Here is a 55957-nt window from a genome sequence, read left to right on the forward strand (position 1 = left end):
GCAATGGCCTCCGGCAGGATCAACCGGAATGGGTCTCCCCCGTAGTGGGGGAGGGGTGTGGCGGGATTTCCCTCTCGGAGAGAGGGAGATCACCATATATCATTGCGTGGTCCGTTCGTGGTTCAGTGGACACCAGACAGGTGTCACCGAACCATCAAGGCTAACATCAGATCCCATCTGTACGGCGGACCGCAGGGGTGGAATCCTCATCTCTTGCGGACGTAAGCGTACGTTGGACGAAGCCATAAAGGCTCCGATCCGTCGCGCTGCCGGCCGAGGCCGGCGTGTCCGAGCGGGCGCGGGGTTGAACCGCACCCAGTCGCGGTGTGTCGTTCGCATTCATCCGAAACGGACTTGCACACTTAAGCCCGTCGTATCGTCCTTGGCTCGCGTTCGAGCCGAAGACGAAACGGGGGGCGTGCAAATCCGAGCCGTCGTAGATCCCGTCCGGGGTGACCCGGGCGGGCTTCCGCGTATTTCTACGAATGCCGGGGGAACATAAAAGGCCGTCGAACCGTCCCCGCCTCGTTATGCGATTTCACACCGAACCTGGTAATGAATATTCGGACAGCCGGGATCGCAATAGCTCACCGTCGTAGATGGAATGGCCAGCCGGCGGGACAGTGGCACTCGCGCTGCGCGCACGCGGGGAGATACACGAGAATACGAATGAGACGTATAGCGCGGTCGGAGGCCGACACGTCATCCCACGCGTCGCGCGTGTGGTCAGGTCGGATGATAACCGCGCGCGAGAGACTCACCACGGGACCGACAAAGCGGTGTCGGATAGCAAAAAACGGCCCAGAAGACGAGAGAGCGAGAGGTGGACGCGAAAGAGAGGACGGACCGGCCCATCACGGAGTGCCGAAGGACGGATCCAACGGCCCGGAAGCGGACAGCGCGCGAGCGCGACGCGCGGTAGTTACTTTTCGATGTGTTCGATGCCCTGTTTCGAGACGTTGCCTCGCGTGACTGTCGAGACCTCGTTCTGTTTCATCCACCCTGGCTTGTCGTTCGGCGCGGTGTCGTGCCACGCCCACGCGTGATAGACGTGTACCCGATCAGTGCCCCGTTCGAGCAGTCGAATCTCGGTGGGGTGGTCTTTCGCCTCGTCTTCTGATTCGTAGGACTCGTATCCCTCGAGGCGACGGGCCGCCTTGAGTGCCGCCTGCCGCGGCATCCGGCCGGTGAACTGTTTGGTCTTCTCGCCGTCTTCGAGCATTACGAAATTCCGTTTACCGTCCTCGCGTACCATCGCTGTGTACCTCTATGTCAAGGAAGCGCATAGTCTGGCATAAATATATCGGCAAAAATCGACTGCAGCGGCGGGGTCAAGGGGTAGTTGGCGACGTCAGCGTCCGGGCGACCGTCGTCGCACCGGTCACAGACGGGCGCGCGCGACGGCAACCGCGTCTTCGGAACGGGTCGAGCGCGCGTATGAGCGAAAAAATCGTCGTCAGACGCGCATCGACGTCTCCATTTGGAGTAATTGAAGCAAGGCGTAAACAACACTTATGTATATCCTGCAGCGAACCAACGCCTAGACAGCTCCGATGGTTCGGAAAAAGAAGCTCAGCCCGAGTGGCGCGAAAGACGAACACGGCGAGTACCACAACGTCCACGTGAACCTTCACGAAGACGAACTCGCCGTGGCCGGGATGGAGATCGGCGACGAGGTGTTCGTTCGCGTCCGAGACGGCAAGATCATCATTCAGAAGGCCGACCCCGACGCGGTCGAGCACGACTTCTGAACGCGCGATGAGCCGAGGCACCGACCGGTCGACACGAAAGTGCCGACGAGACGGCAACGCGCGACGCGTGAGAAGATCGTGATTCGCTCGGCGTACCGGGCTCTCAGGCCGGCCCTCTTCTCGCTCCCCGCGGAGACCGCACACCGTGCAGTACACCGCGGACTCGCGACAGTCCAACACACGCCAGTCGAGACGCTCCTCCGGGATCGACTCGTCGTCGACGACGATCGGCTCGCAGTCGACGCCTTCGGGCAGTCCTTCGCGAACCCGATCGGCGTCGCGGCGGGCTTCGACAAGAACGCCGAACTGCCGTCAGTGCTCGGTGCACTCGGCTTCGGCCACGTGGAGGTCGGCGGCGTCACTGCGCGCGCACAGCCGGGCAACCCACGCCCGCGGATGTTCCGCCTCGTCGAGGACCGGGCCATCATCAACCGGATGGGTCTCAACAACGAGGGCGCAGACGCCGTCGGCGAGCGCCTGCGGACGAGCCCCGATCCCGGGATCCCCGTCGGCGTCAACGTCGCGCTCTCGGAGGCGACAGACGCCGCGGACGCGCCGGAAGATTACCGCTACACCTACGAGCAGGTCGCCGACGTGGCCGACTACCTCGCGGTCAACGTCTCCTGTCCGAACAGCGAGGGGATGCGCGAACTCCAGAACCGCGACTCCCTGGAAGCGATCCTCGGCGGACTCGTCGACGCCGGCGCGTCGCCGCTGCTCGTGAAACTCTCGCCCGACCTGCCGGAGCCGGCGATCGAAGACGCGCTCGCGGTCGTCGACGACTTCGACCTCGACGGCGTCATCGCGACCAACACGACGACAGATCGACCGACAGGGCTCCACAGCCCGAAGCGCGCCGAGAAGGGCGGACTCTCGGGCGCACCCATCGAGAATCGCGCGACCGAGATGGTCCACTTCGTCGCCGAGCGAACGGACGTTCCCGTCGTGGGCGTCGGTGGCGTCTCCGACGCCGCGGGCGCGTACGCGAAGATCCGTGCGGGTGCGAGCCTCGTCCAACTGTACACCGGACTCGTCTACGAGGGGCCGACGCTCGCACGCGACATCAACGAGGGACTGCTCACGTTACTCGAACGTGACGGCTTCGACAGCGTCGAGGACGCGGTCGGCGCAGACCTCTGAGAAGGAACCGAAAAGCGACGGCGAGCCGCGGCGTTAGGCTTCTTCGTGGACGATCACGATCGCGTCGCCCGCCTCGACCATCTCACCCTCGCCGAGGTACTGCCGCTCTTCTTCGATCTCGAACATCTCGGGCTCCAGTTCGACGCCCGCGACGTGGAGTTCGCCGCCGACGGTCTCGTACTCGCCCGCCTCGAGCGCGTCGTCGATCGCTGAGACCTGGCTCCCGAACTCGGGGCCGACAAGCGAGTAGTCGAGGTCGACGCCCGTGACGACCGATTCGACCGCCGGACGCTCCGCGAGCGTCTCTAACTCCTCGACGTGCATCACGCTGGAGATGTCCGCCTCGAAGCCGGAGACGTCGCCCCAGACCTCGACGCAGTCGAGTTCGGCGTTCATCGACAGTTTCGCGTCGCTCTTGTACTTCCGGAGCGCGCCGACGACTTCCATCGCCGTCTCGCCGGCCTCGAAGTCGGCGTCGACGCCGAGCGGTTCGGGCCAGCCGCTGTGGTGCACGCTCTCGTCGTCGTCGTACATATCGTGCCACAGCTCCTCGGTCGCGTGCGCGAGGATCGGCGAGAAGAGCTTCAGGAAGCGTCGGTGCGCGACTTCGAGCGTGTACGCCGCGGAGACGTCCCCGCCCTCGCGGACGCGCTGCTTTGCGATCTCCAGGTAGTCGTCACAGAACGTGTGCCAGAAGAAGCCGCGGAGGCCGTCGCGGGCCTTCGAGAACTCCCGGCTCTCGAACCGGTCGGTCAGCCGCTCGATCTCGCGGTCCAGCGAGGCGAGCAGCCAGCGGTCGAGTTGGGTGAGGTCCTCGTGGTCGAACGCCGCGGGCGCGTCCTCGGTGAGGCTCTCGACGAGTTTCGAGGCGTTCCAGAGCTTCCGGAGCAGTTTCTCGCCGGCGCGGAGGCCCTTCTCGGAGTACGGCAGGTCGTCGCCGACGGCCGAGCCGGCGGCCCAGTAGCGCGCGGCGTCGACGGGGAACTTCGAGACGACCTCGTCGGGCGCGACGACGTTCCCCTTCGACTTCGACATCTTCTCGCGGTTCTCGTCGAGGACCATCCCGTTGATCATCACGCTGTCGAACGGCACCTCGCCGGTGTGTTCGTAGCACTTGACGACGGTGTGGAAGAGCCAAAACGAGATGATGTCGTGGCCCTGCGGGCGGAGGTCGAACTGGTAGAGTTCGGGGTTCTCGAAGGTGAACTCCTCTCGTTCCGCGTCCCAGTCCCAGCCGGCGTTGATCAGCGGCGTGAGCGACGACGTCGCCCACGTGTCGAAGACGTCGTCCTCGGGGACGAACTCGTCGTGACCGCACTCCGGACAGGCGTCGACCGGCGGCTCGTCGCTGAGCGGGTCGACCGGCAGGTTCTCTTTCTCGGCTAACACGACGTGTTCGCACGCCTCGCAGTACCAGACCGGGAACGGGATCCCCGACGATCGCTGCCGAGAGATCGACCAGTCCCACTGGAGTCCCTCGATCCAGTTTTTGTACCTGGTGAACATCTTCTCGGGATACCAGTCCATCTCTCGGCCCGCTTGGAGGTACTCGTCGGTCTTGTCGAGCAGTTCGACGTACCACTGATCCTTGACGAGGAACTCGACGCTCGTCCCGCAGCGCTCGTGGACGTTCACCGTGTGGGTGATCGCGCGGCGGTCGAGGAGCGCGCCGTCCTCCTCGAGGTCGTCGACGATCTCCTCGCGCGCGTCCTCGGAGGAGAGCCCGGCGTACTCGCCCGCGACGTCGGTCAGCGTGCCCGACTCGTCGATAGCGAGCCGAAGGTCCAGATCGTGCGCCTGGTACCACTCGATGTCGGTCTGGTCGCCGAACGTACAGCACATCACGATCCCCGAGCCGGTCTCTAGGTCGACCCGCTCGTCTTCGAGGATCGGCACTTCCTGATCGAACAGCGGCACGCGCGCCTCCTCGCCGACGAGGTACTGGTTCTCGTCGTCGTCGGGGTGGACGAAGACCGCGACACAGGCCGGCAGGAGTTCGGGACGTGTCGTCGAGATGGTGAACGTCTCGTCGGCGTCGATCGAGTCGCTCTCGACGACCTCGAAGGCGATGTCGTGGAAGTGACTCGGCTGTTCGTCGTCTTCGGTCTCGACCTGCGAGATCGCCGTCTCACACTCGGGACACCAGATCGCCGGCGCGCGCTGGCGGTACTCGCGACCCTGCTCGTAGAGGTCGATAAACGAGAGCTGAGAGATACGCTGGGTCTTCGGCGAGATCGTCTGGTAGGTCTGATTCCAGTCGATAGAGATGCCGAGGCTCTGCATCTTCTCGGTGAACTCGGCCTCGTACTGCTCACAGACCTCCTGGGTCATCCGCTGGAACTCGCGGCGCTCGTAGTCCTGGTGGCGGACGTCGAGTTCGTCTTCGGCGAGTCGCTCGGAGGCGATGCCGTTGTCGTCGTAGCCGAACGGGAAGTAGACGTCCTTGCCGCGCATCCGGTTGAACCGAGCGACGAAGTCCTGCAGCGTGAAGCCGTAGACGTGGCCCCAGTGCAGACTCCCGGATACCGTCGGCGGCGGCGAGTCGATAGAGAAGGCGGTGTCGGGGTTCTCTACGTCACCCTCGTACGCGTAGGTCTCGTCGTCGACCCACCTGTCTTGCCACTTCGCCTCGACGGTGTCCGGGTCGTATTCTCCGCTCGGCATTATCGGGCGAAAATACCGGCGGGAGGGCTGTTAAGTTACTCGATTACGCGGACGCGAGCGCCGACAGATCGAACTCGAAGGCCGCGACCGGGAGTTCGAGGTCGTGTTCGACCAGAACCGAGGGGTGGAGTTCGCCCACGACGCCGACCGCGTCGCCGTCGATCACGACCGACGCGACGCGGCCGTCGATGAACGAGGGATGCTCGGTCGGCGGCGTCTCCAGGTCGACGTCGAAGTCGCGACAGATCGCCTGCAGCCGGCCCTTCGCGTCCTCGTAGGTCGCGTCGTGGCGCGCGAGCACGCCGGCGACGTGTCGCCGCTCGCGGACGCGCGTGTTGACGTCGTCGTCGCGCTCGGCCACGAGGCCGACTTCCGCGAGGTCCTGCGGGTACGCGCGGTGCGTGTTGTTCTCTAAGACCATCACGAGCGAGGGCAGCGCCCACTGGCGAAGGATCGTGTAGTCCTCGCTGTAGGGTTCGGTGATCTCGACGGGGTCGCCGCCGCCGAGGTAGTCGGTTCCGGCCCCGACGTTCATCCGGTCGTACGTCTCGTCCTCGCTGGACATATGGAAGTTCAGGAGGTCCTCGAAGCCGAGGCCCGTCAGAGCGTTCCGGGTCGCGGCTTCGAGCCGGGAGCGTTCGTGGCGGCCGCCGACGGTCCCGATGTCGGGATAGCGCGGTTCGAGTTCGTCGAAGCCGTACGCGCGGCCGACGTCGTCGACCAGATCGAGCGGGTGGAGCACGTCAGTTCGGTAGGGCGGGATCGACACCTCATAGACCGTCTCGGCGTCTGCGCCCTCGTCGGAAGCGTCCGCGGCGTCGGCGTCGGCGACGACCGCGTCGAGTCCGGAGCGCTCGAACAGGTCGATCACCTCTGCCGTCTCGAATTCGACGCCGAGCATCGTCTCGATGCGGTCGTGCGTGACGGACTTCGTGTCGACCTCGAAGTCCGGGCGGACGAGCGTGCGGTCGGCGTACTCGATCTCGACGTCCTCGATCGTCGCGCCGCGGGCCGACAGCGCGTAGCAGATGATGTTGCACATCCGGTCGATCGTCCACTGATCGGTGCCGGTGAGTTCGACCAGCAGTTCCCGGGAGTCCGTCGACACCTCGGTCCGACGGCCGTTGATGACCGGCGGGAACGAGAACAGGCCGAGTTCGTCGTAGATCGCGGGATAGCGGTCGTACTCGGCGATGAGATCCGCGTACGTCTCGCCTGTCGGGTGTTCTTCGAGGACCGCCGCGGGCGTCATCTCGCGGTCGCTGTCGAGCGGGACGAAGGTGTCGCCCTCGGGGTCGATGCCGGTGTAGGTGATCGAGTTGCCGCCGCTGTCCTCTGAGAGCACCTCGCCTTTGATCATTGTCAGGTCGTGGATCCCGATCGCGCCCTTCGCGCGCTTGCGACCCATCGTGGCGTGGAGTTTCTCCTGCAACTGGATCAGCGAATCTAACCCCGCTTCGTCGAGGTCGACGCCGCGGATGATCGCGCCCGTGACGTACGGCCGCTCGTCGGGGACGTCCTCGTCGACGACGAACGTGTAGTCCGCGTCGTTCGTGTCGGGCACGCGGACCCCGCGGTCGTCGCCGTACTGGTATCGCAGCGAGCGGGCGACGCCCTCGACGGAGAGCCGATCGAGGCGGTCGGGGCCGAACTCGAACTGCAGGAGCCCGTCCTCGGTCTCGCCCTCGAACTCCAGGCCGAGGCCGAACAGGTCGGATTTGAGGTCTTCGTCGCCCTTCTCCTCGTGGCCGGTCAGTTCCCGAAGTTCGTCGGGATCGATGTCGACGACAGGCATCAGTAGGTCACCTCCGCGTCGCGGAGGAATTCAAGGTCTGCGAGCGTTCCGTGCAGATCGCGGATGTCTTCGGCGCCGGTGGTCAGCATCGCGAGGCGTTCGAGGGCGAGCCCCCACGCCATCACGTCGTGTTCGACGCCGAGCGGTTCGAGCACCTCGTCGCGGAACATCCCCGAGTTCCCGATCTCGATGAGCTCGCCGGTCGTCGGGTGCCGCCCGAACAGCTCGAAGGAGGGCTCGGTGTAGGGGTTGTAGTGCGGTTTGAACTGCACGTCGGTGATGCCGAACTGCTCGTAGAACTCGACGAACGTCCCCATCAGGTCCCGGACCGAGAGGTTCTCGGCCATCACCCAGCCCTCGATCTGGAAGAACTCAAGCAGATGCGTCGCATCGAGGGTGTCGTTCCGGTACACCTTCTCGACGGAGAAGTACCGCTGTGGCGGGTCGAGTTCGCCCACTTCGGTCCCGGAGAGATAGCGCATCGACAGCGACGTGGTGTGTCCGCGCAGCGCGATGGCGCGCGCGAAGTCCTCGGACCACGGCGAGTGGTAGCCGTCGCCGTCCTCGCCGACGCCCTCGCGGTGGGCGTGCTCGACGCGGTCGACGAGGTCCTCTGGGATATCGGCGATCGGGGGGACGTCGAGCGCGAAACGGTCCCAGTGGGTCCGTGCGGGGTGGTCCTGCGGCATAAACAGACAGTCGTTGATCCAGAAGTCGGCGTCGGCGTGGGGGCCGTCCATCTCCTGGAAGCCCATCCCAACGAGGACGTCTTTCACGCGCTCGGCCGTCTGTCGGAGCACGTGCGTCTTGCCGCCGCGGACCTCGGGCGCGTCGGCCTCGACGTTGTACTCGGTGAACTCGACGTCCTTCCACTCGCCGGAGGTGAGCATCTCGGGCGTGAGACGGTCGACCGCCTCGGTCGCTTCGACGCCTTCCATCAGCGCCGTGACGCCCGCATCGGTGAGCGTGACCGTCCGGACGGTCCGCTCGTGGCGTTCGAGGAGGTTCCGCGAGACCAACTGATCGAGGACGTCGTCGTCGTCGACGTCGGCGAGGGCCGCGTCGGAGTCGTCTTCGTCGTCGACGGCAGCGAGCGCGGCGAGTGCGGCCGCTTCGGGGTCGTCCTCGGCGTCGGCGTCGCCGTCGGCCGAGAGTTCGCCGCTCTCGATGGAGCCGTAGCCCTTGCGGCCGAAGTTGGCGAGGGCGATGTCGACTTCCGGGCCGTCGAGGTCGGCCGCGCCGATGATCCGACCCATCTGTACCGGGTCGTCGTCGGCGCCGGCTTCGATCGCCGCGCGGTACAGGCGCACTTCGGGGAGGCCGGCGTCGATGTACTCGCGGCCCTCCGCGGTCAGTTCGTACTCGACGGTCCCGCGCTCGGTGACGTCGAGCAGTCCGTCGTCACGGAGCTCGAAGACGGCTTGCGTCGCCGTCTCCGGCTTCAGGCCCGCCTCGTCGGCGAGTCGTTCGATCGGCGTCTCGTCTGTCGCGCTCGCGGCGTTCAACACCGCGACCTGTGGTTCGGGAAGTTTCATTCTGTGTTCGATGTGGATGATCGGGGCCGCAGGTCGGTCGTTGTCGCGTCTACCGACCGGCCGCCAGTTAGCAGTTCCGAAGACCGCAGACGCTCGCGCGTCTGCACCGGACCGATTCGAGCGGTTTCGCCGCCGTCGCGAGCGCCGTCGAGGACGGCGCGTGGGTCGGCGGGTCCGCCGCTCTCAGGCGGGCCGGAAGAAGAAGACGGACCCGTCGCTGTCGGTCGATTCCACGTCGACACTGCGTTCGGGACTGCAGGGTCCGTATCGCATACCCGAACCCACTCTATCGGCGATCAAAACGATTGCGGATTCGTGCGAATAAGTGCCACGGTAGAGTGTGACGGTGGCGACAGCATCCTTATCTCCCGAGGCGGCGAAAGGTGGAGTATGCCCGAAGAAGTCCTCTTCAAATCCGAAAGCGCACAGGGCCGAGCGTCGATCGCATCGTACCTACGCGAAGTCGCCGACAAACTCGATGCAGGAGACGCGATCACGCTGACGGCCGGCGGTCAGTCGGTGACACTCGAACCACCGGCGGAACCGACGTTCGAGGTGAAAGCCGAACGCGAAGGCCCCACAGAGGGGCCTGGCGAACTGAGCATCGAGTTCGAGATCGAGTGGGACGAAGGTGCGAGCGGTGAGGACGGCAGTCTGACGATCGAGTAGAACGAGCGCCCCGAACTCACTCGTCGCCGGGGGCGACGCCGCGCCGCGGCGACGTCAGCGAGATGTCGAGGTCGTCGAGGAGGTCTTCGACTTCCTCGCGGCGCTCCTGGTGGTCTTCGAGGAACTCGCGCATCAGTTCCGCAGCCTGTTCCTTACAGCCGCCGCAGAGGCGCTCGCCGCCGACGCACTCGTCGTAGACCTCCTTCGCGAAGTCGTCGTCGTCGCCCGCGAGCAGATAGGCGTACAGTTCGTAGACGGGGCACTCGTCGGCCTTGCCGCCGAGTTCGCGCTGTTTCTCCGCGGTCTCGCGCCCGCCGGTCGTCGCCGCCTTCACCTTGTCGTAGCCCTCCTCGGGGTCGTCGAGGAGAGAGATGTGCGACGCCGGGATCGACGAGGACATCTTCCCGCCCGTGAGCCCGGTCATAAAGCGGTGGTAGATCGACGAGGGCGGGACGAAGCCGTAGCCGCCGTGGTCGAGTTCGATCTCGCGCGCGAGTTCTTCGGCGTCGGCGACGTCGAGGTCGAAGGCGTCGACGTGCTCCTCGTATCGCCGTTTCTCGCCGTCTATCGCTTCGATCAGTCCTTCGAACGCCGCCTCCGTCGCGTTGGCGTCGAGGAAGCGGACGCGGGGTCGGAGCGGCTCCATCCCACCGTTGTTCAGTTTCTCGACCGCGGAGTCGCGGACGTCGTCGCCGACAACCACACCGAGGTCGTCGAGGTCCTCGTGGGCGGCGAGCCACGCGCCCGCCTCCTCACAGCGGGGGCGGTCGGGCTCTTCGGCGTACTGCTCGCGTTCGTCGTAGACGGCCGCCACGAGCGCCCGCTCGGCGTCGGTGAGCTCGAAGCTCGCGTACGCCTCGGTCACCTTGAAGAAGCGCATCCGCGCCGCGAGGTCGCGAGCGAACCGGACGTGCGGGTCCTGATCGGGGCCGACCGGGATGACGGTCGGCTTCGGCTCCTCAAGCTGCGGATAGAGGATGTCGGCCATCTGCGTGACGACCGACTGCATGTGCGAGACGTTGGTCTCGCCGTCGAAGCCGTAGATGCCCTGGAACTCCGAGAAGTTCGCCTTCGAGCCGAGTTCGAAGGAGAGGTCCTGAAGCTCGCGGTTGTCGGACTGCCGGTAGAGTTCGCCCTCCTCGGGGTCGAAGCCGAGCGCGAGCAGGCTCAGGAGGTAATCGCGCGCGTGCTCGTCGATCTCCGACCAGGTCATCCCGCGGGCGGCGTGTGCCTCCAGGTCGGCGATCAGGCCGTAGGCGTCTGCGCCCTGCTGTTGGTGCCAGATGATCTCGTCGAAGACGAGCTTGTGGCCGATGTGGGGGTCGCCCGTGGGCATAAAACCCGAGAGCACGGCCGCGTCCTCGCCCTCGCGGAGCGCGCGGGCGACGGGTTCGTAGTCGCGGTGCCCGAAGATGACCCCCCGCCGCATCAGATAGTGGGGGTTCGGCACCTCGGGGAGCACGTCGTCGAACTCCCCGATGCCGAACTCCTCGAAGAGCTTCCGGTAGTCGGAGACGGTCGAGGAGCCCCACGGATCGAGCGCGACGTCGTCTGCGCCGGCCGCGGCGTCGTCGGTGCCGCCGTCCGTCAGTCGCGTTGCGTCCTCCCGCGCGCTCGCTTCGGAGGCGCGGTCGTCACTGTCGCGGGGGTCGTGGTCTCGTGTCATGGGGTGAGTCGGGCTACCGAGAGCCAGTCTATCTCGCCGTTGGCCGCGGTGAGCGCAAAAACCATTCGCTTCCGGACCCCGCCGGCGAGTCTGACGTCGAGTGAGAGGTCCCGCGGGTAGAAGGTGTGGTCGGGTGCGACGACGCGCACGAGGTCCGTCGAGTGACTCAGCGAGTCGACGTCGGTGAACTCCTCGTAGACGCGGAAGTCCGCGCCGAACTTGAAGCCGCTCTTGGGGACGACGCCGCGGTCCCGCAGGGCGGCGTACGCGCGCAGGCGACGGTCGAACCGCTCGCCCTCGACGTCGCGCCCGAGGTCGACGACGCCCTCGGGGTCGACGTCGACGACGCCGCGCTGGGCGAGATACGCGCCCTCGACGAGCGACAGTTGGAGCGGCCCCGAGTCGGCGTTCCGGCCGAACAGCCGCTGACCGTAGAAGTGCCCCTCGTAGAGGTCCTCGGCGGTCGCATAGCAGACCACGCGGTCGTCGAGCAGGTCGGCGTCGACGGCTTCGGGGAGTCCGGTATCGGGAGTGTCGGCACCCTCCCCACTGCCGGCGCCGGACCCGTCTGCTGTCTCCGCTGCTCCCTCGCCGATCGTCGGATCCGCGTCGGTCTCGAAGTACGTCAGTTCGCCGTCCTCGTCGACGACCGCGAGGACGACGGCCCCGAGCGACGCTGCGCGCACCGCCTCGCGCTCGCCCGCGACGCGGATCCGGTATGCGACCGCGTCGTCCCACGGCCCCTTGCCGCGCGGGTAGACGACGAAATCGACGTCGCTGTCGGCGGCCGCGACGTCCGCGTCGACGCCCGGCCACGCCTCGCGGGTGGGCGAGAGATAGAAGCCGCGGTCCCGCAGGTCCTTGTAGACCGCAAAGCGCAGCGTCGCCCCCGTCCGAACGAGGAACTCGCGGAACCCCAGCCGGTCGCCGCCGCGCTCGGCCTCGTCGACGACGGCGTCGAGATCGTCCCGCGAGAGGAGGTGCGCCGCCTCGACGGGCGCCAGTTCGATGCGGTTGCGGTCGAGCGGGCGACCGTACCCGCGGGCGTCGTAGAACCGCTGTCTGGCGTCGCCGCCGACGCGAACCACGCCGTCGACCAGTGTCCCATCCATACCTCCATCGGCGGTCGGCGAGGACAAAGGGGCTGCGATCACCGGGTGCTGGCGTGGCGTCCCGAAACGAGGACACAGCGGCACATCACTCCTCGAACGCGTCGCACGTCGCGTCGAGACACCGCCGACCGCGCGCGGTCTCGAAGACCGGCAGCCCGCAGTCGCACTCGTCGACGACGACCCCGGCCGGGATGGCGAAGGCGGTATCGCAGTCGGGGTAGGCGTCACAGCCGGCGAGGAGGCGACCGCCGCGGCGGATGATCCGGAGGTCCGACCCGCAGTCGGGGCACGTCCACTCCCGGTCGAACCGCTCGCGGACGGCGTCGTCGAGCGACTCACAGGAGCGGTCGAGACAGATCTCGAAGACCTCGCCCGCCTCCGCGCGGATCTTCGGGAGGCCGCACGCGTCGCACGTCTCCTGGAGGACGGTCGCGCCGGCGGGCAGCGGATAGCGGACGTCGGAGTCGAGACCGACGACGTCGCCGCCGGTGCGGACGAGCGGCTCGCCCGTGTCGGGGTGCGACCCGACGGGGACGCCGGCCTCAGTGGCGGGATACTCGGCCGCGCCCGAGCGCTCGTGGGCGACGACGCGGAGGACCTGCTCGCCGGCGCGCGCGACGAGGCCGAAGCCGCCGGCGTCGGTCTCGACGGTCAGCGAGTCGGGGCGCGTCAGCCACGCCACGGGCTGGTAGCCGTCGGCGTCGTGGACGAGAACTGTTCGGTCGGGCTTGACGACGATGACGACGCGGCCGCGTTGCGTGCGGGCGCGAGCACCCTCGAAGGTCGTCGTACAGTCGCCGGCGAAGACGCGAATCGTCTCGGACATACGACGGGCGTGGTCCCGTCATCGGTGATAGACTCTCCCACGAAGGTCTTTGCGCGAAGGGCTGTGAGGGGCTGTATGGACGTACCCGACGGCGCGGTGTTGTTCGATATGGACGGGGTGTTGGTCGACTCCGAGACGTACTGGCACCGCTTCGAGGACGAGTGGGTCTTCGCAGCGGCCGTCGCGGACGGGTCACCCGCCCACGAGGAGGTGACGGGGATGCCCTACGACGAGATCTACGACTACCTCGACGAGCGGTACGGGAGCGTCGTGAGGAAAGACGAGTTCGTCGCGAAATACGAGGAGCGCGCGGAGTCGCTGTACGGCGAGCAAGTGGAGCTGGCCGACGGAATCCCAGAGCTGTTCGACGCGCTACGAGCCACCGGTCGGGCGATCGCCATCGTCTCCTCCGCACCGCGGGCGTGGATCAATATCGTCCGCGAGCGGTTCGACCTCGGCCCGCTCGACCTGGTGTTGAGCGCCGAGGAGATCGACGAGCACGGCAAGCCCGAACCGCACATCTACGAGCGTGCCGCCGAGCGACTCGGGGTCGACCCCAGCGAGTGTGTCGTCGTCGAGGACTCGCTCAACGGCATCGAGGCCGCCGTCCGCGCGGGTGCGTTCACCGTCGCGTTCCGAGCGGCGCACAACGCCGACCTGGATCTGTCGCGCGCCGACGTCGTCGTCGAGGGAACCGCGGAACTGCGCGACGTCCTGCTGGGTTGAGGGCGTCGATCGGGCCTGCTGGGTTGAGGACATCAGTCGAGCCTGCTGGGTTGAGGGCGTCGATCGGGCCTGCTGGGTTGAGGACATCAGTCGAGCCTGCTGGGTTGAGGACATCAGTCGAGCCTGCTGGGTTGCGGGCGTCGATCGCGTCCCTCGTGCCTATTCGATCTCGACGGTTCGACTCGCAGTGACGGGGTGAAGCGGTTCTCCCGGGAAGGTCACCTCGACGGTGAAGTCGAGTTCGTCGGCGTTCGCGCCGAAGACGCCGACGGGGACCGTCAGCGAGTCCGAGAGGTACGCTTCCTTCGTCGTCATCTCGACGTCGTTTACCGTCACGCGGATCCCGACCGCCGCGCCGCCGCCCGTGTTTCGGACGGTGACGTCGCACATCTCGTTCGCCCCGGGGGCGATGCGATCGGGGAAGGAGCCCCACGAGACGTCGATCGCGGGGAACGAGCGGGCGTTCTCGACGATACGGTCTGCGACTCCGGCCGAGAGCCCCGCTCGCTGGAGTTCCTCGGCGCCGGCGTCGACGACGTCCGCCGGACTGTGGAGACCACCCGTCGCGAGCGTCCGCGCGCGATTCGGGCCGATCCCATCGACCGCAGTGAGGCCGACGGCGTCCCGGGGGACGCCGTGTTCGACGCGGGCCTCGACGCGCCGCGCGAGGTTGGCCGCCCGCGGGCCGGCGAACTCCGCGAGGAACTCCCGGAGCGCCGAGAGAAGCCGCAGCGCGTTCTGTCTGATGATCCACGCGTCAGAGCGCAGATCGGCGGGCGTGCTGTTTTGCATCCCGGCGTGGAGAATCGCGAGCACCTTTCGGGGGCCGTCCTCCAGTCCGGTCGAGACGTCCGAGAGCACGGCGTCGACGGCGTCGGCCTCCGACTGGCGCGCGGAGACCGAGTGGAACTCCTCGGCACCGGCGACGGTCTCTAAGATGCCGTCCGCGGAGATGGTCTCGCGCTCACAGAGGTCGTGGAATCGCTCTGCGGTCTCTAATCGGAGGTAGTACTTCGAGGCGAGACGGCCGAGCGCGGTCCCGTCCACCGAGAGGTCCTCGCCCATCTGGACGAAGCCGCGGGCGACGAGCGATTCGAGCGTCTCGCGCACGCGCTCACGGAGGTTCTCGAAGTCGTACTGCTCGGGTTGCGACTGCGCCCGCCGGTAGTAGAACGTCGTCTCCAGCCACGAGATGACGTCGTCGAGGTCGCGGATCGTTCCCATCGCGATCTCGGCGTTGAGGTGCGAATCGAGGTCTTCGGCCAACCGCGACTCGATCTCTTTGCCCTCTCGAAGGAGTTGCCGGTACTTGTCGGCGTCCGAGCGGTCGCAGACGACCCAGCCGTAGCCCACGTCGTCGTAGCCCGGGCGGCCCGCGCGACCGAGCATCTGGAGGATGTCGAGCGGCGAGATGTCGACTTCGCCCTCCAGCGGATCGTGGTACTTGGTGTCACGGATGACGACGCAGCGCGCGGGGAGGTTCACGCCCCACGCGAGCGTCGACGTCGAGAAGAGCAGTTGGATTTTGCCCTCCTTGAACCACTCCTCGACTCGGTCGCGGTCGCCCTTCGAGAGGCCGGCGTGGTGGAACCCGACGCCGTCCGGGGCGGCCTTCGCGAGCGCGTCGTCGTCTAACTCCTTCGCGTCGGTGTGGAAGTCGTAGTCGCCGCGCGCGCCCATCGGGACGTCGCGCTTTGCGATCTCGTCGCGCGATTTGCCCGCCGCGCGGACGGCGTCCTGCCGCGAGGAGACGAACACGAGCGCCTGACCGCCGTCGCGGATGTGTTCCTCCGCGAGGTCCAGCGCCGTGTAGAGGCGGCGGTACTTGTCCGCGAAGGCGTTGTCGCCGTGGGTGTACGTCCGCACGCCCGCGTGGAGGTCGACGGGGCGGTACTCGTCGCCGAACTCGAAGGTCGTCGCCGGCGGCGCGTCCAGCCACGCCGCGACGTCCTCGATGTTCGGCATCGTCGCCGAGAGCGCGACGACCCGGGGATCGCAGATCCGGCGGAGGCGCGAGACGGTCACTTCGAGGACGCCGCCGCGGGTGTCCGAATCCAGCAGGTGCACCTCATCGATGACACAGCAGTCGACGTCGGTGATGAACGAGTAGCGCGCGGAGTCGTGCTTCCGCGTCGCGGAGTCGGTCTTCTCCGGCGTCATCACGAGGATGTCGGCGCGCTCGGCACGGCGAGGGTTCAAGTCCCGTTCGCCGGTGACGACGTAGACCGAGTAGCCCAGTTCCTCGAAGCGTTCCCACTCCGACTCCTTCTCGTTGGTGAGCGCGCGCAGCGGCGCGATAAAGAGCGCCGTCCCGCCGTCGTCGAGCGTGCGACAGATGGCGAGTTCGGCGAGCGCGGTCTTCCCGCTCGCCGTCGGCGCGGCCGCGACGACGTTCTCGTCGCTGTCGAGGATGGCGGGCGCGGCCTCCCGCTGCATCCGGTTGAACTCGTCGAATCCGAAGGCGTCCGCGAACTCCGGGACGACGTCTGCGACCTTCACGCGCCGCACCTCCGAACGGGCGAGGCGGCGGCACCCGTCGGGACGCGGTGAGTCGAGGAGGAAATCCGAGCGAGACGAGTCATACGCGGTACGCGGACCTCCGGCGGCAAAGTCGTTTCTCCATCCGGGCGGGTCGCGGTGGTTCTCCATCCGGGCGAGATGCCGCCCCGCGTCTCGGTTCAGCCCCGGGAGCGGAACGGCAGCACCTGCCCCCAGACGTGTTTGTCCAAGAGCCTGACCGTCATCGGTTCCGTGACCGTGAGACAGCAGGAGAGCCGCGGGTAGCCGAACCGGACCGCCGCGGCGTCGTGCCAGTGGGTCGGGTCCGGGGCCGGGTCGACCTCGACGGTGCAGGTCGCACACAGCCCGCGACCGCCGCAGTTGGCGTGTTTCGAGACCGTGCCGTAGACGGGGAAGCCGCGGTCGAGCAGCGCCTCGCGGAGGTTCGCGCCGCGGTCGACCTCGATGGTCGTCGTGTCGTCCCCGTCGACGACTGTCAGCGGCACGGTCTCGGTCTCGGGCATACAGGCAGGTTCGGCCGCGAGGCACCTGACTCTGCTGGCGGACTCACAGCGGCAGCGGCGAGGCCGGCTGGTGGATCGAGCGCGTCGAAACAACCCGCAGGCTTTTGCTCGGGGACCCAAAGGGGAGAGTATGAGCGGCAGGCGGAAGCCCGACTGGCTGAAGATGCGTCCGCCGTCGGGGCGGCAGTTCACGGACATCAAGGACACCCTCCGGGACCGGGACCTCCACACGGTCTGTGAGGAGGCGAACTGCCCGAACCTCGGCGAGTGCTGGAGCGGCCGCAACGGCCCGGGGACGGCGACGTTTATGCTGATGGGCGATCGCTGCTCGCGCGGCTGTAACTTCTGCGACGTCGAGACCGGCGGGATGGACGCGCTCGATCCCGAGGAGCCGGCGAACGTCGCCGACGCCGTCGCCGAAATCGGGCTGGACTACGTCGTGCTCACCTCCGTCGACCGCGACGACCTGCCGGATCAGGGTGCGAGCCACTTCGCGCGGACGATCCGCGAGATCAAAGACCGCGACCCGGGCATCCTCGTCGAGGTACTCATCCCCGACTTCCAGGGCGACCCCGACCTCGTTCGAAAGATCATCGAGGCCGGCCCGGACGTGATCGCGCACAACATCGAGACCGTCGAGCGGCTCCAGTGGCCCGTTCGGGACCGCCGCGCCGGCTACGAGCAGTCGCTGGCGGTGCTCGAACAGGTCTCGGAGGAGTCCGACGTCTACACGAAGACGAGCATTATGCTCGGCCTCGGCGAGTACGACCACGAGATCTATCAGACGCTCTCGGACCTGCGGGAGGCGGACGTCGACGTCGTCACGCTCGGGCAGTACCTCCAGCCCTCGCGGTCGCATCTCGACGTCTTCGAGTACGTCCACCCCGACGCCTTCGAGACGTGGCGGCGCGTCGCCGAGGACGAACTCGACTTCCTGTACTGCGCGTCGGGACCGATGGTCCGCTCCTCGTACAAAGCGGGCGAACTGTTCGTCGACGCCGTGTTGCGGGACGGCAAGAGCGTCGAGGCGGCCCGTCGGGAAGCCCGCGCCGCCGGCGACTGAGAGGGACGCCGCGAGCAGCACCGAACGGCGCCGAGTCCCGTACTGCTTTGACCCCGGGCGGCTGAATCGGAGTATGCCCGGAATGGACGAGGAGACCGCGGAGCTGATTCTGTCGATACGGGAGGACGCCGAGCGGACGGCGTTGCTCGCCGAACTGGCCGACGGCGGCGACACGGCGGAGGCCGACGAGAGTGCCGACACCGACTCGCTGCTCTCGGCGTTCGCCGACGAGGGAATCGCCGAAATCGAGGGCTCGACGTACGAACTCACGGACTTCGGCGAGCGCGTCTTCGAGTACGCTACGCGGGATTGGAACCCTTCGAACGAGGGGACGAAGCGCGCGGCGACGTTCGAGACGCTCTCGGACTGCGAGTGGCACTGTTCGGCGTGTGAACTTCCGAGTTCCCAGCCCGCGAAGGACATCCAGATGCTCCGCAAGGAGGGCTTCGAGTTCGTCCAGAACACCGGTCAGGGGCAGGGCGATTACCGACACTGCGAGACCTGCGAGAACACGACGTTTCACCGGAAGCTCAAGTACCCGTTCCCGACGCAGCAGTCGATCACGCGGCAGGATATGCCCGACTCGTTCAAGCGGCGCGTCCGCGACCTCTACGACCACCGCGACGCGTTCGACGGCTCCTCGCCGAGCACGACGCTGGAGGTCGACCACCGCGTCCCCGAGGTCCGGTGGGACGAATCCGAGAGCTTCGATTACGAGTCGATGAGCGACGAGGACGTCCGCGAGCACTTCCAGATCCTCTCGCGGAAGCACAACCTCCTCAAGAGCCGGAAGTGCGAGGCCTGCGTCGAGAGCGGCAAGCGCCCGACGTTCTTCGAGATCGACTACTACTACGAGGGCGGCGAGGAGTACGACGAGGACGTCGGCTGCGTGGGCTGTGGCTGGTACAATCCCCACGAGTGGCGGGCGGCGCTGCAGGCAGAACTGGACTGAGACGGCTGTGAGACACCGAGCTAGAGGTACCCTCGCACGTGCGTCGCTGCGAAAAGAGTTATAATCGGCTGCGGCCCTACTGGCTCAACTGAGAAGGGCCGTGTCTGCACAGATCACTGACGGGACGCTGGAGCTGGTTCAGCGCGTGATCGAACTGAACTGCGACGGCGAGTTGATCGTAGCGATGTCCGCCACGGACGTCGCACGGACCTTAGAGGGGAGCGGTCTCTCCGAATCCGACGTCGAGCGGGCGCTGACGGAGTTAGTCCGTCAGGGCGAACTCGAAACGGTCGAAGGGGGCTATTGCCTCACCGAGACGTGATCGTCGTCGGGCGCGTCCGTCAGGCGCGAAGCGAGCGCGAGCGCCCGCAGCGCGCGCCCCGCGACTGTTAAATACGGGCGGAAACGAACACCGAGCGACCTCGAATGTCGGATCTCGATCCCGGTCAGTCGTCGATCACGGTGCTCGATCTGTTCTGCGGAGGCGGCGGTCTCTCTGAGGGCTTTCTGCAGGCGGGCTACGACGTCGTCGCCGGCGTCGACGCCAACGAAGACTTCCTCGCGACGTACGAAGCGAACCACGAGGACGCGCTCGCGATCCAGGCGGACCTCTCCGAAGTGGACCCCGAGTCGTTCTTCGAGACGCACCCGGTCGATCCGGACGCGATCGACGTGATCATCGGCGGGCCGCCGTGTAAGGGCTTCAGCATCGCGGGCCACCGCGATCCCGAGGACGAGCGCAACTACCTCGTCGGGAACTTCATCGACTTCGTCGAGTTCGTCCAGCCCGAGGCGTTCGTGATGGAGAACGTCCCCGGCATCAAGTCGATGGAGGGCGGCGATACGCTCCGCTCGATCCTGGAGGGGTTCGAGCGTGCGGGCTACGAGAAGCCGGCTTACGAGACGCTGAACGCCGCCGACTACGGCGTCCCGCAGAAGCGCCGCCGCGTGATCTTCCAGGGGCGCCGCGACGGGTCGATTCCGACGTATCCAGAGCGGACGCACGGCCCCTCGAAGCAGGCGACGCTCACCGGCAGACAGCTCGAACCGTACGTGACCGTCGCGGACGCGCTCTTAGAGAAGGACGTCGCGGACCTGCCGAACCACGAGAAGACGAATCACTCCGCGGAGATGGTCGAGCGGATCGGCGACGTCGAACCGGGCGACAGCCTCTATGAAAGCTACGGCGACAGTTGGCGCCGACTGCGTCGCGACGAGCCCTCGATCACGATCAAAGAGAACCACAACGCCCCGTTCGTCCACCCCGAGGAAGACCGAGTCGGGACCGTCCGCGAGTGTGCGATCCTGCAGACGTTCCCCGACGACTACGTCTTCCAGGGACCGAAGAGCACGCAGTTGAAAGTCGTCGGCAACGCCGTCCCCCCCAAACTCGCGAAGGCCGTCGCGGAGGCCCTCGCCGACGACCTCGAGGCGATGGGCGCCGCCGCAGTCGCCGACGCAGAGTGAGGTGACTCTTACTCCTGCTCGCGCCGCAGGACGCTGTATCCTTCGAACACCTTGCCGAGTCGGTACATCGAGGCGACGACGGCGTCACACGAGGGGCGCACCGCGTCCTTCGGGATGTAGCCGACCGAGAGGCCGGCGACTTCGAGCATCGGGAGGTCGTTCGCGCCGTCGCCGACCGCGATGGTGCGCGAGAGCGGGACGTCGAGGTCGGCCGCGAGCGATTCGAGCGCGTCGTCCTTCGTCCCGGTGATGAGCGGACCCTCGACGTCGCCCGTGAGGCGGCCGCCCTCCATCGGGAGGCGGTTGGCGACGATGGTGTCGACCTCGACGCCCTCGCGCTCTAAGGCGCGCTCGACGCCGCGCTCGAAGCCGCCGGTCAGGATCGCGACGTGGTGTCCGGCGTCGCGGAGGCGCTTGATGAGGGCCGCCGCGCCCGGTCGGAGGCGGACCTCGCCGAAGGCCTCCTCGGCGTCTTCCTCCGAGAGGCCGTCGAGAAGCGACGCGCGCTCTCTGAGGCTCTCCGCGTAGGAGAGTTCGTCGTTCATCGCGCGCTCTGTGATGTCCGCCATCCGGTCGGCGACGTCCATCCGCTCGCCGAGCAGCACCGTCATCTCGGAGTCCGAGAGCGTTCCGTCGAAGTCGAAGGCCACGAGTCGCATACGTGGGGCGTCGGCGGCGGACGATTTTAAATCACCTATCCGGCGAAACCTAGACAGTCGGTGACAGGCCACAGGTGGCCGTTTGCGCCGATGAAGAAACGTTTAACCACGAACCCGAGGTGGGTTAGGATATGAAGGTGCTTATTACGGATCCGATCGACGACGCGGGCCTCGAACGGCTTCGCGAATCGGGTCACGACGTAGAGACAGCCTACGATGTGGAAGGCCAGGCGCTGCTGGACGCGGTCGCGGACGCCAACGCGCTCGTCGTCCGCTCCGGGACCGAAGTGACCGAGGAGGTCTTCGACGCCGCACCGGACCTCGTCATCGTCGGCCGCGCCGGCATCGGCGTCGACAACATCGACATCGACGCCGCGACCGACCACGGCGTCATCGTCGCGAACGCGCCCGAGGGGAACGTCCGCGCGGCCGCAGAGCACACCGTCGCGATGTCGTTCGCCGCCGCGCGCTCGATCCCGCAGGCGCACGCACGGCTGAAAGCCGGCGAGTGGGCCAAGAGCGACTACCTCGGCACGGAACTCAACGGCAAGACGCTGGGCATCGTCGGCCTCGGCCGCGTCGGCCAGGAGGTCGCAAAGCGCCTCGACGGCCTCGGGATGAACCTCGTCGCCTACGACCCCTACATCAGCGAGGAGCGGGCCGACCGACTCGGCGCCGAACTCGTCGAGTTCGAGGCGTGTTTAGAGCAGGCGGACTTCCTCACCGTCCACACGCCGCTGACGCCCGAGACGGAAGGGATGATCTCGACCGACGAACTCGAACTGATGGGCGGCGGCTTCCTCGTCAACTGCGCCCGCGGCGGCGTCGTCGACGAAGCGGCGCTCGCTGAGGCCGTCGACGCGGGCGTCCTCGACGGCGCAGCAGTCGACGTCTTCGCGGACGAGCCGATCTCGGAGGGGCACCCGCTCTTGGCTGTCGACGACGTCGTCGTCACGCCGCACCTCGGCGCGTCCACCGAGGCGGCACAGGAGAACGTCGCGACGTCGATCGCCGACCAGATCGACGCGGCGTTCGCGGGCGAGCCCGTGATGAACGCGCTGAACGCGCCGTCGGTCGACGAGAGCGTCTTCCCGCGCATCCAGCCGTACATCGGCCTCGCCGAGACCGCCGGCAAGATCGCCGCGCAACTGCTCGACGGTCGGATCTCCGAGGTCGAGGTCTCCTACGAGGGCGACATCGCCGAGGAGGACGTCGAACTCGTCACTGCCTCGGGGCTGAAAGGCGTCTTCGAGCCGCTGGAGTGGCAGGTCAACGCTGTCAATGCGCCGCAGATCGCCGAGGAGCGCGGCATCGACGTGACCGAGTCCAAGCGCCTCCAGTCGGACGACTTCCAGAGCCTCGTGACCGTCAGCGTCGGCAACGAGGACGAGACCCTCAGCGTCTCCGGGACGCTGTTCGCGGGCGACGACCCGCGCATCGTCCGGATCGACGGCTACCGCGTCGACGCGATCCCCCACGGGAAGATGCTCGTCGCACGCAACGCCGACAAGCCGGGCGTCATCGGCTTCATCGGCTCCGTGCTCGGCGAACACGACATCAACATCGCAGGGATGTTCAACGCCCGTCGCGACGACCGCGGCGGCGAGGCGCTCACCGTCTACAACCTCGACGACCCGGTCCCCGACGAAGTCGTAGAGCGGATTCTCGCCGACGACCGGATGATCGCCGTCAAGTACCTCACGCTCAACGGCGAAGACGACGAAGGCGAAGACGAGTAAGTCGCACCCGCTACAGCAGCGACGGATCCTCAGAGGTATTCCGCACCGCGGCGAGTCGACCGACGACGGCGTCGACGAGACGCCCGGGCCGCGTTTCGGCACCAGCACCCTGTTCTGCGAGTTCTCTGTTCGCGCTTTCGAGCCGACGTTCGTAGTCGTCGATGGTGTACCCGTGCGCCAGTCGGCGGTGGTCGAGATCGCACGCGAGTCGTTCAGCCTTCCGTTCGAGCCGCTCGTTTCGTTCGCGTAGCCGCTGGTTCGCCCGTTCGAGTTCGACGATACGGTCCAGAAGGGCCGAGGCGTCGAGCGACTGGACTCCGCCGTCGGCCCGCGATCCCGGGTCGTCAGTCGCCGAATCGTCCCCGTTCACTGGTGGCTCGGAAGATGCGGAGGACATACGTGTGAATTGGTGTCACACGACTAAGAAAACCCGTCAGACACAGGACAGACGGTCGTCGGCCGGTATAAGCGTCGAAAGAGACAGAGAGGCGAGCGCTCAGTTCGCGCCGATGAGATCGAGAACCGCCTGCGTGTCGTTGGCGACGGGTTCGGGCTTGCCGCCGGCCTCGAACGCCGCGTCGGGGTCTTTCAGGAGGTGGCCGGTGGTGAGACAGACGACGTCCTCGTCGGCGTCGACGACACCCTTGTCGCGGAGTTTCTTGAGGCCGGCGACGGACGCTGCGGAGGCGGGTTCGACGCCGATCCCTTCGCGCGCGAGGTCGCGCTGAGCCTCGGTGATCGCGTCGTCGGAGACGGCGACGGCGGTGCCGCCCGTCTCGCGGATGCCGGGGAGCGCCTTGGGCGCATTGACGGGGTTGCCGATTCGGATCGCCGTCGCGCGCGTCTCGACGTGGTCCCAGCGCTTGGTGTCTTCCCACCCGTTCTCGATGGCCTCGACCATCGGCGCAGCGCCCTCGGCCTGCACGCCGGTGAGCATCGGGACCTCCGAGGGATCGAGCGCGCCGGACTGGACCAGTTCGCGGAACGCCTTGTAGAGCGCGGAGGTGTTGCCCGCGTTCCCGACGGGAAGGACGATCCGGTCTGGGAAGCGGCCGTAGTCGTCGCGGAACTCCTCTAAGATTTCGAGGCCGATCGTCTTCTGGCCCTCCAGTCGGAAGGGGTTCAGCGAGTTGAGGAGGTAGACCTCACCGAGCTTGGCGAGGTCCTGAACGATGTCGAGGCAGGCGTCGAAGTTGCCGTCGACTTCGAGGATGCGCGCGTCGTGGAGCGCGGCCTGCGCGATCTTTCCGGCCGCGACCTTCCCCGATGGGAGGAGAACGAGCGTCTCCATCCCGCCGCGAGCGCCGTACGCCGCGAGCGCGGCCGAGGTGTTCCCCGTCGAGGCGCACGCGAGGCGGCCGACGCCGAGTTCCTTCGCGACGCGGACGCCGACGGTCATCCCGCGGTCTTTGAACGAGCCGGTCGGATTCATTCCCTCGTGTTTGACGCGGAGCGTCTCGACGCCGATCTCCTCGCGGAGGCGCGGGGCCTCGTGCAGCGGCGTGTCGCCCTCGGGGAGGCTGACGCCCTCCTCGAACGGGAGCGCGGCGCGGTAGCGCCAGACGCCGCTGCCCTGGCCCTGGAAGTCCTCGAACGTCGGCGGATCGGCGTAGCGGACTTCTAGCAGATTGCCGTCCTCGCCGGTGTAGCGGATCTCGTCGAACGGGGCGTACGTCTCGCCCGTCTCGATGTCAGCGAGCCAGACGCCGTCCTCGGCCACCTCGGGGGCGTCGGGCGTGGGTGCGGTGAGTTCGAGGCTCATTGTCGTATCCGTCGTATTCGGCCGTGAAAAGGAGGGTGGTTCGCGTGCGACGTCATCACGCCGCGTCCTCTCGTCCGTACTCGTCGATGCTCCGGTGGACGCGGTCGACCCACTCGTCGAGCGCGGCGTGGAGCATCTCTTTCGCCTGCGGGAGTTCGGTGGCCGTATACTGGTAGATGTAGCCGCCGGAGTCGAGGAGTCGCCGTTCACGCTCCGCGAGGCCCTTCTCCATCAGCGTCGTCAGCGAGCGGTTGACGTTGCTCCGGTCGCGGTCGAGGAGGTCTGCGAGTTCCGCGACGGTGCTTCCCGGACTGTCGAGCAGCGTGAGATACGTCCGGCTCTCGTGACGCTGGATCCCGAACACGCAGGCGAGCACCTGCTGGAACCCCGGCTCTTCGGTCTCCAGGAGGTCGCTCATCTCTGGTACGTCGCTCATACTCCTCAGTTCACCGCCGCCACGACTAAAGTCCCGCGTCGTCGGCAGCCTCGGTAGAGGCCGAGAGCAGGGATCACTCGGTCCGTCCGTACCCCATATTCTCGATGCACGTGAGCATCGACTCCTCGTCGGGGTGTTTGTGCAGCGTCGTCGGTGTATCGCAGTAGTACATCTCGCCGTCGTGCCGGAGCGAGAGCTCGTGCGTCCCGCCGAGCAGTTCCGCCTCGACGACGACGCGGCGGCCGTCCTGGAGCACGTCGAGAATCTCCCGGCCGGTTAGCTCGCCCGATTCGATGCGGAGTGGCGCTGGCATACGCCCTCATTCGTCGCCAGGGATATGACTATTGTCGGTGCGAGAGGGCAGACCAGATCCCGGAAAGAACGAGCGATTAATTGGTGGTCGAACGGGACCGATCCTCGGATTGGGGCGGTTCGACGCCTTCTGCGGCCTCGACCGTCTCGGTCTGCTTTTCGGTGTCGACGTGCCAGCGCGTCACCTCGTCGTCGAACTCGCCGAGGCGGTCGCTGACCTCCGCTTTCAGGTCGTCGTCGTTGACGTTCACCTCGAAGATGAACGAGACTTCGTCCTCGCCGCGCGTGGACTTCTGGATGTTGGCGCTGACGAGTTCGTTGTCGAAGTAGTAGGGGGCCAGTTGGGTCATCACCCGCTGATAGACCGTGTTCTCGACGCGCCGGAGCGCGCGGCGGCCCGCCGAGTCGGCCGCGCGCGCGACGTAGCCGAGCGATTCGGACCACCGTTCGACGGCGCCGTCGCTGTCGCCCTCCTCGACGTGCTCGTAGGACTCCGACAGCCGCTCGCCCGCAGTCTGGAGGTCCTCGTCGGGCGCTTTCCCGGCTTTCTCCCCCTCGCCTTCGGCGACGCTCGCCTGGGCGGCGGTCTTCTTGCTGACGTCCTCGCCGAGCCGTTCGTGGGACTTCGGTCGCCACTCGTCCCACTCCTCGAAGGCCTCGCCGTCGACACCGGCGTCGCGCAGGGCACGCGTGATGCGCTCGCCGTGTTCGACGACGTCGCCCCAGGTCCCCCGAACTTTGAATCCGGAGACACTCTCTTCCATCGTCTCGGACGAGGTAGGAACGGCTAAGTATAAAACTCTACTCCGCGACGTGCGGGCGTTCGACAGGGGAGAACGGCTACCTATTCGCCCGCGAGTGCCCGGCCTGATCGGGCAAATCGCCAGGCGACAGCGGCGTGTGGATGCTACTGCGGCGACGCTTCCTCGGTCTCGCGGACGATCGGTCGACTCAGCGCTCGCCGTGGACGAACCGCGTGGCCGCCTCGTCGAGGCGACGCACGAGACTGCCGAGCCACGCCCCCGGGGAGGCGCGTCGGAGCGCGTCGTCGTCGACTTCGATACGGTCGCCGTCGAACGGACCGTCGCGACCGGAGTCCGTCGCGTCGACGACGGTGGACATCGAACAGCGGCCGCAGGATTCAGCACTGTCGTTCGTGCGCATCGGTACTCTATCAAAGGCGCGGAACAGACATAAAAATCGGGGACGACCGGACGGGTCCCGAGCGGCTTTTGTGTCTGTGTGTGAAGCGTACCCGTATGGGATACCACGTGGTCGACTCCGAGACGGTCTCGCCCGCCGACGGGCGGCCGTGTGAACTGCGGCGACTGGGCGGCGCAGCCGGGCTCTCGAACGTCGCGGTCAATCGCTTCCGGGCCGAACCGGGCGAGCAACTGCCGCTGAAGTACCACTATCACGAGGAGCAGGAGGAGGCGTTCTACGTCCTCGCGGGTACGATGCACGTGGAGACGCCCGAGGAGACGTTCGTGGTCGACACCGACGAGCTATTCGCCGTCGACCCCGAGAGCCCCCAGCGAGCGTACAATCCGGCGGACGCCGACACCGACCTCGTCGTCCTGGCGATCGGCGCACCGGCCGTCGACGGCGACGCCGTCGCGTACGACCCCGCGGAGTCGAGCGCGGAGTGATGTCTGAGGACTCCGCGGAAGCGTTCGATCCGACCGAGGCCGCCGAGGCGGCGGGAATCGACCGCGACGAGATCCCGGTGTGGGACGACGAGTACCTCGATCGGGTCTCGGATCGGCTGATGTTCAACTACGACCTCTCGAAGGACGAGACCGTCCGCGGCGAGCGGTTCCCGCTGTTCGCGGAGATGCGGATGGAGAGCCAGAAGCACTTCTTCCACCCGTCGCTGGAGTACGCGAACCACCAGCATCGGGAGTTCGTGTTCGCGCGCCGTCTCGCCCGCCCGACGGTGGCAGAACTGGAGCGGCTCGTCGAGTTGGGCCACGACCTCGCCGACGACGAGGCGTGGGTCGAGCCCGACGAGGAGCACTTCGGGACCGACTTCACGTTCGTCCTCGTCGCCGAGGAGCTTCCGCCGGACGTGGCCGAGTTCGTCGCGTCGTTCAAAGACCGGACGCTGCTGAAGTTCGGGTACTACGGTCACTACGAGATCGGCCTCGCGGTCGTCGTTCCCGAGCGCGAGGAGATCGTACAGAGCGAGAGCGCGGCGGCCGCCGAGGCGTTCGCGCTCTGGCGTGACGTTCCACCGGCGGACGAAGGGACGATCCTGGACCGACTGCGCGACGCGGTGGCCAAGCGGCTCGATCCAGGGCAGTAGGACGGGACGACTGGGAGAGCGGTGAGTAGACACTGGGTGGATCGAGAGCGCAGAGCGAGAAGTAAACAGAGAGGAGACCGAGCGAAAGACCCCGCCGCGTGCGGTTAGTCGTCGCTCGGCGAGAAGCCGCCGGACTCCTCGCCGTCGCGGATCGCACTGATGTTCGAGTAGCCCATCCGGACTAGCGCGAGTCCGAGATACACCAACACGAGCGCGAGGACGATCTGTGCCACCGCCGACAGCATCTGGACGAGCGACGCACCCGCCATCCACGTCGGATCGAGGAACTTCGCGTAGAGGTTGCTGTAGAAGGCGAGCCAGAGCAGCCCGGAGACGGTGATGACGACCATCACGGCCATCGGGCCGCCGGTGCTGATGAGCTGTTTCGAGTCGTCCCAGTTCGCCAGCCACACCGTCGCCGTCAGCAGCGCGAGCGCCGCCAGAAGCTGGTTGGCACCGCCGAAGAGCTGCCACAGCGTCGCCCACGAGCCGCTGGCGATGAGGATGTACGCCGGGATGGTCTGGAGCGCCGCGTTGCCGTAGCGGTCTGCGGCGAACGACTGCACCGAGGATTCGGGCGTGCCGATGATCTCCTCCATCATATAGCGGCCGAGGCGAACGGCCGTGTCAGTCGACGTGAGGAGGAAGCTCACGAGCACGAGCGCCATAAAGGGCCCACCGAAGGAGGTCGGGATTCCGAAGCTCGTGAGCAGGATGCCGCCGCCGGTCGCGAAGGTCGGGAGCGCGAGGCCGATCCCGCCGCCGACGTCGGGCGCGACGAGCGCGACGGTGATGAGCGCGACCGTCGCCAGCAGCCCCTCACCGAGCATCCCGCCGTAGCCGATCGGACGGGCGTCGCTCTCGCGGTTCAGCTGTTTCGCGGTCGTCCCCGAGGAGACCAGCGAGTGGAAGCCGCTGATCGTCCCGCAGGCGATCGTGATGAACAGGAGCGGGAAGAGCGGGGCGCCGTTGCGGCCGATGAAGCCGTAGAACGGTTCGAGGTTGGTGACGAGCGGTTGGCTCGACGTACCGAGGATCGTGCCGACGATGACGGCGAGAAGCGCGCCGCCGACGCCGGTGTACAGGAGGAACGAGGAGAGGTAATCACGCGGTTGCAGCAGCACCCACACGGGGAGTGCGCTCGCGACCGCACCGTAGACCAAGATGATCGGGATCCACGCCGCCGTGTTCGCGCCGAAGGCGCCCGCCGCCGGGAGCCACGACAGCTGCGAACTGAGCAGCACGATCGTTCCCGCCGGGTATTCACCCGGGACGAGCGCGAGCGGGTACTGGATACCGACCCAGACGCCGGCGAACATCAGCGCGACGAACAGGCCCGTTCCCGCCAGGAACGGCAGGTCGAACTGGTAGAGCCACGCGCCGAGCAGGATCGCCAGCCCGATGTAAATGAGGCTGGCCGTCGCCGCCTGCGGGTAGGCGTTGAACACGATGGCGACGACGAGCGCGAACACGGCCACGACGAGGATGATCGTCAGGAACGCGAACCACAGCAGCATATTCTTGCCGCGTTCGCCGACGTACTCACCGATGATGTAGCCGATCGACTTCCCGTCGTGGCGGAGACTCGCCGAGAGCGAGGAGAAGTCGTGGACGCTTCCCATCAGGGGGTTCCCGATGGCGATCCACGCGAGCGCCGGAACCCAACCCCACAGGACGCCGGCCGTAATCGGGCCGACGATCGGGGCACCTCCCGCAATGCTCGAGTAGTGGTGTCCTAAGAGAACTGGCTTCTTCGCTGGCACGTACTCCTGACCGTCTTCGTACTTGTGCGCGGGCGTCTCGCGGCTGTCATCGAGGTCTACGAACTGGGCGAGGTACTTCGAGTACCCCAAATACCCAACCGAGAACAGTGCGAGAATCCCCACGACGAGCCAAATTACCTGAACCATATTGTGGTAACTCCACACGGCACCATGGGTAGATAGCGTATAATCTTAACGATCGTTAACCTGATATGCGGGAGACACGACGCTGAACCACGTCAGCTAGGAGGTTCTGTAGTGTCGAAACCGAAGAGTCGCGGTCGGGCCGACAGCGGTCGTCCCGGTCCGGGGCTCGTACTGTCGGCAGGAGTTCGTGACTCATTTTGGAACCCACGGGATGGCAGTACCCTTCACATCGTGGTGTCCGGCAGCATCAGTCCGCCGACGCCGACGGCCGATCGACGTCGATGTCGAGTTCGGCGGCCACCGTGTCCAGAAGGCTGCCTTTCACCTCGGAGACGCGTGTCTCGATCTCGGCTACGACCGGCGGACCGAACGAGTTGTGGAGTTCTTCGAGGTGCTCGCGCTCTGTCGCGACGCGGTCGCGGAGGAACCGCGCACCGCGGCCCTCCTCGTCAGGATCCGGTTCGGGCGTGAGTCGGTTCACGGCCAGTCCCCGGACGTCGAGGCCGTAGGAGTCGAGTTCGTCGATCGCGCGGCGCGTCTCCCGGAGCGAGAGTTCGTCGGGGTTGACGACGAGGACGAACGCCGAATCGTTCCGCAGTTTCCTGCCGGCGAACTCGAAGCGTTCCTTTCGAGTCCGGAGTCGGTCGAGGATCGGGTCGCCATCCATCATCCGTCGGGGCTCGGTGTTCCCGACGGCCGCCCGCTCGTAGAGGTCGATCGCCTGCTCGCGCTTGTGGGCCAGGCGGTCGATCCAGCCTTCGAGCATCTCGGGGAGCGAGAGCAGTCGCAGCGTACCGCCGGTCGGAGAGGTGTCGAAGACGATCCGATCGTACTCGTCGGCCTCTCGCATCACCTGGATGAAGCGGTCCATCAGCGCGGCCTCGTACGCGCCCGGGGTCTGGTGGGCCATCTCGATCTGGCGATCGATCTCGTTGACCATCGCGGCGCTCACCTGATCGCTCATCGCGCGCTTTGTCTCCATCAGGTGGCGCTCGGTCTCGGCTTCCGGATCGATCTCCATCGCGTCGAGACCGTCGACGCCGTCGACGGCGGTCGGACTGTCGTCGAACTGCTGGTCGAAGACGTCGGAGGTGCTGTGTGCCGGGTCGGTCGAGACGATCAGCGTGCGGAGATCCGAGCGCGCGGAGGCGAGCGCGTACGCCGAGGAGACGGTCGTCTTGCCGACGCCGCCCTTCCCGCCGAAGAACACGTGCTTACGCATCGTCAGAAGTGGTACTGCTGGCCCTTTCGTTCGAGGAGCGAGCCGCGATCCCACATCCGGCGCTCCCAGGATTCGAACTCGTCTTCGAGGTACGGAAGCAACTCCGCGGTGTAGTACGATACTGGCGAGGGGATCCCGAAGGCCTCCGGGAAGCACGCGAGCATAAAGGTGTCTTCGAGGTCCTCTGCTTCTTTCTCGATTTTCTCGTAGGCAGGGTGGGTGATCATTCCGTGATAGAGACCGCGGAGCCACTCCGAAAGGTGCGCTCGGAACCGTTCGATCCGGTCAACCAGCGACATAGCGCGAGGTACGGTCTCCGAGATAAAAGCATATCGCCCGGTGGACGCAATCACGGTCCGCAATCACGGCCGTACGAAGTTGGCCGTGGTCGGGGCTCGTCCGGACGTTGAAATAGTGGGAGCGCCCAGAGAGAGTATGTCGCTGTCGTCGGATCAGACGCCCGTGACGATTCTGAGCGGGAGCCTCGGCGCGGGAAAGACGACGCTCCTCAATCGCCTCCTGTCGGGTGCGGGCGATCGAGACGTCGCCGTCCTCGTGAACGATATGGGTGCGTTGAACGTCGACGCAGACCTCGTGAGCGAGGAGTCAGAACTCACCGTCGCCGACGGGCAGGTGACGGAACTGTCGAACGGCTGTATCTGCTGTGAGCTCCGCGACGATCTCGAAACCGCCGTCGTGCGATTGGCACAGGAGCGTTCCTTCGACCATCTCGTCGTCGAACCGTCGGGGATCAGCGAGCCGGCACCGGTGGCACGCCTGTTCACCGGCGGGTCGCCCGCGGCGGCGAAGTACCGCGTCGACGCGGTCGTCGCCGTCGTCGACAGTCGGCTGTTCGCGGATACGTTCGGCCCCGACGGGGAACCGACAGAGACAGTCGCCGAGGGCGGCGACGGCGAGCGACGGCCGCTGTCTGACCTCCTCGTCGAGCAGGTCGAGTTCGCGGACGTCGTGGTGCTGAACAAGACGGACCTCGTCGACGACGCGGAGCGAGAGCGCGTCGAGCGCGTGGTCCGAACGTTGCGGCCGGACGCACGGATCCTCGCGACCACCTACGGCGACGTCGCGATCGACGACGTGCTCGGCGTGGACCTGTTCGACCCGGGTGCGGCCGCGGAGAAAGCAGGGTGGAAACAGGCACTGGACGCCGCGGAAGGTGCAGATGGCGATGGAACGGACGGACGTGGGCACGGCCATAGCAGCGACGAACACACCGCCCACAGCCGCGACCACCACGGGCACGACAGCCACGGACAGACCGACCAGAGCCACGATGGCCACGAACACGCCAACCACGCCGATCACGAACACACCCACCCCGAGGACGACTACGGCATCACCTCGTTCACCTACCGACGGCGGCGACCGTTCCACCCCGAACGCATCGCCGCCGTCCTCGCGGACCTTCCGGCGTCGGTGTTGCGGTCGAAGGGGCACCTCTGGGTCGCCGGACGCGAGGAGACGCACCTGACGTTCAGCCAGGCGGGCGCGTCGGCCAGCGTCGAGGCGACGGGGCGGTGGATCGCGAGCCTCCCCGAGTTCGAGCAGCGAAGCTACCGGAACAACCGATCGGACCTCGGGTACGAGTGGGACGAGACGTGGGGCGACCGGCGAACCGGCCTGGTGTTTATCGGGCAGGATATCGACGAGTCGGCGCTGATCGACCGCCTCGACGACGCGCTACTCACCGACGCGGAGTTCGAAGAGGAGTGGGAGACACTCTCGGGGCTCGATCGCTACCCGACCGAGCCCGGCGAGACGGTCGTCCTCGCGAGTCCGGGCGAGTGAGGCGATGGGGTCCGACCCGGACCTCCCGGCGTTAGCAGGCGCAGCCAGTCGATCCGGGCGACCGTTCGAGCTCCATCTCGTCGCCGCACTCCGGACAGGTCGGCGACGCGCCGTCGGCGACGTCGCGCGCCGGAATCCGTTCGGCGCAGTCGTGGCACCAGTAAGACCCACGCGTCGACGACGTGGCATCACCACGGTTCGGTGATTCCGTCGAAGCCGCGAGTGCGTCTCTGATCGTTCCGAGCAGTCCCATATCCGACGTAATCCGGCGCAACAGTGTTAATTCCGCGTCGCTCGTGCGTGCGGGTTGGGAAAGCGCAGTGGGACAGTCTCTGAAGAGGTGCGGTCACCCGCCGCTCGCGAACGCGAGCAGACTCAGGAAAGTGAGGACGGCCCCGAATACGAGCGCCCCGTAGCAGATGCGGCGGAAGCGGAGGTCCGGCGGGAGTTCGCGGCGGACGGTCGGGTCGACGGTCCAGACGAACCGTCGATACGCCCACACCGTCGTCGCGAGCGCGGCTGCGACGGAGACGGCGAGGCCGCGGGGCCAGGGCACGGCGAACGCATCGAGATACAGCGGCCCGAACGAGAGGCACAGAAGCCACGCGGAGCCGGCAACGACGACGAACGGCACCGGGTCGACCGGGTCGCCCTCACGATTTCGGACGGACACAGTTGGCGTTCGGCCGCCAGCACAAAATATGTGAAGGCCGGGAGCGAGAGCCGAGTATGGAGACTACTTCGCAGGGCGATCCACGGGTGCTCTTCGTGATGAACCTCGTGTTATCGTCGCTCTTTGCGACCGTGGTCGTCTGGGGGTTGGATCTCGTCGGCATCGCGGCGTTCACGCCGGTGAACGTCGGCTCGTTGGCGCTCGTAATTATGGCGGTGACGTACGTTATGACCCGCTGAGGCCGGCCTCAGAGTCCCTCGGGCGCGCCGCAGACCCCCGGAGTTATGTGGATCCGAAGCGGCGACTGTACCTATGGCCATCGAAGATCGCGACGACGCGTATCTGATCACGCACGCACTCGCCAGAGACACGCTCTCGCGACTCCGCGACGTCGGGACCGAGCAGGTCGCGTTCCGGAAAGGGCTCGTCAAGCTCGGTCGGATCTGCGGCTACGAGATCATCGACGGCGCGATGGAGACCGAGTACGTCACCGTCGAGACGCCACTGACCGAGACGACCGGCGAGCGCGTTCGGGGACTGGACGACGTCGTCATCATCAACGTGTTGCGGGCGGCGACGCCGTTCGTCGAAGGACTCCTGAAGGCGTTCCCTCGCGCGAAACAGGGCGTGATCAGCGCCGGCCGCGACGAGAACGCCGGGATGAACGACGAGGGAGAGTTCCCGATCTCGATCGACTACGTGAAGCTCCCGGAGATAACCGAGCAGGACACCGTCATCGTCGCCGATCCGATGCTCGCGACCGGCTCGACGATGTGTGCCGTCCTCGACCACGTCACCGAAGTCGCCGAGACCGAGCCCGCAGACCTGTTCGTGCTCTCGGCGGTCTCAGCACCTGACGGACTGCTCCGCGTCGGGGACGAGTTCCCCAAAGCAGACCTCCTGACAGTCGCCATCGACGACCACCTCGACGACGACGGATACATCGTGCCCGGACTCGGCGACGCCGGCGACCGGGCGTTCCGGACGACCTGAGAACCCAGACGACGTGAACACCTTTACCGACGGGTCGCACAGGGACACGTATGACCGGCAGCGAGCCCTGTGACGCCTGTGGCGAACCGATCGAAGAGCCGCTCGCTCGGACCATCCAACTGAACGTCGATCGCTCGGAAGTCGATAGCCAGCGCCTCTGTCCCGGCTGCTTCGCCGACTGGATCGAACGCTATCGAATGGAGATGCAGCCACGGGCCCGCGAGGACGTCCACGACGCCGACGCGGACATCATCGTCGACTGAGAAGAAGCGCGTTTCGGGCCGGCGGATACGGGGGCCGGCACGCTCAGACCGGATACACGCGTCGTTCGTCCGTCGCGCGCTCGTAGATCGCAATATACGGCGTCCCCGACTCGTCGTCCGGGCACGACGAGGTCTGTTCGATCCGGAACGTCTCACCCGTCGCGTTCGCCGCGTCGAGGTACAGCGTCACCGGATACGTCTTCGACCCGAAACTCATCACGTGCTCGTTGTAGCCGTCCTGCACGTTCAGGTGGACGCGGGGCGCGGACGGTCGTTCACGGCCGGGTTCGGACGGGAGCCGATACTCGCTCCAGTCGCCAGCCGCACACGCCGCGTAGTTCGGCGTCTCGACGCGTTCGGGGAGCGGCGTCGGATTGGTCACGACGACGGAGGCGACGCGGAGATCCTCACGTGGTGATTCAGCAATCTCGATCTGACTCTCCGGTTGGAGTTCGTACGCGAGCCCGCCGGTCGCAACATCGACAGCGAGGACGACGACAGCCAGCACCGCAACCACACCGAGGAGCGACGCCGCCTGTCTCCCGGTGAGGAGGTGATTTCGGTCGTCGAAGCGGGTTCGGAGCGCGAACAGCACGGCCGCGAGGAGCAGCAGTCCGAGGACGGTGAGTTCGCTGCCGACGTTGAACGTGTTCACGATCTCGAAGAAGAGTCCGACGACAGAGACGACGACGACGCCGTATCCGAGCAGCGTCAGTTGAGCATCGTCGGTTCGCTGGGAGATCGCGAGCACGAGCGCGAGGAACAGAAAGACGATCGCGACCTTCGAGACGGGAGAGTAGTTGAACTCGACGTTGAGAATGAAAAAGAGGACCGCGAGCGTGGTGAGAGCCGCCGCCGCGCCGTTGAACAGCGTTTCCGAGTCGATATCGACCATACGGCGCGCTTCAGCGTCCGGCGGCAAGTATCTCCGGGTGAAACAAAGGGGCGTTTCAGTTACGAGAGCCGAACGATTCTATCGATCCTCTCCTAAATCGCCTAGATCGAACCCCTCTATTTCGTCTCGAACGTCGTCGCAGTCGGTCGAATATTGTATCAGAAATGGCTGGCGAAAACCACCCCCGAAACCCTCGGGAGTCTACCTGTGAGACAGGTACTCACCCGGAGACGTCGCGGCCGGTATATCTGCGGACGTCGCGGCCGGTGTCCCAGGGACACGACGTCTGATGTGGAAAACCGGGTGCGGCGAGGAGAGAAAGACCGGCGACGTATTATGGGTGCCGCCGACGTATTATCGGTTCTCGATCTTCGCGCGCCCGCTGGTCGCGCTACGGATGCGATCACGGAGATCAGAGGCCTCGTCGACGGGCGCGCGGATCTCGAAGAAGACATCGGCTTCGTAGGCCGCGTCGAACTCGACGGCCGCGCTTTCGAGGAGTCCGCGGACCGTCCCGGAGTCGTCGTAGGCGACGGTGACGTCGAAGCGCTCGTGCGGCACCCTCTCGACGACGCCCGCGTCGTCGACGGCGTCTTTCACCGCTCGCGAGTAGGCGCGAGCCAGTCCGCCGACGCCGAGGTTCGTCCCGCCGTAGTATCGTGTCACGACCGCGACGACGTTCCGGACCTCGCGCTGGACAAGGACGTTGAGCGCGGGCTTGCCCGAGGAACCGCTCGGTTCACCGTCGTCGGACTGGTACTCGCGGAGCATCGTCGCGGCGGACGACCGAGTGCCGGTGCTGCTGGCCCCGTCTCCCCCGGCTGCTGGCACCCGGTACGCGGGAACGTTGTGCGTCGCGTCCGGGTGGCGAGTGCGGATCTCCTCGACGAACGATTCGGCCTCCGCGACGGTGTTCGCGGGCGCGATGTAGCCGATGAACTCGGAGCCTTTCACCTCGAAGCGGGCTTTTCCGGGTCCGGCGACAGTCCGGAAGGCGTCAGCGCGGGCGTCGGATCCGCCGGCAGCGTCGGTCACAACACGTGGTAGGCCCGGCATCGTTCAAAAGGATTCGCGTCGGTGGGTCACGAGAGACGAGACGTGATCGCGAGACGAAGCGGAAAGCGGGAGGCTTGAACCGGGAATCGAGAAGCGGAAAGCGGGAGGCGGGAGCAAGAAGAGGGGAGCAGAAAGCCGGGGTCACGCGATGCTGATGCGGCGGACGAATGCGAGCCCGGAGAGTTCGTTCAGTAGATCGCCGGGAATCGGCTCGTCGGTGACGATGTAGAGCTTCGGCTCGTCGGTGAACTCGGGGTCCTCGCTGATCGTCTGGCGGATCGAGATGTCGCGGTCGGCGATCCGAGAGGTGACTTCGGCGACGATACCGGACTGCTCGGCGTCGTTCGGCTCGATCGTCAGCACCGACAGATCGAGCACGGGCGCGAGATCCATCAGGCTCGGGATCGACGAGATGTTCTGGAAGATGCGTCTGAGTTCTTCGTCCTCGAGGATTGCCGTCGTCGTCGAATCGACGACGCGCCGGTCGACGTCGATCTCGCGCGCGATCCCCGTGTTCGGGATCTCGATACCGCCGGAGACGACCCGCCCGTCGTCGTTGACCGAGAAACCACGTTCGAGGAGGAGGCGGATGACCGCCTGCTGACTCGGACTTCCCTCGAACTTCTCCATAATCTCGTCGAACATCCGTCAGAAGGGTGCGTCGCCAAGGCTATTATAGTAGCGTTTGGCGGGCAAGAGCGTTTGTCAGGGAAGACCAAAGGGCACCGTTTCGGGTGGAAACTGCCCCGCGGGTGGAAGCGGGGATTCTGGTGGAAACGGGCGTTCCACCCGAAATCAGGGGTGTTCAGTTATCGAACCGCGCCTGGACGAACGGCTGGGCGTTCTCGATGTCGCCGAGTCGGGAGTCAGAGAGGAGGACGGCCTCGGTTTCGTCAATCGGGACCGACAGCGAGATCTCTTTGGTCCGGCCGTAGCGTCCCTTGGAGACGACGACGGCGTTGACGATACCGAGCATATCGAGTTCCGAGATGAGGTCGGTCACGCGGCGCTGAGTGAGGACGTCGGCGTCGATCTCCTCGCAGAGTCGCTTGTAGATGTTGAACACCTCACCCGTGTTGACGTTGTGAACGCCGTTCTTCTCCAGCAGAATGGTGGCGAAGAGGACGATCTTCGACTGCGTGGGGAGCGTCCGGACGACTTCGACGACGCGATCGAGTTCGATCTTGTCCTGGGCCTGCCTGACGTGGGCCTCCTCGACGGTGTCGGCCTGACCGCGTTCCGCCAGTTCTCCCGCGGTTCGGAGCAGATCGAGCGCGCGGCGAGCGTCGCCGTGCTCCTGGGCCGCGAAGGCGGCACACAGCGGGATTACGTCGTCGGTGAGCGCGTCGTCTTTGAACGCGACGTTCGCGCGGTGCTGGAGGATATCGCGGAGTTGATTCGCGTCGTAGGGCGGGAAGACAATCTCCTCCTCGCCGAGGCTGGATTTCACCCGGGGATCGAGGAAGTCGGTGAACTTCAGATCGTTCGAGATCCCCATAATCGAAATCCGTGAGTTGTCGAGTTCGGAGTTCATCCGCGAGAGGTTATAGAGCGTGTCGTCGCCGGACTTCTCGACGAGTTTGTCGATCTCGTCGAGCATAATCACGACGACGCGCTCCTCGTAGTCGACGGCGTCAAAGAACGTCGAGTACACGCGGTCGGTGGGCCACCCCGTCATCGGGACGGGTTCCATCTCGTCGTGATCGGATTCGAGCTGCTCGATTCGGTCCGAGACCGCCTCGACGGTGTCGAAACGGGTTTCGACGAGGGCTGTCGCGTCGTCGGCCGCGCGCGAACGGAGCTGTTTCAGCTCGTCGAGTTCCGTCTCGATGACCTCCTGGTTTTTCTCGATGAATTTGTTCGCGAGCTGAGCGAGAACACGGTACTGGGTGTCTGTCACCTCGCAGTTGATGTACTCGACTTCGCAGGGGACGTCGTACTTCTTCGAGGTCGATTCGAGTTCCTGGCTGACGAACTTCGCGCTGGCCGTCTTTCCAGTACCCGTTTTCCCGTAGATCAGGATGTTCGACGGCGTTTCGCCGCGGAGCGCCGAGACGAGAATCGTCGCCATCTGATTGATCTGCTCGGTACGATGAGGGAGTTCGTGCGGCGTGTAGGAGGGTCGGAGAACTTCTTTATTCTCGAAGATCGGTTCGCCGGAGAGGAGGTCGTCGAAGAGTCCCTGGCTGTCGCCGTCGTCGTCGAGAACGACTTCGTCGAGACTCACGTCGGTCGATCCGGCCGCAGAGTCCCCGACCCCGATCGAACTCGCGTCCGTCGGTCCGATGCTCTCTTCGATGTCGATGTCCTCGGCGGTGACCGGCTCACGATCCGTGGAGTCCTGAGCGGCACCGTCTCGGTCAGTCGATTCTCCGGAGTCTGTCGACGGGTTGGCGTGCTCCGGACGCGACTGAGTGCCTCCGTCGGAATCCGTGCGACTCTGCGTGCTATCGGTTCGACCTTCAGGGTCGTTCCCATCGCCGGGTTGCGTGTCCTCGTCCATCGGTGAAACCCCCCTATTTCGACTGGAAATCACACGCCCACCGTCGTTAGATCGGATGTTACGCCGAGAGAAAACGAGATTGCACCGGTTCCCTCTCAGCGACGTGTCCAGTTGATGCAGACGAAGCAGAGGAACACGTGGCACAAAAAACTTGCCTCTTTCACACCAGCTGGTGCCTCGGCGATTTGTTTGTAAACCCCTAAAATTACATTTCAGATCCTCTAACGACCCTCAGACGGGTATGAGTGCTGTGGGTACCACGTAGTTGTAGAGTGGTTTCACCCTAGTTACCAATAGAAAGTAAATGTAAAATAAGCAGAATTTTGAATTTGATCGCTGGATCGTTCGGCGGTCGTGAGAGGCGGTTCCCGACGCTCCCGGAGGAACGCAACTGGATGTGGGAACGTTTCCCCCGACTCCTCGCCCCATCCTCGCCCCATCCCCCGCCCCCCACCCCTTCGTTTCGGGTGGAACCCGAGATACAAAGGGAGGGGGGTGCCAAAGGAGCCTATAAATATCGGTGGTTTTATCTCTTCCTAGCTTGAACAGCATCCGTACTGCAGTAAAGTAGTTAATTAATCCCTATACGTTGTTTAATTTTATTGGGACTAGAAACATTTTCTAGTGGTGCGTCTGCGCGCACCGGTCGTCTTCGGGGTGTTCCAGTTGAAACGAAGGGGTGGGGGTGTTCGGCCCGGCATTTGCATCGACCCGTCGACGACTTCGGCCAACACCGTCACCCGAATCCCACCGAAGGCGACAAATTCGGAGCAACAGACGGCGAACCCCGTTTTCGTATCACATTTCGATGGTGCGTCTGACGCAGTGTTTAAGTGAACACGCGAATGTGGTACCTCCATACGCCCCTCCACGAAGCGGATCGGGAGGCGCGGGAGGCCAGGATGGGACTGTTCACAGAACTTAGAGACAGCATCTCACGGGTCGTCGACCGGATGTTCTCCGATGCCGAACCGAAGCGGATCGGCATCTACGGACCACCGAACGCCGGGAAGACGACTCTCGCAAACCGCATCGCACGTGACTGGACCGGCGACGCCGTCGGTCCGGAGAGCCATATCCCGCACGAGACCCGACGCGCGCGCAGGAAAGAAAACGTCGAGATCGAACGCAACGGGAAGACCGTCAGCATCGACATCGTCGACACGCCGGGTGTCACGACGAAGGTCGACTACAAGGAGTTCCTCGAACACGATATGGAGAAAGACGACGCCGTTCGGCGCTCACGCGAGGCGACCGAGGGCGTCGCCGAGGCCATGCACTGGCTCCGCGAGGACGTCGACGGCGTTATCTACGTGCTCGACAGCACTGAGGACCCCTTCACGCAGGTCAACACGATGCTCATCGGTATCATCGAGAGCCAGGACCTGCCCGTTCTCATCTTCGCGAACAAGACGGACCTCGACGACTCGAACGTCCAGCGCATCTCGAACGCGTTCCCCCAGCACGAGACGGTGCCGCTCTCGGCACTCGAAGGGAACAATATGGACGAAGTCTACGGGAAGATCGCGGAATACTTCGGGTGAGCACGATGCCAGAAGTCACACCAGGAGATTCCGGAGACGGCGTCCAGATCGACCTCATCAGCGGCGCTCGGATGGAGGGACTGACGAGTATGGAGAAGATCCGACTCATCCTCGACGGCGTCCGCGACGGCAACATCGTCGTCCTCGAAGAAGGCCTCTCACCTGACGAGGAGTCGAAGCTCATCGAAGTCACGATGACCGAGATCAGCCCCGACGAGTTCAACGGGATCGAGATCGAGACCTATCCCCAGTCGGGCAGCGCCAATCAGGGATTTCTCGGCCGCTTGATGGGCAAGGAGTCGACGAAGAAACTCACGGTTATCGGCCCCGCGAACCAGATCGAGACGCTCCACAAAGACGAGAATCTCATCAGCGCGCTGGTTTCTCGGAAGTAATGACCCCGCACTGTTCCTTCGGCTGCCGAAATCCGGCGCCGCTCCACCCGAAACGGACCCCTCCACAGTAACCACAGATGCCTCACGAATGCACAAACTGCGGACGCGTATTCGCCGACGGATCGAAAGAGATGCTCTCGGGGTGCCCGAACTGCGGCGGCAACAAGTTCCAATTCCGTCCCTCGTCCGCGACAGACACGGGTGTAGACGATCGGACGACCCCCACAGGAGCAGACGACCGGACGACTCCCACGGGGGAAGACGATCGAAGGACGGAGCGTCAGCGACCCGACGCGGACCCTTCATCCAGTGGAACGGAACCCGTTCGTGACACATCGTCGCCGACCGACGACTCGAGCGGGTCTAACGCTTGGCGTGAGGCCGCCGAACGTGTGCTCGGAAAAGGATCGGACGAAACTACGGATTCGTCCGAACCGGACCGACAGGAGCCGTCTCGACAGTGGGTGAATCAGCGCCGCGACGAGCCGTCTTCGTCGGGTCGAGACACTGCGCCCGACAGAACGCGCGCGTCGGAAAGTACCGATCGGACGCACGCGACGGAAAGTACCGATCGGACGCACGCGACGGACTCTCAGGGGCGACCCCGCCACTCCGAACAAACCAAGGGGCAAACACGTCCGGGCGATACCGACACCAGTTCCACCCGGAACGATACCGACACCAGTTCCACCCGGAACGATACCGACACCAGTTCCACCTCGCCGCCGTCGGATACGGGCGACGAAGCGAGTCAGCCAGGTACGACAGAGGCCCCATCTACCGTCAGTCCGAAAGAGAACACGGCGCAGGCGAGCGCCCGCAGCGAGGTCGTCTCGCCCGACGAAATCGCGGCAGCGAGTCCGGACGAACCCGACACCGTCGCGCCCGCTGAGACGCCCCCGGAAGCCACTTCGGACTCTGACGGACCGCCGACCACCTCCGAAGGACGGGTCATCGAGCCGTCGAGCGACGAACGTCCCGACCTCGACGAACTCCGCGAAGAACTCAACGAGCAGTTCGAGAGCATCCGCATCGTCGCTCCCGGCGAGTACGAACTGAACCTGATGGAGCTGTACGACCGGACCGAATACATCATCTCACTGCAGGAGGACGGGCGCTACGTCATCGAAGTCCCGGACACGTGGGACACGACGCCCGGCGGCGCCGAAGACGCCTAGTAGGTCGACGAGCGTACGCTGACTCTTCTTTGTCCTCGCAGCGGCGGATTGAAGCATTTAAGCGCCCCCGCTGACAGGGTGTCACTATGAGCCAAGCGACGAAGATCGTTCTCGGAACCGTCGGTGTGTCGGCCGTCCTCGCGATCGCAATCATATTCGCGCTCGCGTTCGGGTAACGTCCGCAGCGCGTTCCAACACGCCGCTTTTCCGTTGGCTGCACGTTCAACTCATAGGGATTATCGTAACTGTTCGGAGATTCTCGCCGTATCGTCCGGCGAGAAATCTATCGAGACTTCGGATAATCCCTATCAGAGCCACGCGGCTCCGATCGGTACTCACTATTTCGGTTCGACTGCACGAACACATCTCGACTGCACTCGCTACCCTCACCGGAGTCGAGACGGGGGCCTGAAGGCACCGCGTCCCCAACTCCGGATATGTTCGACCGACGCGACCTCGCCGACGACGTCGCCGCCGTCCGCGACGAGCACGCACCCGACGCGCTCGTCCTCGACGTCGCGGCCGACTTCGAGACCATCCCGCCGGCAGCCGCGGAGGATCTCGGCCTCCTTGCGGACGGACTCTCGCCGGCCTCGTACCCGAGTAACTGGCTCCCGGAGAATGCGCCGAGCGCCCTCGTCACCTACGCGAGTTCGGATTTCACCGTCGGGATGCCGGGCGACGGCACCGTCACGTGGACGAGACAGACCGCCCCGCCGACCGTCCTCGTGAAGAAACGCGCGGAGGGTACCCCGACGGAGTTCCTCGATTTCCTCCTCGCGGAGGCGTTCGTACAGATCGGAACCGACGCTCCCGAGCACTTTCTCCCGTTCTTCGGCGAGCAGTACCGTGAACTCGACCGTGTCGTCCCGCTCGGCCCTGCGGACGTCTATCAGATCGCTGCCGCGCTCTACGACGCCTGGCTGGGACTCCAGACCAGAGAGACGTTCGCCGCGTGGGAGAGTACCCAACCGCGTCTCTTCGACGCCTGGGAAGACGCCGGACAGCGATTGAAGGGTCGACTTTCGACGCTCCCTCGGGCAGTCGCGCGCGGGCAGACGTCGTTCGCCGAAGCCACCGAGTACGCCTGCTCTGCGATCAAACACGACCTCGGACTCCCCGCTCCGTTCGCCGCGCTCGACACGCAGATGTTCCTCGAACACGGCGCGGAGTACGGCGTTCGATGGGCCGAAAAGACCTTCGAGAAACTCGAAGAGGGTTCCGACCGCACCGATCAGTCCTGACCGGTTCGCATTACGCTACAGAGTACGAGCCCTACTCTCGGAACCGACTCATAGGGATTATCGTAACTGTTCGGAGATTCTCGCCGTACCGTCCGGCGAGAAATCTATGGAGACGTACGATAATCCCTATCAGAACTCGGCGGTGACCTCGCCGCTGACGTCGAGTTCGACGACGGCGTCGAAGAGGTCGCGGAACTGCTGGATCGTCTCCTCGTCGTGGACCTCGTTCGAGAGGTGGAACAGGCCGACGGCGTCGTGTTCGTCGAGCAGTTCGAGGAGTCGCTCGCTCGCTTCGTACGCGCCGTCGACGTCCGCGTAGTAGGCCATCTCGGTCACCGAATCGACGCTGATCCGTAGCTTTCCGTCGTGGGACTCCAGGAACTCCTGTGTCTGTGCGACGATTCCGTCCAGGTCGTCCGGTGCCGAGACGTAGTGGACGTGGTCCGTTCGTCGACGGGAGTAGCCGCGCTCGACCGACAGCGTATCGAGGACGACCGCCTTCTCCTCGTCGACGTCGTAGTGTTCCAGTTTCTGCTCTACCTCGCGGGCGGTGGTTCGTGTGGAGATTACCAGGAAGTGGTCCGTATCTGTCTTCAGGAAGTCCGTGTCGATGCGGTCCGTCTCACCAATGCTCGGGTGCAGCAGTAGAATACCCGTTCCGCCAGGGATCGAATCCGGTGCGTTCTCGATGGCGAGGTTGTAATCCATACCCGTAGGTCCGGCCCCGCTGACTTAATCGTGCGGGGGATCAGATTTGGAGGAGAGGAAAGGACCAGATCCGGAGCAGGGAAGAGATCAGATCCGGAGCGAGGAAGACCTGTCTGGATCGAACGTCTCGACCGCGCCGACCGAACTCGGTACCCGAACTCAGTACAGCGAGTCGGCAGTCGCCGCGCCGATGACACTGAATATCGCTCCGATACTGACTGCTTTGAGCGTCGCGTCGATCCGCGCCGGATGGACGGCGACGTCGAAGACGACCATCGACCCCGACGCAGCGGAATCGAGGAACGTCGCCGGAGCGTCGAACGCGAGCGCGAGGACGACGACGGAGAAGTATGCCACGGCGATGAGCGAGACGAACCGCAGGGGAACGCCCCCGACCTCCGTCTCTCGGTCTGGGTCTCTGTCGTCGGCCTTATACAACGCGCCGTACCCGACGGTGAAGACGATGAAGACGGTGAGAAGCGCCTGTAGCGACGACATACTCTGAGCTAACACCCACACCTCCTCGGTGACCACGAACGGCCCGGCGAGCAGGAACCCCCCGACGATCTGCTGTGCGGTGTCCGACAGCGCGAACCGACGACGACGTCCGACCATACCTACTTTCTCCCCTCTCCCTGCATATACCCCGGCCTTACTCCAGACCGGGGTGCGAACGCCACGCGAAACCCGACGCTTCTTGTTCGGGGCGGTCGACGCACCCGTATGAGCGTCCGAGCCGAATTCGACGCCTGGGCGGCGGAGGGCCGCGACCGGGGAATGGAGGAGCGACACTGGCACACCGCGAAACACGCGCTCGCCCGGATGCCGATCGAGTCCGGCGACACTGTCCTCGACCTCGGTTGCGGGAGCGGCTACGCCGGTCGCGCACTCCGAGACACGCAGGATGCCGGCCGAGTGTACGGTCTCGATGGATCTCCCGAGATGGCGCACAACGCGCAGTCGTACACCGACGATCCGAACGTCGCCTACCTCGTCGGCGACTTCGACGAACTCCCCTTCGCGGACGACAGCGTCGACCACGTCTGGAGTATGGAGGCCTTCTACTACGCGTCGGACCCCGAGCACACGCTCGAAGAAATCGCCCGGATCCTCCGGCCCGGCGGGACGTTCTACTGCGCCGTGAACTACTACGAGGAGAACGTCTACTCCCACGAGTGGCAAGAACGGATCGACATCGAGATGACGCGCTGGTCCGCCGACGAATATCGCAAAAAGTTCCGCGAAGCAGGTCTCCACGTCGCCGAACAGGACTCGATTCCGGACCGCGAGATCGAGATTCCGCCGGCCGAGGCGTTCTCCACCGACGACTGGGAGTCGCGAGAGGCGATGGTCGAACGCTACCGCACGCACGGCACGCTTCTCACGGTCGGCGTCGCGCCGTAGCGACTCCGGTGTCGCCGAACGCAGCGAGGCCCATCCCGCCGGACGTAGCGAATCCTATCCGCCGCGCTCGACGTCGACCACGTGGGCCGCTGTCGCGTCGAACTCAATCCGGACCTTGCCGGAGAGGGGGTTCGCCGACCGAACGGTCAGTTCCCGGTCGTTCCACCGGAGATAGGTTCGCGTCGACTCGCCGAGGAACTCCGTGCCGGACACCGTCGCGTCGAGAACGTTCGTCTCGGTGCCCGTTCGCGCCCTACTCGACTCTCCATCCATCTCCTCTGAGCCACTCGCGAGCACCCGCATCTGTTCGGGCCGGACGCAGAACGCGACTCGGTCGTCCGTTTCGACTGCGTTCTCTGTTACAATCGTGATCGCTGTCCCGCCGACGTCGAGTTCGACGCGCTGAGGCCGATCGGCGGTCTCATCGCGTTCTTTTCCCCACCCGGACCCCTCCGTTTCAACTGGAGATTTGCCTTCTACAGCGACTGAATCCCGGCTTTCTTCGAACTCGTCAGCCGCTCGACTCGAAACGACGCGGCCCTCGAAGACGTTGTTGTCGCCGACGAACTCGGCGACGAAGCGGGTCTCCGGGCGTCGGTACACCGCCTGCGGCGTTCCCACTTGTTCGACTGCGCCGTCGTTCATCACGGCGACGCGGTCGGAGATGGCGAGCGCCTCCTCCTGATCGTGGGTGACGTAGAGCGTAGTAATCCCGAGCGTCGATTGGATCTCTTTGACCTGTAGCCGAAGTCGCTCGCGGAGTCGGGCGTCGAGCGCGCTCATCGGCTCGTCGAGCAACAGCAGATCCGGGCCGGGAGCCAGCGCCCGCGCGAGCGCGATGCGCTGTTGCTGACCGCCGGAGAGCTCCGTCGGATCGCGGCCGCCCGCATCGGGGAGATCGACCAACTCCAGCAACGACGCCACGCGCTCTTCTCGGCTCTCGCCTCCCGGCGGGTCCGAAAACCGGAGGCCGTAGGCGACGTTCTCCGCGACCGAGAGGTGGGGAAAGAGCGCGTAGTTCTGGAACACGACGCCGACGTCCCGCTCTTCGGGTGGCACGCCGCGCATCTCGCGGCCCCCGAACCGAATCGACCCCGTACTCGGTGCCTCGAAGCCGGCGACGAGGCGGAGCGTCGTCGTCTTCCCACAACCGGAGGGGCCGACGAGCGTGAAGAACTCGCCGTCCTCAACGTCGAGGTCGACGCCCGAACGCCCGTCACTCTCGTCGCTCCCTCCGAGCGCGACCGTCTCACCGTACTCCTTGCACACGTTCTCCAGTGTCAGTTGCATCCTCAGAAGCCACCTCGGCCGCCGTAGCGACCGCCGAACCGTTCGATGATCACGAAACTCAGACTCGTCACCGCGAGCAGGACACAGCCCATCGCGGTCGCCGGACCGAGCCGCCGGCCCAGATACCGCTCGACGGCGACGGGCATCGTGTAACTGGTCGACCCCTCCGCGAGGACGACCGTCGAGTCGAACTCGCCGATGCTGATCGCGAAGGCGAACGCCGCGCCGGCGACGACGCCCGCAGCGACCAGCGGCAGTTCGACGTCGACGAGCGCGCGCACGCGACTCGCGCCGAGACTCCGCGCAGACTCCACCAGCCGCGGATCGAGATTCCCGAGCAGCGGCGCGACGTTCCGCGTCACGAACGGGTACGCGCCGACGGCGTGCGCGGCGACCACCGCGAGCGCACCGGTGACCTGAATGCGCGTCCCAAACACCTCGATCCCGAAGACGAGTCCGCGAAGCAAGCCGAGGCCGACGACGATCCCCGAAACCGCGAGCGGAGCCATCGACAGCGCGTCGACAATGGCCCGCCCGCGGAATTGCCGCGTCGTCAACACTGCCATCACGACTCCCATCGGCAGCGCGACGAGCAGCGTTCCGACGCCGAAGAGCAGCGAGTTCTCGATCGCCGGCAGCGGCCGCACCTGATAGGACGCGCCCGTTTGCTGACGTTCGAGGAGAAACAGGTAGTGATCGAGGGTCAAGCCGCCTTGCGGTCCGGTCAGGCTCGTGAGGACCATCGACGCGATCGGTCCGACGAACACCGCGAGCACGACCAGGGCGTACGCGAAAATCCCGATCCGGGTTCCCAGCGATCTGACGCTCGCCGACGCCGGCCACAGCGACTGTCGGGGTTGCGGTCGCGCGCCCTGTCCGGAGGCGCGCTGTCGGCCCTCGTAACGCAGGTACAGATACGTCAGCCCGAGCGAGATCGTCGTCTCGACGACTGCGAGCGCGGCCGCCTCGGCGTACGCGAGGTTCTGAATCCGCGAGTAGATGAACACCTCGACGGTCGCGAGCTGGAATCCCCCGAGCGCGAGCACGATCGGGAACGATGCGAACGTGAACACGAACGTCAGCGTCGCCCCGATCGCGATCGCCGGGAGCAACTGCGGGAGGACGACGTCACGAAACGCCCGCACCGGCGACGCTCCGAGGCTCCGCGCGGTCTCGACGGCCGACGCATCGACGCTCTCCCAGGCCGCGGTCGTTACCCGCGCGACGAGCGGCGCGTTGTAGAAGGCGTGTGCAATCACGATCGCCTCGACGGTGAAAAGCAGGTCGACGGTCGGGAGGCCGAGCGCCCCCAACACTGCGTTGAGCGTGCCGTTCCGGCCGAACGTCGCGACGAAGCCGATCGCGACCATAATCGACGGCATCACGAACGGGAGAATCGTCAGCGAGCGCAGCGTCTCGCGGCCGGAGAACTCGAACCGCGCGAGGAGCCACGCCCCCGGCAGGCCGAGCAGGACGGACGCGATCGTCGACAGCAGCGCTTGGTACGCCGTGAATCCGAAGATGTCGACGAGATAGAATCGCGAGGTGAGCACCGACACGAGCGGGGCGATCGTCACCCGCCCGTCGACGACGACGGCGTCGACGAACACCGTCGCGACCGGATAGTAGAAGACGACGACGAGGACGAGCGCGGTCGCTGCCGTCCCGAGGGTGAGCGCGTGTGCTTCGAGTCGCGAGAAGACGGTCCGAAGCACGGCGTTCAGCCTCCCCACGCTGTCGGCGTCGCCCTCACTTGCTGGCGAACTGCCGTTCCCACGCCTGCGTCCACTCACTCACGCTGTCTCGAAGGGCGTCGTACGTGAAAGTGACTGCTTCCGGCGGGGCCTGGGCGTACTCCGAGAACGACGCGGGGAGTTCCGCGGTCGTCGTCGCCGGGAACGCGACGTTCCGCTGAGCGATCTCGCCCTGCACGTCGGGCCGCAGCATAAAGTCGAGGAACGACCGGGCCAGTTCGGGAGTGTCAGTCCCCTCGAACAGCGCCATCCCTTCGGGGTAGGCGTAGCCCTGATCGTTCAGGAATCGGATCTGGTGCTTCGCGAGGTCCTCGCCGGACCGCTGGGCGTACACCTGATCCGTCGAGTAGGAGACGACCATCGGCGCTTCCTCGTTCGAGTACGCCGTGTACGACGACGACCAGTCCGAGAGGATGCGGACGCCGTTGTCCTGGAGTTGCTTCCAGTAGTCGAGGTAGCCGTCCGCCCCCTTCGCCTTGATCGTGTGCAGGAGGAACGACTTGCCCGTCGCGCTCGCCGTCGGGTTCTGGGCGAGGAGGTCGCCCTCGTAGGCCGGATCGAGGAGTTCCTCGAACGTCTCCGGCGCGCTGTAGGCCCCGTTGTCGCCCAGCGTCTCGTTGTAGACGATACTGACGTAGCTCGTGTCGTAGGGGATCGTGCGGCCCTTCGGATCGAACGACAGCGACTCCTTGACGTCGCCGCCTCGCGAGAGTCCGTCGACGGGGGTGAACAGCCCATCGTCGAGCCGTTCGTCGATCCGGATGAGCATATCCACGTTGAGTCCGACGTAGACGTCGGCGTCGATATCGACGCCCCGGAGCGCGCGCTCGATGAAGTAGTTGATCTCGCTGTCGGGCGTCGCATACCGGAGCGTCGCGTCGAACTCGGACTCGAACGTCTCTTTGATCCACGCACCGGGGCTCGACGACGGCGCGTCGACGAACGGCCCGTACGTCGCGACGACGAGTTCGGGGGCCTCGCCGCCTGCAGTTCCGGTCGTCGTTCCCGTCGACGTCTCGCCCGTGCCCTCGGTTGCGCCCTCAGTCGTCGTCTCCGCCCCGCCGCCACCACCGGTGCAGCCGGCTACCCCGGCGATTCCGCCCGCACCAGCCGCGCGCAGGAACGTTCTCCGTCTCATTACTTGGTAATCACACCTAGTGGTATTTAACCGTGGTGAAGCGGTTCGGTGCGCTTCTGAGGCACTCCGTCCCTCCCAACGCGCGCTTCCCGGAGCAACGCTCTTGTCACTTCGCCGTGAGACGCAGGCGTGTCACGACAGCGACGCTACACGCTCGGTGCGCTCTTCGTCCTCGCGGGCGCGGTCGCGGCCGTCCTCCTGGCGTCGGTGTTGAGTACGGTCTTTTTCGCGGTCACCGTCGCGTATCTGCTCTGGCCGGTCCGCCGCGAACTCGTCGCCCGCGGTCAGTCACGGCGCGTCGCGAGCGGCGGTGCGACCGCCGGCGCGTTCGTGATGACGCTTCTCGTGTTCGTCCCGCTCGCGGTCGTCGCCTACCTTCGATTCGACTCGTTCGTGGACCTGATCGGCCTCCTTCCGGCCCAAATCGACGTCTCACTGCTCGGATTCGAGTACGTGGTCACGCTGGAATCGGTCGCGACGCTCGTCGTCGGACTCGTCGAGCGCGCGGCGCGGCGCGCAGCCACGGCCGCGCCGGTCCTCCTGGTGAAAGTAACCCTGTTCGTGTTCCTGATCTACTCGCTGCTCTATTACGGCGAAGACGCCCAGCGCGCGGCGCTCGCGCTCGTTCCGACCGACTACCGCGACGCCGCGCGGTCGCTGAACCGCCGCGCGCGTGAGACGCTGTTCGCTATCTACGTGTTGCAGGCGGCGACCGCGGTCGCGACGTTCGCCCTCGCGCTCCCGGTGTTCTTCGCGCTCGGCTACGAGTCGGTCGTGACGCTGTCGACCGTCGCTGCGGTCCTCCAGTTCGTTCCCATCATCGGCCCGAGCGTGCTTCTCGCGGGACTCGCGGCGTACCACGTCGCGCTCGGGGAACTCCTCCAGGCGGCGCTCGTCTTCTTCGTCGGCGGATTCGTGATCGCGTGGCTCCCCGACGTCCTCGTCCGCCCGCGACTCGCCCGCGAGACGGCCGACATTCCGGGGAGCCTCTACTTCGTCGGGTTCTTCGGCGGCGTGCTCACCATCGGTCCGATCGGTGTCGTCGCCGGCCCCCTCGCCGTCGGTCTGTTCGTCGAGTCGGCGGCGCTGCTTTCGACGGAACTGAACTCGGTCGACGACGCCGACCACGACGACGCAGAGACCTCCTCCGATGTGGATCGACAGAAACCAGACGACGAATAGGAATCACCGCCGCTCGCGACTACTCGTAGTCGCTTCCGATGACTTCCCGGATGCGCTCGGCGGTCACCTCGCCGATCCCGCTAACATCGGTGAGATCGTCCTCGCGGGCCGTCATCACCGCCTCGACCGTTCCGAACTGTTTCAACAGCGACTGCGCGGTCACAGGGCCGATGTCCGCGATCGAGGAGACGACGTACTCCTGCTGCTCGGCCAGCGTCTTCGCGCTCTTCTCGCCGTGGACGCTCACCGTTCGCTCGCGTTCGGTCTGCTCGCGCTCGGCGATCGTGAGCAGCAGTTCGCCGGTGTCGTCCTCGTCGCGCGTCTGGAGCACGCTCACGTCGAAGTCGACCGCCAGCGAGGCGAGCGCACCCCGGATCGCGCCCGGATGGACGTTCCGCTCTTCGTAGAGGCCTTCGCCTTCGACGACCAACATCGGGCGGGCGTACGCGCGGGCGAGGTCGCCGATCTGCTCGAACAGCGAGCGATCGCCGCCCAAGAGCGTGTCGAGAAAGTCCGCGACCGACTTGCGCTCGACGGCGACCCGGTCCGAGAGCACGTAGTCACCGACGGCCAGCGTCTCCAGTCGCGTGCGGACGCCATCGCGCTTCGAGAGGTCCTTCGCGATCGCGGCGTCGAGCTCCCGCTGGTCGACGACGATTTCGGTCTCCTCGTCGTCGCCGTCGGCGGTGGCGACGACGCCCGAACCGGCCGCCGCGTCACCGTCTTCGGCGTCGCCGCTTCCCTCCTCAGCGCTCTCGTTATCGGCGCCGCCGTCCATTCCGCTGCTCTCTTCGTCGACGTCGTCCGCCTCGCTGCTCTCCTCGTCGCCGTCGCCGTCCTGCGCCCGTTTGATCTCCTCGGCAGTCGGCCCGAAGTCCGTGAGACCGGCCTGTCCGTTCGACTCCGCGACCGACCCGGTGCCCGCTCCAGTGTCGCCCGTCGACTGCCCAGCGCTTCCCGTGTCGTCTGCCTGGGTGTCGTCCGTCTGGGCGTCGTTGGAGCGTTCCGCGTCGGTCACCTCGCCCGCGCCCTCTCCGTCCTCCTCGCTGTCGTAGGCTTCCAGATCCTGCTGCGGCGCGGTGAGCTCGGACTCGATGTCGCCGGCGAAGCTCTTCAGTTCGCGGAGTTCAGACTCCATCTCCTTCTCGCGGCGACGCGAGATCCAGAAGTAGGCCTCGTCGCGCGTGTCTTCGGCGAGGAGCACGACGACGCGGCCCTCGGCCTGCCGTCCGGTCCGCCCCTTTCGCTGGATGGACCGGATCGCCGTCGGCACCGGCTCGAAGAAGAGCACCAGATCCACCTCGGGGACGTCCAGTCCCTCCTCGGCGACGGAGGTCGAAACGAGGACCTCGAACTCCCCGTTCCGGAACGCGTCGAGCGTCTCCTGTTGTTCCTTCTGGGTCATTCCCTCGGAACTCTCCTTGTCGCCCTGGCCGACGAATCGGCGCACGTCGAACGACGCCGAGAGGAACTCCGTCAGCGCTTCGGCGGTGTCGCGCGACTCCGTGAAGACGATTACCCGCTCGCCCTCCTCGATGCCGAGCGTCTGCGCCAGCAGGATCCGTGCCCGCGAGAACTTCGGGTGCGTTCCGTCGAACGACTCCGCGAGCCGCATCGCCTCGCGCACTTTCGGCTCCGCGACGAGCCGCTGGCTCGCCTTCGACGCCCCTGAAGAGCGCGCGGCGTTGCGCTGGCGTTCGAAGTATCTGCGAACGGATTCGACCGACTGGGTCTCGACGAGTTCGACCGCCCGCCGGAGTTTCATCACCTCCGCGTGCGTCGACATCCCCTTGTAGCCCTCCGATTTGTCGGCGTTCATCAACTCCTGCAGTTTCCCGCGCATCCGGTTCAGTTGCTTCTGGGAGACGTCGGGCTGGGTGGTGTTCGTCACGCCCAGCGACTTCAGTTTCTGGAGTCGGTCTTTGATCACTTCGTTCAGCGCGTCCCGAATCTGCAGAATCTCGTCGGGGAGTTCGATTCGCTCCCACTCGACGGACGTGTCGTGGGTGTACTCGTCGACGTCGGCGTCGTCTTCGGTCATCACCTCGACCTCGCTGATCCCGAGGTTCTGACACACCTCCAGGATCGCCTCCTTGTCGCCGCCCGGGGAGGCGCTCATCCCCGTCACGAGCGGTTTCTCTGCGTCCTCGTGGTACCGCTCGGCGATGTAGACGTACGCGTAGTCGCCGCTCGCGCGGTGACACTCGTCGAACGTGAGGTGAGAGACGGTCGACAAGGAGATGCGACTCCCGACCAGGTCGTTCTCGACGACCTGCGGGGTCGCGACGACGATCCGCGCGTCCTCCCAGCGCTCGGCTCTGTCTTCCGGTCGGATCTCGCCGGTGAAGACGACGATCTCCTCGTCGGGGACCTCTAGCGCCTCGCGATAGAACTCTGCGTGCTGTTGGACCAGCGGCTTCGTCGGCGCGAGAAACAGCGCCTTACCGCCGATGTCGTCGAGCCGATCGGCCGTCACGAGCAGGCTCACGGTCGTCTTTCCTAACCCGGTCGGAAGACAGACGAGCGTGTGCGACTCGCGCGCGGCGCTCGCGAGGCGCATCTGATAGAGCCGCCGCTCGATGAAGTCCGGACTCAGGAGGGGATGGTCCACGTACGCGGGGTCGTCGGTGGCCGCCATCACGCTCGATTGGGCGTCGTCGCTGTTAAGGGTTCGCCGACGACGGTGAAAGTGAAAATAAGGCGCGTACGGTCCCCTGACGGGGACGCAGGCGAAACGGAGACCGTGAGCGTTTCAGACTGTCGGACGTGATCCCGTGACCGCCGTCGAATGCCGAACTCCGACCTTCCTCACGCAACCGTGCCGACCGCTTCAGCCGTTCCGTTCGGGATCCGCGCCGAACTCCGACCCGAGCGCATCCAGGGCCTCCACGCCGTAGGCCTCAGAGCCGGCGCTCGCGTCTTCGAGGTCCTCGACGGAGTCCGGCAGCGACGCGCCGATCAGTTCTGCCCACTCCGAGAGGTTCTGACCGTGACTTCGGTGGCTCATACTTTTCCCTCGGGCGTAAAACTCTCTACCGATGTATATAATGATTGTGCTGGCTCTCTGCGGATGACAGCCATCCCGAAAACATCCGTCTCTGTGGCGCCGACACGTCCGTCGACGGGACCTGCCGAATTAACGGGCGCGGCGTTAGACGACCTGTTCGCCGTCGTCGTCGTACAGTTCGATCGCGTCTACGGGACACGCCCGCGCGGCGAACTCCGCGTCGAGTTCGGCGCCGTCGGGAACCTCTAGCTCGAACATATCTTCTTCGACCTCGGTCGCTCCGTCGAGGTCGGCCTTCCCCGCGTCGAGATTCTTCTCGAAGGCGTCCCACTCGTCGACACACTGGAACATCCCGATGCAGGTCTCACGATCGTAGCGGATCTTCATACCCGCCGTTCGGTGACCGGCAACATATCGTTGGCGACGTTGGTGCGGTCGCGACGGGACCCTACGATGACTACCCGCCACGCACGCCGCGTCTCCGACGGTTTAAACGGGAGGACGGCGTAGCCTGGCCCAATGCAACCGGAGGAGGTGCCCGAACTGCCCGAGGAGGTCGCGGCCCACCTGCGCGAGGAGGGAATCGCGGAACTCTACCCTCCGCAGCGCGCGGCCGTCGAGGCGGGCGTCACCCGCGGCGACAGCCTCGTCGCCTCGGTCCCGACCGCCTCGGGGAAGACGCTCGTCGCCGAACTCGCGATGCTGTCCAGCGTCGCGCGCGGCGTCTCCGGGTCACGCTCGGATGGCTCGGAAGCACCGCCCAGCGGTTCGTCCGGCGGCAAGGCGCTGTATATCGTTCCGCTCCGAGCGCTCGCCGCCGAAAAGAAGGCCGAGTTCGAGCGCTGGGAGGAGTACGGGTTCGACGTCGGCGTCTCGACGGGCAACTACGAGTCCGACGGCGAGTGGCTCGCGTCCCAGGACATCGTCGTCGCGACCTCCGAGAAGGTCGACTCGCTCGTACGAAACGGCGCGGCGTGGATCGACGACTTGACCTGTGTCGTCGCGGACGAAGTCCACCTCGTCGACGACGCGCACCGCGGCCCAACGCTGGAAGTCACGCTCGGGAAGTTGCGGACGCTCAACCCGGGACTGCAGGTCGTCGCGCTCTCGGCGACGGTCGGGAACGCGGACGTCGTCGCCGAGTGGCTCGACGCCGAACTCGTCGAGTCCACCTGGCGACCCATCGACCTGCGGATGGGCGTCCACTACGGGAACGCGGTCACGTTCGACGACGGCAGCCAGCGCGAGGTCCCGGTGGAATCCGGCGGCCGCCCGACAGCAGCGCTCGTCGCGGACGCGCTCGCCGGCGACGACGACGGCGATCAGGGCTCCTCGCTCGTGTTCGTGAACTCCCGGCGCAACGCCGAGGCGTCCGCAAAGCGCCTCCGCGACGTCACCGCCGACCACCTCGCTGACGACGAGCGCGGCCGACTCGCCGAACTGGCTGCCGAGATCAGAGACGTCTCCGACGCCGAGACGAGCGACACGCTGGCCGACTGCGTCGCGAAGGGCGCGGCGTTTCACCACGCCGGCCTCGCGCCCGAGCACCGCTCGCTCGTCGAGGAGGCGTTCCGCGACCGACTCGTCAAGTGCGTGTCGGCGACCCCGACGCTCGCCGCGGGCGTCAACACGCCGAGCCGCCGGGTAATCGTCCGCGACTGGCGGCGCTACGACGGCGAGTACGGCGGGATGAAGCCGCTCGACGTGCTCGAAGTCCACCAGATGATGGGCCGCGCCGGCCGGCCCGGTCTCGATCCCTACGGCGAGGCCGTACTACTCGCGAAGAACGCCGAGACGCGCGACGAACTGTTCGAGCGGTACATCTGGGCCGACCCCGAGCCCGTTCGCTCGAAACTGGCCGCCGAACCGGCGCTTCGAACGCACGTCCTCGCCACCGTCGCCTCCGGGTTCGCACACACGCGAGAAGAACTCCTCGAGTTCCTGGATCGGACGCTGTACGCGACCCAGGCGGACGACTCCGGCCGCTTGGAGATCGTCACCGACGACGTGCTCGCGTACCTCGAACGCAACGACTTCATCGAGCGCGAGGAGGGATCGCTCACGGCCACGAGCGTCGGCCACACTGTCTCCAGACTCTACCTCGATCCGATGACTGCCGCCGAGATCATCGACGGCCTGGAGTGGGCTGAAAAGCACCGTGAGGAGATGGTTCGCCCGCTCGTCGGCGAC

General features: G+C 65.9%; 55 protein-coding genes (1 of these 55 cut by a window edge). 22 read left to right on the plus strand and 33 right to left on the minus strand.

Translation table 11 applies throughout. The features are described from left to right. Nucleotides 1-922: 922 nt before the first annotated feature. Nucleotides 923-1255: a non-histone chromosomal MC1 family protein gene (locus D3D02_RS14670; RefSeq protein WP_121570744.1), complete on the minus strand. Its 333-nt coding sequence runs from the start codon at nt 1253-1255 to the stop codon at nt 923-925. 298 nt (nt 1256-1553) lie between these two features. Here D3D02_RS14670 and D3D02_RS14675 point away from each other — a divergent pair, with 298 nt between their 5' ends. Further along, nucleotides 1554-1751 (plus strand): hypothetical protein, encoded by a 198-nt coding sequence (locus D3D02_RS14675; protein WP_121560175.1) that lies wholly within the window; start codon nt 1554-1556, stop codon nt 1749-1751. 81 nt (nt 1752-1832) lie between these two features. Continuing rightward, entirely contained in the window at nt 1833-2891 is a 1059-nt protein-coding gene (locus D3D02_RS14680) for a quinone-dependent dihydroorotate dehydrogenase (protein WP_121570820.1), read from the plus strand. Nucleotides 2892-2924: 33 nt separating this feature from the next. On the opposite strand, the gene D3D02_RS14685 is transcribed toward D3D02_RS14680, so the two are convergent. From D3D02_RS14685 to D3D02_RS14695, 3 genes are read right to left on the minus strand one after another with little or no spacing between them, the layout of a single operon-like run. Further along, nucleotides 2925-5555: a valine--tRNA ligase gene (locus D3D02_RS14685; protein ID WP_121570745.1), complete on the minus strand. Its 2631-nt coding sequence runs from the start codon at nt 5553-5555 to the stop codon at nt 2925-2927. A gap of 43 nt (nt 5556-5598) precedes the next feature. Beyond that, on the minus strand, nt 5599-7350 hold the full coding sequence (gene pheT, locus D3D02_RS14690) for a phenylalanine--tRNA ligase subunit beta (protein ID WP_121570746.1): 1752 nt from the start codon (nt 7348-7350) through the stop codon (nt 5599-5601). Beyond that, nucleotides 7350-8885, minus strand: coding sequence for a phenylalanine--tRNA ligase subunit alpha (locus D3D02_RS14695; RefSeq protein WP_121570747.1), 1536 nt, complete (start codon nt 8883-8885; stop codon nt 7350-7352). The genes pheT and D3D02_RS14695 overlap by 1 nt, the downstream gene beginning before the upstream one ends. Before the next feature lie 390 nt (nt 8886-9275). Here D3D02_RS14695 and D3D02_RS14700 point away from each other — a divergent pair, with 390 nt between their 5' ends. Then, complete coding sequence (locus D3D02_RS14700) at nt 9276-9554, plus strand: amphi-Trp domain-containing protein (RefSeq protein WP_121570748.1); 279 nt, start codon at nt 9276-9278, stop codon at nt 9552-9554. Nucleotides 9555-9570: 16 nt separating this feature from the next. On the opposite strand, the gene D3D02_RS14705 is transcribed toward D3D02_RS14700, so the two are convergent. The 3 genes from D3D02_RS14705 to D3D02_RS14715 all read right to left on the minus strand — a co-directional run bounded on the left by D3D02_RS14705 (nt 9571) and on the right by D3D02_RS14715 (nt 13158). Next, complete coding sequence (locus D3D02_RS14705; protein ID WP_121570749.1) at nt 9571-11220, minus strand: tryptophan--tRNA ligase; 1650 nt, start codon at nt 11218-11220, stop codon at nt 9571-9573. Beyond that, nucleotides 11217-12332: a tRNA-intron lyase gene (gene endA / locus D3D02_RS14710; protein ID WP_121570750.1), complete on the minus strand. Its 1116-nt coding sequence runs from the start codon at nt 12330-12332 to the stop codon at nt 11217-11219. The genes D3D02_RS14705 and endA overlap by 4 nt, the downstream gene beginning before the upstream one ends. 85 nt (nt 12333-12417) lie before the next feature. Next, nucleotides 12418-13158: an endonuclease NucS domain-containing protein gene (locus tag D3D02_RS14715; RefSeq protein WP_121570751.1), complete on the minus strand. Its 741-nt coding sequence runs from the start codon at nt 13156-13158 to the stop codon at nt 12418-12420. 75 nt (nt 13159-13233) lie between these two features. Between D3D02_RS14715 and D3D02_RS14720 the strand changes: the two genes are divergently transcribed. Continuing rightward, nucleotides 13234-13884, plus strand: coding sequence for an HAD family phosphatase (locus D3D02_RS14720; RefSeq protein ID WP_121570752.1), 651 nt, complete (start codon nt 13234-13236; stop codon nt 13882-13884). Nucleotides 13885-14043: 159 nt separating this feature from the next. Here the strand turns inward: D3D02_RS14720 and D3D02_RS14725 are convergent, their stop codons facing one another. Together D3D02_RS14725 and D3D02_RS14730 are read right to left on the minus strand one after the other, a co-directional pair. Next, nucleotides 14044-16383 carry a DEAD/DEAH box helicase gene (locus tag D3D02_RS14725; protein WP_121570821.1) on the minus strand — a complete coding sequence of 780 codons (2340 nt, stop codon included), beginning with the start codon at nt 16381-16383 and terminating at the stop codon, nt 14044-14046. 179 nt (nt 16384-16562) lie between these two features. Further along, the gene (locus tag D3D02_RS14730; protein WP_121570753.1) at nt 16563-16907 is read right to left on the minus strand and encodes a 2Fe-2S iron-sulfur cluster-binding protein; all 345 of its coding nucleotides are present in this window, start codon (nt 16905-16907) and stop codon (nt 16563-16565) included. A gap of 130 nt (nt 16908-17037) precedes the next feature. Here D3D02_RS14730 and lipA point away from each other — a divergent pair, with 130 nt between their 5' ends. The 4 genes from lipA to D3D02_RS14750 all read left to right on the plus strand — a co-directional run bounded on the left by lipA (nt 17038) and on the right by D3D02_RS14750 (nt 20389). Then, a complete protein-coding gene (lipA, locus tag D3D02_RS14735; protein ID WP_121570754.1) occupies nt 17038-17970 on the plus strand; it encodes a lipoyl synthase in 933 nt (310 codons plus the stop codon). A 73-nt stretch (nt 17971-18043) separates the two neighbouring features. Next, nucleotides 18044-18922, plus strand: coding sequence for a hypothetical protein (locus D3D02_RS14740; protein WP_121570755.1), 879 nt, complete (start codon nt 18044-18046; stop codon nt 18920-18922). A 100-nt stretch (nt 18923-19022) separates the two neighbouring features. Further along, entirely contained in the window at nt 19023-19244 is a 222-nt protein-coding gene (locus tag D3D02_RS14745) for a hypothetical protein (RefSeq protein ID WP_121570756.1), read from the plus strand. Between the two features lie 104 nt (nt 19245-19348). Beyond that, the gene (locus tag D3D02_RS14750) at nt 19349-20389 is read left to right on the plus strand and encodes a DNA cytosine methyltransferase (protein WP_121570757.1); all 1041 of its coding nucleotides are present in this window, start codon (nt 19349-19351) and stop codon (nt 20387-20389) included. Nucleotides 20390-20397: 8 nt separating this feature from the next. Here the strand turns inward: D3D02_RS14750 and serB are convergent, their stop codons facing one another. Beyond that, the gene (gene serB / locus D3D02_RS14755) at nt 20398-21048 is read right to left on the minus strand and encodes a phosphoserine phosphatase SerB (protein ID WP_121570758.1); all 651 of its coding nucleotides are present in this window, start codon (nt 21046-21048) and stop codon (nt 20398-20400) included. 131 nt (nt 21049-21179) lie between these two features. Between serB and serA the strand changes: the two genes are divergently transcribed. Next, nucleotides 21180-22787 (plus strand): phosphoglycerate dehydrogenase, encoded by a 1608-nt coding sequence (serA, locus tag D3D02_RS14760; RefSeq protein WP_121570759.1) that lies wholly within the window; start codon nt 21180-21182, stop codon nt 22785-22787. Nucleotides 22788-22797: 10 nt separating this feature from the next. Here serA and D3D02_RS14765 read toward each other — a convergent pair whose 3' ends face one another. The 6 genes from D3D02_RS14765 to D3D02_RS14790 all read right to left on the minus strand — a co-directional run bounded on the left by D3D02_RS14765 (nt 22798) and on the right by D3D02_RS14790 (nt 26461). After that, complete coding sequence (locus D3D02_RS14765) at nt 22798-23184, minus strand: hypothetical protein (protein WP_158599383.1); 387 nt, start codon at nt 23182-23184, stop codon at nt 22798-22800. Between the two features lie 99 nt (nt 23185-23283). Then, nucleotides 23284-24549, minus strand: coding sequence for a threonine synthase (gene thrC, locus D3D02_RS14770; RefSeq protein ID WP_121570761.1), 1266 nt, complete (start codon nt 24547-24549; stop codon nt 23284-23286). Between the two features lie 55 nt (nt 24550-24604). Continuing rightward, nucleotides 24605-24985 carry a helix-turn-helix domain-containing protein gene (locus D3D02_RS14775; RefSeq protein ID WP_121570762.1) on the minus strand — a complete coding sequence of 127 codons (381 nt, stop codon included), beginning with the start codon at nt 24983-24985 and terminating at the stop codon, nt 24605-24607. A 73-nt stretch (nt 24986-25058) separates the two neighbouring features. Then, nucleotides 25059-25298: a hypothetical protein gene (locus D3D02_RS14780; protein WP_121570763.1), complete on the minus strand. Its 240-nt coding sequence runs from the start codon at nt 25296-25298 to the stop codon at nt 25059-25061. A 76-nt stretch (nt 25299-25374) separates the two neighbouring features. Further along, nucleotides 25375-26061, minus strand: coding sequence for a DUF5828 family protein (locus D3D02_RS14785; RefSeq protein WP_121570764.1), 687 nt, complete (start codon nt 26059-26061; stop codon nt 25375-25377). A 187-nt stretch (nt 26062-26248) separates the two neighbouring features. After that, the gene (locus D3D02_RS14790) at nt 26249-26461 is read right to left on the minus strand and encodes a hypothetical protein (RefSeq protein ID WP_121570765.1); all 213 of its coding nucleotides are present in this window, start codon (nt 26459-26461) and stop codon (nt 26249-26251) included. A gap of 95 nt (nt 26462-26556) precedes the next feature. On the opposite strand from D3D02_RS14790, the gene D3D02_RS14795 reads away from it, so the two are divergent. Together D3D02_RS14795 and D3D02_RS14800 are read left to right on the plus strand one after the other, a co-directional pair. Next, complete coding sequence (locus D3D02_RS14795; protein ID WP_121570766.1) at nt 26557-26946, plus strand: cupin domain-containing protein; 390 nt, start codon at nt 26557-26559, stop codon at nt 26944-26946. After that, complete coding sequence (locus D3D02_RS14800; protein WP_121570767.1) at nt 26946-27602, plus strand: hypothetical protein; 657 nt, start codon at nt 26946-26948, stop codon at nt 27600-27602. The genes D3D02_RS14795 and D3D02_RS14800 overlap by 1 nt, the downstream gene beginning before the upstream one ends. A gap of 104 nt (nt 27603-27706) precedes the next feature. Here D3D02_RS14800 and D3D02_RS14805 read toward each other — a convergent pair whose 3' ends face one another. From D3D02_RS14805 to D3D02_RS14815, 3 genes are all read right to left on the minus strand, one after another. Beyond that, nucleotides 27707-29512: a carbon starvation protein A gene (locus D3D02_RS14805; protein WP_121570768.1), complete on the minus strand. Its 1806-nt coding sequence runs from the start codon at nt 29510-29512 to the stop codon at nt 27707-27709. A 247-nt stretch (nt 29513-29759) separates the two neighbouring features. After that, nucleotides 29760-30734, minus strand: a complete 975-nt coding sequence (locus D3D02_RS14810) for an ArsA family ATPase (protein WP_121570769.1) — start codon at nt 30732-30734, stop codon at nt 29760-29762. A gap of 2 nt (nt 30735-30736) precedes the next feature. Further along, nucleotides 30737-31033 (minus strand): hypothetical protein, encoded by a 297-nt coding sequence (locus D3D02_RS14815; protein WP_121570770.1) that lies wholly within the window; start codon nt 31031-31033, stop codon nt 30737-30739. 136 nt (nt 31034-31169) lie between these two features. Here D3D02_RS14815 and D3D02_RS14820 point away from each other — a divergent pair, with 136 nt between their 5' ends. Continuing rightward, a complete protein-coding gene (locus D3D02_RS14820) occupies nt 31170-32540 on the plus strand; it encodes a GTP-binding protein (RefSeq protein WP_121570771.1) in 1371 nt (456 codons plus the stop codon). A 31-nt stretch (nt 32541-32571) separates the two neighbouring features. Here D3D02_RS14820 and D3D02_RS14825 read toward each other — a convergent pair whose 3' ends face one another. Together D3D02_RS14825 and D3D02_RS14830 are read right to left on the minus strand one after the other, a co-directional pair. Continuing rightward, complete coding sequence (locus D3D02_RS14825) at nt 32572-32793, minus strand: hypothetical protein (RefSeq protein ID WP_121570772.1); 222 nt, start codon at nt 32791-32793, stop codon at nt 32572-32574. Between the two features lie 93 nt (nt 32794-32886). Beyond that, complete coding sequence (locus D3D02_RS14830) at nt 32887-33213, minus strand: hypothetical protein (RefSeq protein WP_121570773.1); 327 nt, start codon at nt 33211-33213, stop codon at nt 32887-32889. A gap of 56 nt (nt 33214-33269) precedes the next feature. Between D3D02_RS14830 and D3D02_RS14835 the strand changes: the two genes are divergently transcribed. From D3D02_RS14835 to D3D02_RS14845, 3 genes are all read left to right on the plus strand, one after another. Next, nucleotides 33270-33452, plus strand: a complete 183-nt coding sequence (locus D3D02_RS14835; protein WP_121570774.1) for a hypothetical protein — start codon at nt 33270-33272, stop codon at nt 33450-33452. A 73-nt stretch (nt 33453-33525) separates the two neighbouring features. After that, the gene (gene upp / locus D3D02_RS14840) at nt 33526-34206 is read left to right on the plus strand and encodes a uracil phosphoribosyltransferase (protein WP_121570775.1); all 681 of its coding nucleotides are present in this window, start codon (nt 33526-33528) and stop codon (nt 34204-34206) included. A 50-nt stretch (nt 34207-34256) separates the two neighbouring features. Further along, the gene (locus tag D3D02_RS14845; RefSeq protein ID WP_121570776.1) at nt 34257-34469 is read left to right on the plus strand and encodes a hypothetical protein; all 213 of its coding nucleotides are present in this window, start codon (nt 34257-34259) and stop codon (nt 34467-34469) included. A gap of 43 nt (nt 34470-34512) precedes the next feature. On the opposite strand, the gene D3D02_RS14850 is transcribed toward D3D02_RS14845, so the two are convergent. The 4 genes from D3D02_RS14850 to D3D02_RS14865 all read right to left on the minus strand — a co-directional run bounded on the left by D3D02_RS14850 (nt 34513) and on the right by D3D02_RS14865 (nt 38923). After that, a complete protein-coding gene (locus D3D02_RS14850; protein WP_121570777.1) occupies nt 34513-35364 on the minus strand; it encodes a hypothetical protein in 852 nt (283 codons plus the stop codon). A gap of 354 nt (nt 35365-35718) precedes the next feature. Next, entirely contained in the window at nt 35719-36399 is a 681-nt protein-coding gene (locus D3D02_RS14855) for a YigZ family protein (RefSeq protein WP_233560671.1), read from the minus strand. A gap of 162 nt (nt 36400-36561) precedes the next feature. Then, nucleotides 36562-37065 carry an amino acid-binding protein gene (locus tag D3D02_RS14860; RefSeq protein WP_121570779.1) on the minus strand — a complete coding sequence of 168 codons (504 nt, stop codon included), beginning with the start codon at nt 37063-37065 and terminating at the stop codon, nt 36562-36564. Nucleotides 37066-37225: 160 nt separating this feature from the next. Further along, a complete protein-coding gene (locus D3D02_RS14865) occupies nt 37226-38923 on the minus strand; it encodes a Cdc6/Cdc18 family protein (RefSeq protein ID WP_121570780.1) in 1698 nt (565 codons plus the stop codon). 902 nt (nt 38924-39825) lie between these two features. Here D3D02_RS14865 and D3D02_RS14870 point away from each other — a divergent pair. The 4 genes from D3D02_RS14870 to D3D02_RS14885 all read left to right on the plus strand — a co-directional run bounded on the left by D3D02_RS14870 (nt 39826) and on the right by D3D02_RS14885 (nt 43284). Further along, nucleotides 39826-40467: an Era-like GTP-binding protein gene (locus D3D02_RS14870; RefSeq protein ID WP_121570781.1), complete on the plus strand. Its 642-nt coding sequence runs from the start codon at nt 39826-39828 to the stop codon at nt 40465-40467. A 5-nt stretch (nt 40468-40472) separates the two neighbouring features. After that, nucleotides 40473-40862, plus strand: a complete 390-nt coding sequence (locus tag D3D02_RS14875; protein ID WP_121570822.1) for a DUF2073 domain-containing protein — start codon at nt 40473-40475, stop codon at nt 40860-40862. A 77-nt stretch (nt 40863-40939) separates the two neighbouring features. Continuing rightward, on the plus strand, nt 40940-42040 hold the full coding sequence (locus tag D3D02_RS14880) for a Zn-ribbon containing protein (protein ID WP_121570782.1): 1101 nt from the start codon (nt 40940-40942) through the stop codon (nt 42038-42040). A gap of 437 nt (nt 42041-42477) precedes the next feature. Continuing rightward, nucleotides 42478-43284 (plus strand): hypothetical protein, encoded by an 807-nt coding sequence (locus D3D02_RS14885; protein ID WP_121570783.1) that lies wholly within the window; start codon nt 42478-42480, stop codon nt 43282-43284. A 129-nt stretch (nt 43285-43413) separates the two neighbouring features. Here D3D02_RS14885 and D3D02_RS14890 read toward each other — a convergent pair whose 3' ends face one another. Continuing rightward, nucleotides 43414-43992, minus strand: coding sequence for a hypothetical protein (locus D3D02_RS14890; RefSeq protein WP_121570784.1), 579 nt, complete (start codon nt 43990-43992; stop codon nt 43414-43416). A gap of 159 nt (nt 43993-44151) precedes the next feature. After that, nucleotides 44152-44607: a DUF2391 family protein gene (locus D3D02_RS14895; RefSeq protein ID WP_121570785.1), complete on the minus strand. Its 456-nt coding sequence runs from the start codon at nt 44605-44607 to the stop codon at nt 44152-44154. Between the two features lie 108 nt (nt 44608-44715). On the opposite strand from D3D02_RS14895, the gene D3D02_RS14900 reads away from it, so the two are divergent. Then, a complete protein-coding gene (locus D3D02_RS14900; RefSeq protein WP_121570786.1) occupies nt 44716-45396 on the plus strand; it encodes a class I SAM-dependent methyltransferase in 681 nt (226 codons plus the stop codon). 54 nt (nt 45397-45450) lie between these two features. On the opposite strand, the gene D3D02_RS14905 is transcribed toward D3D02_RS14900, so the two are convergent. From D3D02_RS14905 to D3D02_RS14915, 3 genes are read right to left on the minus strand one after another with little or no spacing between them, the layout of a single operon-like run. Then, nucleotides 45451-46686, minus strand: coding sequence for an ABC transporter ATP-binding protein (locus tag D3D02_RS14905; RefSeq protein WP_121570787.1), 1236 nt, complete (start codon nt 46684-46686; stop codon nt 45451-45453). 2 nt (nt 46687-46688) lie between these two features. Continuing rightward, nucleotides 46689-48401, minus strand: a complete 1713-nt coding sequence (locus tag D3D02_RS14910) for an iron ABC transporter permease (RefSeq protein ID WP_121570788.1) — start codon at nt 48399-48401, stop codon at nt 46689-46691. Between the two features lie 34 nt (nt 48402-48435). Continuing rightward, nucleotides 48436-49578: a thiamine ABC transporter substrate binding subunit gene (locus D3D02_RS14915; protein WP_121570789.1), complete on the minus strand. Its 1143-nt coding sequence runs from the start codon at nt 49576-49578 to the stop codon at nt 48436-48438. Nucleotides 49579-49707: 129 nt separating this feature from the next. On the opposite strand from D3D02_RS14915, the gene D3D02_RS14920 reads away from it, so the two are divergent. Then, nucleotides 49708-50760 (plus strand): AI-2E family transporter, encoded by a 1053-nt coding sequence (locus D3D02_RS14920; protein ID WP_121570790.1) that lies wholly within the window; start codon nt 49708-49710, stop codon nt 50758-50760. A 19-nt stretch (nt 50761-50779) separates the two neighbouring features. Here the strand turns inward: D3D02_RS14920 and D3D02_RS14925 are convergent, their stop codons facing one another. The 3 genes from D3D02_RS14925 to D3D02_RS14930 form a co-directional block, all read right to left on the minus strand. Then, a complete protein-coding gene (locus tag D3D02_RS14925) occupies nt 50780-53398 on the minus strand; it encodes a DEAD/DEAH box helicase (protein ID WP_121570791.1) in 2619 nt (872 codons plus the stop codon). Between the two features lie 192 nt (nt 53399-53590). Further along, nucleotides 53591-53767: a hypothetical protein gene (locus D3D02_RS20670; RefSeq protein WP_158599384.1), complete on the minus strand. Its 177-nt coding sequence runs from the start codon at nt 53765-53767 to the stop codon at nt 53591-53593. Between the two features lie 144 nt (nt 53768-53911). Next, the gene (locus D3D02_RS14930) at nt 53912-54154 is read right to left on the minus strand and encodes a ferredoxin (protein ID WP_121570792.1); all 243 of its coding nucleotides are present in this window, start codon (nt 54152-54154) and stop codon (nt 53912-53914) included. Between the two features lie 132 nt (nt 54155-54286). Between D3D02_RS14930 and D3D02_RS14935 the strand changes: the two genes are divergently transcribed. Next, on the plus strand, nt 54287-55957 hold the 5' portion of the coding sequence (locus D3D02_RS14935; RefSeq protein ID WP_121570793.1) for an ATP-dependent DNA helicase. Its footprint extends 936 nt past the window's final position; only the first 1671 of its 2607 coding nucleotides appear in the window; the start codon lies at nt 54287-54289; its stop codon lies off the right edge, out of view.

This window comes from Halobellus sp. Atlit-38R, from assembly GCF_003665925.1.
Classification (GTDB): Archaea; Halobacteriota; Halobacteria; order Halobacteriales; family Haloferacaceae; genus Haloquadratum; species Haloquadratum inordinatus.

Coding starts and splice junctions, on each gene's coding strand:
- D3D02_RS14670 (WP_121570744.1), bottom strand. CDS start 1,255: ATGGTACGCGAGGACGGTAAACGGAATTTCGTAATGCTCGAAGACGGC.
- D3D02_RS14675 (WP_121560175.1), top strand. CDS start 1,554: ATGGTTCGGAAAAAGAAGCTCAGCCCGAGTGGCGCGAAAGACGAACAC.
- D3D02_RS14685 (WP_121570745.1), bottom strand. CDS start 5,555: ATGCCGAGCGGAGAATACGACCCGGACACCGTCGAGGCGAAGTGGCAA.
- pheT (WP_121570746.1), bottom strand. CDS start 7,350: ATGCCTGTCGTCGACATCGATCCCGACGAACTTCGGGAACTGACCGGC.
- D3D02_RS14695 (WP_121570747.1), bottom strand. CDS start 8,885: ATGAAACTTCCCGAACCACAGGTCGCGGTGTTGAACGCCGCGAGCGCG.
- D3D02_RS14700 (WP_121570748.1), top strand. CDS start 9,276: ATGCCCGAAGAAGTCCTCTTCAAATCCGAAAGCGCACAGGGCCGAGCG.
- D3D02_RS14705 (WP_121570749.1), bottom strand. CDS start 11,220: ATGACACGAGACCACGACCCCCGCGACAGTGACGACCGCGCCTCCGAA.
- endA (WP_121570750.1), bottom strand. CDS start 12,332: ATGGATGGGACACTGGTCGACGGCGTGGTTCGCGTCGGCGGCGACGCC.
- D3D02_RS14715 (WP_121570751.1), bottom strand. CDS start 13,158: ATGTCCGAGACGATTCGCGTCTTCGCCGGCGACTGTACGACGACCTTC.
- D3D02_RS14720 (WP_121570752.1), top strand. CDS start 13,234: ATGGACGTACCCGACGGCGCGGTGTTGTTCGATATGGACGGGGTGTTG.
- D3D02_RS14730 (WP_121570753.1), bottom strand. CDS start 16,907: ATGCCCGAGACCGAGACCGTGCCGCTGACAGTCGTCGACGGGGACGAC.
- lipA (WP_121570754.1), top strand. CDS start 17,038: ATGAGCGGCAGGCGGAAGCCCGACTGGCTGAAGATGCGTCCGCCGTCG.
- D3D02_RS14740 (WP_121570755.1), top strand. CDS start 18,044: ATGCCCGGAATGGACGAGGAGACCGCGGAGCTGATTCTGTCGATACGG.
- D3D02_RS14750 (WP_121570757.1), top strand. CDS start 19,349: ATGTCGGATCTCGATCCCGGTCAGTCGTCGATCACGGTGCTCGATCTG.
- serB (WP_121570758.1), bottom strand. CDS start 21,048: ATGCGACTCGTGGCCTTCGACTTCGACGGAACGCTCTCGGACTCCGAG.
- serA (WP_121570759.1), top strand. CDS start 21,180: ATGAAGGTGCTTATTACGGATCCGATCGACGACGCGGGCCTCGAACGG.
- D3D02_RS14765 (WP_158599383.1), bottom strand. CDS start 23,184: ATGTCCTCCGCATCTTCCGAGCCACCAGTGAACGGGGACGATTCGGCG.
- thrC (WP_121570761.1), bottom strand. CDS start 24,549: ATGAGCCTCGAACTCACCGCACCCACGCCCGACGCCCCCGAGGTGGCC.
- D3D02_RS14775 (WP_121570762.1), bottom strand. CDS start 24,985: ATGAGCGACGTACCAGAGATGAGCGACCTCCTGGAGACCGAAGAGCCG.
- D3D02_RS14780 (WP_121570763.1), bottom strand. CDS start 25,298: ATGCCAGCGCCACTCCGCATCGAATCGGGCGAGCTAACCGGCCGGGAG.
- D3D02_RS14785 (WP_121570764.1), bottom strand. CDS start 26,061: ATGGAAGAGAGTGTCTCCGGATTCAAAGTTCGGGGGACCTGGGGCGAC.
- D3D02_RS14790 (WP_121570765.1), bottom strand. CDS start 26,461: ATGCGCACGAACGACAGTGCTGAATCCTGCGGCCGCTGTTCGATGTCC.
- D3D02_RS14795 (WP_121570766.1), top strand. CDS start 26,557: ATGGGATACCACGTGGTCGACTCCGAGACGGTCTCGCCCGCCGACGGG.
- D3D02_RS14800 (WP_121570767.1), top strand. CDS start 26,946: ATGTCTGAGGACTCCGCGGAAGCGTTCGATCCGACCGAGGCCGCCGAG.
- D3D02_RS14805 (WP_121570768.1), bottom strand. CDS start 29,512: ATGGTTCAGGTAATTTGGCTCGTCGTGGGGATTCTCGCACTGTTCTCG.
- D3D02_RS14810 (WP_121570769.1), bottom strand. CDS start 30,734: ATGCGTAAGCACGTGTTCTTCGGCGGGAAGGGCGGCGTCGGCAAGACG.
- D3D02_RS14815 (WP_121570770.1), bottom strand. CDS start 31,033: ATGTCGCTGGTTGACCGGATCGAACGGTTCCGAGCGCACCTTTCGGAG.
- D3D02_RS14820 (WP_121570771.1), top strand. CDS start 31,170: ATGTCGCTGTCGTCGGATCAGACGCCCGTGACGATTCTGAGCGGGAGC.
- D3D02_RS14825 (WP_121570772.1), bottom strand. CDS start 32,793: ATGGGACTGCTCGGAACGATCAGAGACGCACTCGCGGCTTCGACGGAA.
- D3D02_RS14835 (WP_121570774.1), top strand. CDS start 33,270: ATGGAGACTACTTCGCAGGGCGATCCACGGGTGCTCTTCGTGATGAAC.
- upp (WP_121570775.1), top strand. CDS start 33,526: ATGGCCATCGAAGATCGCGACGACGCGTATCTGATCACGCACGCACTC.
- D3D02_RS14845 (WP_121570776.1), top strand. CDS start 34,257: ATGACCGGCAGCGAGCCCTGTGACGCCTGTGGCGAACCGATCGAAGAG.
- D3D02_RS14850 (WP_121570777.1), bottom strand. CDS start 35,364: ATGGTCGATATCGACTCGGAAACGCTGTTCAACGGCGCGGCGGCGGCT.
- D3D02_RS14860 (WP_121570779.1), bottom strand. CDS start 37,065: ATGTTCGACGAGATTATGGAGAAGTTCGAGGGAAGTCCGAGTCAGCAG.
- D3D02_RS14865 (WP_121570780.1), bottom strand. CDS start 38,923: ATGGACGAGGACACGCAACCCGGCGATGGGAACGACCCTGAAGGTCGA.
- D3D02_RS14870 (WP_121570781.1), top strand. CDS start 39,826: ATGGGACTGTTCACAGAACTTAGAGACAGCATCTCACGGGTCGTCGAC.
- D3D02_RS14875 (WP_121570822.1), top strand. CDS start 40,473: ATGCCAGAAGTCACACCAGGAGATTCCGGAGACGGCGTCCAGATCGAC.
- D3D02_RS14880 (WP_121570782.1), top strand. CDS start 40,940: ATGCCTCACGAATGCACAAACTGCGGACGCGTATTCGCCGACGGATCG.
- D3D02_RS14885 (WP_121570783.1), top strand. CDS start 42,478: ATGTTCGACCGACGCGACCTCGCCGACGACGTCGCCGCCGTCCGCGAC.
- D3D02_RS14890 (WP_121570784.1), bottom strand. CDS start 43,992: ATGGATTACAACCTCGCCATCGAGAACGCACCGGATTCGATCCCTGGC.
- D3D02_RS14895 (WP_121570785.1), bottom strand. CDS start 44,607: ATGGTCGGACGTCGTCGTCGGTTCGCGCTGTCGGACACCGCACAGCAG.
- D3D02_RS14900 (WP_121570786.1), top strand. CDS start 44,716: ATGAGCGTCCGAGCCGAATTCGACGCCTGGGCGGCGGAGGGCCGCGAC.
- D3D02_RS14905 (WP_121570787.1), bottom strand. CDS start 46,686: ATGCAACTGACACTGGAGAACGTGTGCAAGGAGTACGGTGAGACGGTC.
- D3D02_RS14915 (WP_121570789.1), bottom strand. CDS start 49,578: ATGAGACGGAGAACGTTCCTGCGCGCGGCTGGTGCGGGCGGAATCGCC.
- D3D02_RS14925 (WP_121570791.1), bottom strand. CDS start 53,398: ATGGCGGCCACCGACGACCCCGCGTACGTGGACCATCCCCTCCTGAGT.
- D3D02_RS20670 (WP_158599384.1), bottom strand. CDS start 53,767: ATGAGCCACCGAAGTCACGGTCAGAACCTCTCGGAGTGGGCAGAACTG.
- D3D02_RS14930 (WP_121570792.1), bottom strand. CDS start 54,154: ATGAAGATCCGCTACGATCGTGAGACCTGCATCGGGATGTTCCAGTGT.